Origin of the sequence: Paracoccus xiamenensis (assembly GCF_011308835.1) — a bacterium.
Lineage (GTDB): Bacteria > Pseudomonadota > Alphaproteobacteria > Rhodobacterales > Rhodobacteraceae > Paracoccus > Paracoccus xiamenensis.
This window is the reverse complement of the sequence record NZ_JAAOHY010000005.1, coordinates 169718-225143: the sequence shown is the minus strand read 5'-3', so window position 1 is coordinate 225143 and position 55426 is coordinate 169718. Positions and strand designations below refer to the sequence as shown.

Annotated in this window: 56 protein-coding genes and 2 tRNA genes (2 of these 58 cut by a window edge); 31 read left to right on the top strand and 27 right to left on the bottom strand. The window is 63.7% G+C overall.

Going from position 1 to position 55426, the window contains the following annotated elements:
- On the bottom strand, positions 1 to 1309 hold the 5' portion of the coding sequence (gene leuC / locus G7044_RS12750; protein WP_166329414.1) for a 3-isopropylmalate dehydratase large subunit. Its footprint begins 134 nt before the window's first position; 1309 of the gene's 1443 nt are visible here — the first part of the coding sequence; its start codon is at positions 1307 to 1309; the stop codon falls past the left edge of the window.
- Between the two features lie 331 nt (positions 1310 to 1640).
- Between leuC and G7044_RS12745 the strand changes: the two genes are divergently transcribed.
- The 3 genes from G7044_RS12745 to rpsO all read left to right on the top strand — a co-directional run bounded on the left by G7044_RS12745 (position 1641) and on the right by rpsO (position 3653).
- The gene (locus tag G7044_RS12745; protein ID WP_166329412.1) at positions 1641 to 2180 is read left to right on the top strand and encodes a pseudouridine synthase; all 540 of its coding nucleotides are present in this window, start codon (positions 1641 to 1643) and stop codon (positions 2178 to 2180) included.
- 80 nt (positions 2181 to 2260) lie between these two features.
- A complete protein-coding gene (locus G7044_RS12740) occupies positions 2261 to 3250 on the top strand; it encodes a calcium-binding protein (protein WP_166329410.1) in 990 nt (329 codons plus the stop codon).
- A gap of 133 nt (positions 3251 to 3383) precedes the next feature.
- The gene (gene rpsO, locus G7044_RS12735; RefSeq protein ID WP_166329408.1) at positions 3384 to 3653 is read left to right on the top strand and encodes a 30S ribosomal protein S15; all 270 of its coding nucleotides are present in this window, start codon (positions 3384 to 3386) and stop codon (positions 3651 to 3653) included.
- A 70-nt stretch (positions 3654 to 3723) separates the two neighbouring features.
- Here the strand turns inward: rpsO and G7044_RS12730 are convergent, their stop codons facing one another.
- On the bottom strand, positions 3724 to 4338 hold the full coding sequence (locus G7044_RS12730; RefSeq protein ID WP_166329406.1) for a YdeI/OmpD-associated family protein: 615 nt from the start codon (positions 4336 to 4338) through the stop codon (positions 3724 to 3726).
- A 159-nt stretch (positions 4339 to 4497) separates the two neighbouring features.
- Between G7044_RS12730 and putP the strand changes: the two genes are divergently transcribed.
- The 3 genes from putP to G7044_RS12715 all read left to right on the top strand — a co-directional run bounded on the left by putP (position 4498) and on the right by G7044_RS12715 (position 9197).
- On the top strand, positions 4498 to 5952 hold the full coding sequence (gene putP / locus G7044_RS12725; protein ID WP_166329404.1) for a sodium/proline symporter PutP: 1455 nt from the start codon (positions 4498 to 4500) through the stop codon (positions 5950 to 5952).
- A 235-nt stretch (positions 5953 to 6187) separates the two neighbouring features.
- Positions 6188 to 8329: a polyribonucleotide nucleotidyltransferase gene (gene pnp, locus G7044_RS12720; RefSeq protein WP_166329402.1), complete on the top strand. Its 2142-nt coding sequence runs from the start codon at positions 6188 to 6190 to the stop codon at positions 8327 to 8329.
- Positions 8330 to 8399: 70 nt separating this feature from the next.
- Positions 8400 to 9197 (top strand): hypothetical protein, encoded by a 798-nt coding sequence (locus G7044_RS12715; protein ID WP_166329400.1) that lies wholly within the window; start codon positions 8400 to 8402, stop codon positions 9195 to 9197.
- Between the two features lie 61 nt (positions 9198 to 9258).
- On the opposite strand, the gene G7044_RS12710 is transcribed toward G7044_RS12715, so the two are convergent.
- On the bottom strand, positions 9259 to 10191 hold the full coding sequence (locus tag G7044_RS12710) for a hypothetical protein (RefSeq protein WP_166329398.1): 933 nt from the start codon (positions 10189 to 10191) through the stop codon (positions 9259 to 9261).
- A 203-nt stretch (positions 10192 to 10394) separates the two neighbouring features.
- Entirely contained in the window at positions 10395 to 11057 is a 663-nt protein-coding gene (locus tag G7044_RS12705; RefSeq protein WP_166329396.1) for a peroxiredoxin, read from the bottom strand.
- A gap of 133 nt (positions 11058 to 11190) precedes the next feature.
- On the opposite strand from G7044_RS12705, the gene G7044_RS12700 reads away from it, so the two are divergent.
- The gene (locus G7044_RS12700; protein ID WP_166329394.1) at positions 11191 to 12642 is read left to right on the top strand and encodes an aldehyde dehydrogenase family protein; all 1452 of its coding nucleotides are present in this window, start codon (positions 11191 to 11193) and stop codon (positions 12640 to 12642) included.
- A 466-nt stretch (positions 12643 to 13108) separates the two neighbouring features.
- Here the strand turns inward: G7044_RS12700 and G7044_RS12695 are convergent, their stop codons facing one another.
- Both G7044_RS12695 and G7044_RS12690 read right to left on the bottom strand, forming a co-directional pair.
- The gene (locus tag G7044_RS12695) at positions 13109 to 13816 is read right to left on the bottom strand and encodes a response regulator transcription factor (RefSeq protein WP_166329392.1); all 708 of its coding nucleotides are present in this window, start codon (positions 13814 to 13816) and stop codon (positions 13109 to 13111) included.
- On the bottom strand, positions 13809 to 15686 hold the full coding sequence (locus G7044_RS12690) for a PAS-domain containing protein (RefSeq protein ID WP_166329390.1): 1878 nt from the start codon (positions 15684 to 15686) through the stop codon (positions 13809 to 13811). The genes G7044_RS12695 and G7044_RS12690 overlap by 8 nt, the downstream gene beginning before the upstream one ends.
- Positions 15687 to 15872: 186 nt before the next feature.
- On the opposite strand from G7044_RS12690, the gene G7044_RS12685 reads away from it, so the two are divergent.
- The 10 genes from G7044_RS12685 (at position 15873) to G7044_RS12640 (ending at position 25528) form a co-directional block, all read left to right on the top strand.
- On the top strand, positions 15873 to 17861 hold the full coding sequence (locus G7044_RS12685; RefSeq protein WP_166329388.1) for an AMP-binding protein: 1989 nt from the start codon (positions 15873 to 15875) through the stop codon (positions 17859 to 17861).
- On the top strand, positions 17858 to 18118 hold the full coding sequence (locus tag G7044_RS12680) for a hypothetical protein (RefSeq protein WP_166329386.1): 261 nt from the start codon (positions 17858 to 17860) through the stop codon (positions 18116 to 18118). Before G7044_RS12685 ends, G7044_RS12680 begins: the two co-directional genes overlap by 4 nt.
- Position 18119: 1 nt before the next feature.
- Positions 18120 to 18938 (top strand): ABC transporter ATP-binding protein, encoded by an 819-nt coding sequence (locus G7044_RS12675; protein ID WP_166329384.1) that lies wholly within the window; start codon positions 18120 to 18122, stop codon positions 18936 to 18938.
- 21 nt (positions 18939 to 18959) lie between these two features.
- On the top strand, positions 18960 to 19970 hold the full coding sequence (locus tag G7044_RS12670) for a branched-chain amino acid ABC transporter permease (RefSeq protein ID WP_407947403.1): 1011 nt from the start codon (positions 18960 to 18962) through the stop codon (positions 19968 to 19970).
- 2 nt (positions 19971 to 19972) lie between these two features.
- Positions 19973 to 20344 carry a VOC family protein gene (locus G7044_RS12665; RefSeq protein ID WP_166329382.1) on the top strand — a complete coding sequence of 124 codons (372 nt, stop codon included), beginning with the start codon at positions 19973 to 19975 and terminating at the stop codon, positions 20342 to 20344.
- A gap of 146 nt (positions 20345 to 20490) precedes the next feature.
- Positions 20491 to 21567 carry a branched-chain amino acid ABC transporter permease gene (locus tag G7044_RS12660; RefSeq protein ID WP_166329380.1) on the top strand — a complete coding sequence of 359 codons (1077 nt, stop codon included), beginning with the start codon at positions 20491 to 20493 and terminating at the stop codon, positions 21565 to 21567.
- A 50-nt stretch (positions 21568 to 21617) separates the two neighbouring features.
- Positions 21618 to 22901, top strand: coding sequence for an ABC transporter substrate-binding protein (locus G7044_RS12655; protein ID WP_166329378.1), 1284 nt, complete (start codon positions 21618 to 21620; stop codon positions 22899 to 22901).
- 125 nt (positions 22902 to 23026) lie between these two features.
- Positions 23027 to 23851: an ABC transporter ATP-binding protein gene (locus G7044_RS12650; RefSeq protein ID WP_166329376.1), complete on the top strand. Its 825-nt coding sequence runs from the start codon at positions 23027 to 23029 to the stop codon at positions 23849 to 23851.
- A 36-nt stretch (positions 23852 to 23887) separates the two neighbouring features.
- Positions 23888 to 25108 (top strand): phenylacetate--CoA ligase family protein, encoded by a 1221-nt coding sequence (locus G7044_RS12645; protein ID WP_166329374.1) that lies wholly within the window; start codon positions 23888 to 23890, stop codon positions 25106 to 25108.
- Positions 25109 to 25144: 36 nt separating this feature from the next.
- Entirely contained in the window at positions 25145 to 25528 is a 384-nt protein-coding gene (locus G7044_RS12640; protein WP_166329372.1) for a winged helix-turn-helix domain-containing protein, read from the top strand.
- Between the two features lie 222 nt (positions 25529 to 25750).
- On the opposite strand, the gene G7044_RS18170 is transcribed toward G7044_RS12640, so the two are convergent.
- The 4 genes from G7044_RS18170 to G7044_RS12625 all read right to left on the bottom strand — a co-directional run bounded on the left by G7044_RS18170 (position 25751) and on the right by G7044_RS12625 (position 28660).
- Positions 25751 to 25879 carry a hypothetical protein gene (locus G7044_RS18170; protein WP_268935409.1) on the bottom strand — a complete coding sequence of 43 codons (129 nt, stop codon included), beginning with the start codon at positions 25877 to 25879 and terminating at the stop codon, positions 25751 to 25753.
- 115 nt (positions 25880 to 25994) lie between these two features.
- Positions 25995 to 26393 carry an 8-oxo-dGTP diphosphatase MutT gene (mutT, locus tag G7044_RS12635; RefSeq protein WP_166329370.1) on the bottom strand — a complete coding sequence of 133 codons (399 nt, stop codon included), beginning with the start codon at positions 26391 to 26393 and terminating at the stop codon, positions 25995 to 25997.
- A gap of 75 nt (positions 26394 to 26468) precedes the next feature.
- The gene (gene argJ / locus G7044_RS12630) at positions 26469 to 27818 is read right to left on the bottom strand and encodes a bifunctional glutamate N-acetyltransferase/amino-acid acetyltransferase ArgJ (RefSeq protein ID WP_166329368.1); all 1350 of its coding nucleotides are present in this window, start codon (positions 27816 to 27818) and stop codon (positions 26469 to 26471) included.
- The gene (locus G7044_RS12625; RefSeq protein WP_166329366.1) at positions 27818 to 28660 is read right to left on the bottom strand and encodes a peptidylprolyl isomerase; all 843 of its coding nucleotides are present in this window, start codon (positions 28658 to 28660) and stop codon (positions 27818 to 27820) included. The genes argJ and G7044_RS12625 overlap by 1 nt, the downstream gene beginning before the upstream one ends.
- A gap of 202 nt (positions 28661 to 28862) precedes the next feature.
- Here G7044_RS12625 and secA point away from each other — a divergent pair, with 202 nt between their 5' ends.
- Positions 28863 to 31568: a preprotein translocase subunit SecA gene (gene secA / locus G7044_RS12620; RefSeq protein WP_166329464.1), complete on the top strand. Its 2706-nt coding sequence runs from the start codon at positions 28863 to 28865 to the stop codon at positions 31566 to 31568.
- Between the two features lie 120 nt (positions 31569 to 31688).
- Here secA and rimI read toward each other — a convergent pair whose 3' ends face one another.
- The 4 genes from rimI to G7044_RS12600 form a co-directional block, all read right to left on the bottom strand.
- Positions 31689 to 32096 (bottom strand): ribosomal protein S18-alanine N-acetyltransferase, encoded by a 408-nt coding sequence (gene rimI, locus G7044_RS12615; RefSeq protein WP_166329364.1) that lies wholly within the window; start codon positions 32094 to 32096, stop codon positions 31689 to 31691.
- On the bottom strand, positions 32093 to 32680 hold the full coding sequence (tsaB, locus tag G7044_RS12610; protein WP_166329362.1) for a tRNA (adenosine(37)-N6)-threonylcarbamoyltransferase complex dimerization subunit type 1 TsaB: 588 nt from the start codon (positions 32678 to 32680) through the stop codon (positions 32093 to 32095). Before tsaB ends, rimI begins: the two co-directional genes overlap by 4 nt.
- Positions 32673 to 33230 carry a NifU family protein gene (locus tag G7044_RS12605; RefSeq protein ID WP_166329360.1) on the bottom strand — a complete coding sequence of 186 codons (558 nt, stop codon included), beginning with the start codon at positions 33228 to 33230 and terminating at the stop codon, positions 32673 to 32675. Before G7044_RS12605 ends, tsaB begins: the two co-directional genes overlap by 8 nt.
- 115 nt (positions 33231 to 33345) lie before the next feature.
- On the bottom strand, positions 33346 to 33801 hold the full coding sequence (locus G7044_RS12600) for a universal stress protein (protein WP_166329358.1): 456 nt from the start codon (positions 33799 to 33801) through the stop codon (positions 33346 to 33348).
- A gap of 184 nt (positions 33802 to 33985) precedes the next feature.
- On the opposite strand from G7044_RS12600, the gene G7044_RS12595 reads away from it, so the two are divergent.
- Positions 33986 to 34777, top strand: a complete 792-nt coding sequence (locus tag G7044_RS12595; RefSeq protein WP_235931288.1) for a sugar transferase — start codon at positions 33986 to 33988, stop codon at positions 34775 to 34777.
- Here the strand turns inward: G7044_RS12595 and G7044_RS12590 are convergent.
- The 5 genes from G7044_RS12590 to G7044_RS12570 form a co-directional block, all read right to left on the bottom strand.
- On the bottom strand, positions 34728 to 35189 hold the full coding sequence (locus tag G7044_RS12590) for a CreA family protein (protein ID WP_166329356.1): 462 nt from the start codon (positions 35187 to 35189) through the stop codon (positions 34728 to 34730). The two genes, G7044_RS12595 and G7044_RS12590, sit on opposite strands and share 50 nt — an antisense overlap.
- Before the next feature lie 9 nt (positions 35190 to 35198).
- Positions 35199 to 35750 (bottom strand): DUF2585 domain-containing protein, encoded by a 552-nt coding sequence (locus G7044_RS12585; protein WP_166329354.1) that lies wholly within the window; start codon positions 35748 to 35750, stop codon positions 35199 to 35201.
- Positions 35747 to 36508 carry a metallophosphoesterase gene (locus tag G7044_RS12580; protein WP_166329352.1) on the bottom strand — a complete coding sequence of 254 codons (762 nt, stop codon included), beginning with the start codon at positions 36506 to 36508 and terminating at the stop codon, positions 35747 to 35749. The genes G7044_RS12585 and G7044_RS12580 overlap by 4 nt, the downstream gene beginning before the upstream one ends.
- A gap of 78 nt (positions 36509 to 36586) precedes the next feature.
- Entirely contained in the window at positions 36587 to 38176 is a 1590-nt protein-coding gene (gene serA, locus G7044_RS12575; protein ID WP_166329350.1) for a phosphoglycerate dehydrogenase, read from the bottom strand.
- Between the two features lie 97 nt (positions 38177 to 38273).
- Positions 38274 to 39419: a phosphoserine transaminase gene (locus tag G7044_RS12570; protein WP_166329348.1), complete on the bottom strand. Its 1146-nt coding sequence runs from the start codon at positions 39417 to 39419 to the stop codon at positions 38274 to 38276.
- A 174-nt stretch (positions 39420 to 39593) separates the two neighbouring features.
- Between G7044_RS12570 and G7044_RS12565 the strand changes: the two genes are divergently transcribed.
- Complete coding sequence (locus tag G7044_RS12565; RefSeq protein ID WP_166329346.1) at positions 39594 to 39935, top strand: hypothetical protein; 342 nt, start codon at positions 39594 to 39596, stop codon at positions 39933 to 39935.
- Between the two features lie 48 nt (positions 39936 to 39983).
- Here the strand turns inward: G7044_RS12565 and G7044_RS12560 are convergent, their stop codons facing one another.
- The 4 genes from G7044_RS12560 to G7044_RS12545 form a co-directional block, all read right to left on the bottom strand.
- Complete coding sequence (locus tag G7044_RS12560; RefSeq protein WP_166329344.1) at positions 39984 to 41588, bottom strand: PQQ-dependent sugar dehydrogenase; 1605 nt, start codon at positions 41586 to 41588, stop codon at positions 39984 to 39986.
- 129 nt (positions 41589 to 41717) lie between these two features.
- Positions 41718 to 43508: an ABC transporter transmembrane domain-containing protein gene (locus G7044_RS12555; RefSeq protein WP_166329342.1), complete on the bottom strand. Its 1791-nt coding sequence runs from the start codon at positions 43506 to 43508 to the stop codon at positions 41718 to 41720.
- A gap of 57 nt (positions 43509 to 43565) precedes the next feature.
- Positions 43566 to 44201 carry a 5'-methylthioadenosine/S-adenosylhomocysteine nucleosidase gene (locus G7044_RS12550; RefSeq protein ID WP_166329340.1) on the bottom strand — a complete coding sequence of 212 codons (636 nt, stop codon included), beginning with the start codon at positions 44199 to 44201 and terminating at the stop codon, positions 43566 to 43568.
- 28 nt (positions 44202 to 44229) lie between these two features.
- Positions 44230 to 44315, bottom strand: a tRNA-Leu gene (locus G7044_RS12545).
- A gap of 241 nt (positions 44316 to 44556) precedes the next feature.
- On the opposite strand from G7044_RS12545, the gene G7044_RS18015 reads away from it, so the two are divergent.
- The 9 genes from G7044_RS18015 (at position 44557) to G7044_RS12505 (ending at position 51945) form a co-directional block, all read left to right on the top strand.
- On the top strand, positions 44557 to 44829 hold the full coding sequence (locus G7044_RS18015; protein WP_235931287.1) for a hypothetical protein: 273 nt from the start codon (positions 44557 to 44559) through the stop codon (positions 44827 to 44829).
- Between the two features lie 14 nt (positions 44830 to 44843).
- Complete coding sequence (locus tag G7044_RS12540; RefSeq protein ID WP_235931286.1) at positions 44844 to 45830, top strand: sulfite oxidase; 987 nt, start codon at positions 44844 to 44846, stop codon at positions 45828 to 45830.
- A gap of 11 nt (positions 45831 to 45841) precedes the next feature.
- Positions 45842 to 46234, top strand: coding sequence for a cytochrome C-552 (locus G7044_RS12535; protein WP_166329338.1), 393 nt, complete (start codon positions 45842 to 45844; stop codon positions 46232 to 46234).
- 117 nt (positions 46235 to 46351) lie between these two features.
- Positions 46352 to 47836, top strand: coding sequence for an ABC transporter substrate-binding protein (locus tag G7044_RS12530; RefSeq protein WP_166329336.1), 1485 nt, complete (start codon positions 46352 to 46354; stop codon positions 47834 to 47836).
- A gap of 6 nt (positions 47837 to 47842) precedes the next feature.
- Complete coding sequence (locus G7044_RS12525) at positions 47843 to 48802, top strand: ABC transporter permease (RefSeq protein ID WP_166329334.1); 960 nt, start codon at positions 47843 to 47845, stop codon at positions 48800 to 48802.
- Positions 48799 to 49608, top strand: coding sequence for an ABC transporter permease (locus tag G7044_RS12520; protein ID WP_166329332.1), 810 nt, complete (start codon positions 48799 to 48801; stop codon positions 49606 to 49608). The genes G7044_RS12525 and G7044_RS12520 overlap by 4 nt, the downstream gene beginning before the upstream one ends.
- On the top strand, positions 49605 to 50411 hold the full coding sequence (locus G7044_RS12515; protein WP_166329330.1) for an ATP-binding cassette domain-containing protein: 807 nt from the start codon (positions 49605 to 49607) through the stop codon (positions 50409 to 50411). The genes G7044_RS12520 and G7044_RS12515 overlap by 4 nt, the downstream gene beginning before the upstream one ends.
- Entirely contained in the window at positions 50408 to 51172 is a 765-nt protein-coding gene (locus G7044_RS12510; RefSeq protein WP_166329328.1) for an ABC transporter ATP-binding protein, read from the top strand. Before G7044_RS12515 ends, G7044_RS12510 begins: the two co-directional genes overlap by 4 nt.
- Complete coding sequence (locus G7044_RS12505) at positions 51169 to 51945, top strand: DUF1684 domain-containing protein (RefSeq protein ID WP_166329326.1); 777 nt, start codon at positions 51169 to 51171, stop codon at positions 51943 to 51945. Before G7044_RS12510 ends, G7044_RS12505 begins: the two co-directional genes overlap by 4 nt.
- Before the next feature lie 38 nt (positions 51946 to 51983).
- Here G7044_RS12505 and G7044_RS12500 read toward each other — a convergent pair.
- The 4 genes from G7044_RS12500 to def (G7044_RS12485) all read right to left on the bottom strand — a co-directional run bounded on the left by G7044_RS12500 (position 51984) and on the right by def (G7044_RS12485) (position 54093).
- Positions 51984 to 52057, bottom strand: a tRNA-Gly gene (locus G7044_RS12500).
- A gap of 49 nt (positions 52058 to 52106) precedes the next feature.
- Positions 52107 to 53000 (bottom strand): methionyl-tRNA formyltransferase, encoded by an 894-nt coding sequence (gene fmt / locus G7044_RS12495; protein WP_166329324.1) that lies wholly within the window; start codon positions 52998 to 53000, stop codon positions 52107 to 52109.
- A 62-nt stretch (positions 53001 to 53062) separates the two neighbouring features.
- A complete protein-coding gene (gene def / locus G7044_RS12490) occupies positions 53063 to 53566 on the bottom strand; it encodes a peptide deformylase (RefSeq protein WP_166329322.1) in 504 nt (167 codons plus the stop codon).
- Entirely contained in the window at positions 53566 to 54093 is a 528-nt protein-coding gene (def, locus tag G7044_RS12485; protein WP_166329320.1) for a peptide deformylase, read from the bottom strand. Before def (G7044_RS12485) ends, def (G7044_RS12490) begins: the two co-directional genes overlap by 1 nt.
- 71 nt (positions 54094 to 54164) lie before the next feature.
- Between def (G7044_RS12485) and G7044_RS12480 the strand changes: the two genes are divergently transcribed.
- Positions 54165 to 55346, top strand: a complete 1182-nt coding sequence (locus tag G7044_RS12480) for a MalY/PatB family protein (protein WP_166329318.1) — start codon at positions 54165 to 54167, stop codon at positions 55344 to 55346.
- Positions 55347 to 55355: 9 nt separating this feature from the next.
- Positions 55356 to 55426, top strand: the start of a protein-coding gene (locus G7044_RS12475; protein ID WP_328803852.1) for a L,D-transpeptidase family protein. Its footprint extends 493 nt past the window's final position; 71 of the gene's 564 nt are visible here — the first part of the coding sequence; its start codon is at positions 55356 to 55358; its stop codon lies beyond the right edge, outside the window.

Below are 55426 nucleotides of genomic sequence, written 5' to 3'. Positions count from 1 at the left end.
TCGAGGTCGCGGCGCAGCGTTCGCCCGGTGCCAGTTGGTCCGGGTTCATGCCAAGGCACATGGAGCAACCGGCGAGACGCCATTCGAAGCCGGCATCGATGAAGACCTTGTCCAGACCCTCTTCCTCGGCCTGCATGCGGACCAGACCGGAACCCGGCACGACCATGCCGCGCACGCCGTCGGCCAGATGCTTGCCCTTCAGGATGCAGGCGGCGGCGCGCAGATCCTCGATCCGGCCATTAGTGCAGGAGCCGATGAACACGGCGTCGATCTTGATGTCGGTCAGCGCCATGCCCGGCGTCAGGCCCATATAGTCGAGCGAGCGCTGCGCCGCTGCAACCTTGCCGCCTTCGAAATCGTCGGCCGAGGGCACGCGGTCGGTGATGGGCAGCACGTCTTCGGGGCTGGTGCCCCATGTCACGACGGGGGCGATGTCTTCGCCCTTGATGGTGATGACCTTGTCATAATGCGCGCCTTCGTCGCTGGTCAGGGTCTTCCACCAGTTCAGTGCGGCTTCCCATGCGGCACCTTTCGGCGCATGGGGGCGGCCCTTCACATATTCAAAGGTCTTTTCATCGGGCGCGATCAGGCCGGCGCGGGCGCCGCCTTCGATGGCCATGTTGCAGACCGTCATGCGGCCTTCCATGGACAGGTCGCGGATCGCCTCGCCGCAATATTCGATGACATAGCCGGTGCCGCCGGCGGTGCCGGTCGCGCCGATCACCGAGAGGGTGATGTCCTTCGCGGTCACACCGGGGCGCAGCTTGCCGGTGATTTCGACCTTCATGTTTTTCGATTTGGTCTGGATCAGCGTCTGGGTGGCCAGAACGTGCTCCACCTCTGACGTGCCGATGCCGTGGGCGAGCGCGCCGAACGCGCCATGTGTCGCGGTGTGGCTGTCGCCGCAGACGACGGTCATGCCGGGCAGGGTCCAGCCCTGTTCGGGGCCGACGATGTGGACGATGCCTTGGCGGATATCGCTCATCGGGTAGTAGTTGAGGCCGAACTCTTTCGCGTTCTTGTCGAGTTCCGCCACCTGAATGCGGCCTTCGGGGTTTTCGATCCCGTTCACGCGGTCGGCGGTGGTGGGCACGTTATGGTCGGGGACGGCGATGGTCTGATCGGGGCGGCGGACCTTGCGGCCAGCCATGCGCAGACCTTCGAAGGCCTGCGGGCTGGTGACCTCGTGGACCAGATGGCGGTCGATATAGAGGATGCTGGTGCCGTCATCGGTGGTATCGACGATATGGGCGTCCCAGATTTTATCGTAAAGCGTACGGGGTTTTCCCGCGTTGGATGGGCCGGTCATGGCTGTTCTCTTGTTCAGGAATGGCTTGCAAATGCGAAAGGTCATGCGGGGGCTTCCCGCCGCCGATCACAGTCGGGCAGTCACGGACAGGCTTTCGCCGTAAAAGCGGCCCGGCAGGCGGGCGCGGTCGTGAATGTTGAAATAGCGCATCATGGGCCGGGAAGTTACGCCTGTGGGGGCGGCGTGGCAAGGGATTCGCGGCCGGGCGTCAAAAGCAGAGGGCAGGCCCCGACCGAGGTGGGGGCGGGCGGGGGCTGCCCGGCGGTTCCCGCCGGGCGTTGCCTTGACGTCTGGCGCTTGCGAAGGTCGGCGCATAGGGCGACAAGGGCCAATGCTGATCCTGCTGAACAAACCTTACGGCGTCTTGCCGCAATTTACCGATCAATCGGCCAATCCGCGCCCGACACTGGCCGACTATGTCGATGTGAAGGGCGTCTATCCGGCCGGCCGGCTGGACATGGACAGCGAAGGGCTGATGCTGCTGACCGATAACGGCCGCTTGCAGGCGCGCATCGCGGATCCGAAGCACAAGATGGAAAAGACCTATCTGGTGCAGGTCGAGGGCGCGCCGGATCAGGCCCAGCTTGACGCGCTGCGCAAGGGCGTCACCCTGAAGGACGGCCCGACTTTGCCCGCAAGGGCCGAGTTGATCGCGCCCCCCGATCTGTGGCCGCGCGACCCGCCGGTGCGGTTCCGCAAGACCGTGCCCGATGCCTGGATCCGGCTGACCATCCGCGAGGGCCGCAACCGGCAGGTGCGCCGCATGACCGCCGCCGTGGGCCTGCCGACGCTGCGGCTGGTGCGCTGGCAGGTCGGCGACTGGGTGCTGGACGGGATCGCGCCCGGCGACTGGCGGCGGGTTGAGCTCTGAAAATTAACCCTTTCTTAAGAATTGCCGAGAGTCCGGCGGGTGTTTGTTGTATGTTCTGACCTCAGTTGGTGAGGTGTGACATGTTGATATTGGCAGGCGTCCTGGGGGCCATTGCGGCAGGTGCCGCGTTCGAGCTGCTTGGCAATGACGAGGATGGCAGCGAGGATAAAGACGCCGACGAAGGGCTGGCCCAAGAGCGCCGCGATGATGATGTGCCGGATCTTGCCTTGCTGGATGCGGGCCGCGATCAGGTCGCGCCCGAAGTCGAACTTCCCGCCGAAGACGTGCCTCCCCCCGAAGACGTGCTTCCCGCTGATGCCGTGCCAAGCGGGCCTGGCACACCCTTGGGCGAGGTCATCACAGGCAGCGGCGCCGTGTCAGGCGGGACCGGCGATGACGTGATCACTGGCAGCGATGCAATCGACGATCTGGCCGGCGGGGCGGGCAATGACACGCTGAGCGGGCGGGGCGAGGACGACTGGATCTATGGCGACGACGCGCGCGACGCCTGGGGCGACGACCAGCTGGACGGCGGCGACGGGCAGGACACGCTGGCCGGCAATGGCGGCAACGATCTGCTGATGGGCGGCGAAGGCGACGACCGCATGTTCGGCGGCGAAGGCGATGACACGTTGCAGGGCGATGCGGGCGACGACTGGCTGGATGGGGCCTCGGGCGATGATCTGCTGGCCGGTGGCGCCGGGAATGATGACCTTGCCGGGGGCTTGGGCGCGGATACGCTGGACGGGGGCGCCGGTGCGGATTCGCTGCATGGCGGCGCGGGCGATGATCTGTTGATCGGCAGCGCGGGCGATGTGCTGGACGGGAACGAGGGTGACGATACGTTCCGCCTGTCCTATGACAATGAAGAAGGCGTGGCGCTGATCGCCGATTACGCCAAGGGCGACCAGATCGAGATTGCCGTCCACCACCCGCAGGCCGAACTGTCCATCAGCCACGATGCCGACGGCGCTGCCGTGCTGGCGATTGATGGGCAGCCGGTGGCCAAGGTTCTGGACGCACCGGGCCTGTCGCTGGCGGATATCATATTGTTGCGCCCGGCAAGCTGAGGCTTTCTTTTCCTGCGCAAATTTCGTATAGGCGCGCGTTCGCTGGTGAAAATCGGCGTGCATCCTCCATGGGCCAGTTCTGGACGACATCCCGGGCTGTGCCATAACCTGTTGATCCCGAAAGGAGACCCCGATGTCGATCACGGTTGAAGAAAAGAATCGCCTGATGACCGAATTCGCCACCAAGAAAGGCGATACCGGTTCCCCGGAAGTTCAGGTCGCGATTCTGACCTCGCGCATTACCACCCTGACCGAGCACTTCAAAACCCACAAGAAGGACAACCACAGCCGTCGTGGCCTTCTGAAGCTGGTGGCTCAGCGCCGCAAGCTGCTGGACTATCTGAAGGGCAAGGAAGAGGCCCGTTACCAGGACCTCATCAAGCGTCTGGGTATCCGCCGCTAAGATCCGGCCTTGTGGCAGGATCAGCGCCCGTGGCTTCGGCTGCGGGCGTTTTTCGTTGCTGGAAGGGGCGTCAGCGGTCGTTGAAGCCCTTGCCGGCGAGGATTTTCGGGGCTGCCTTGTCGATCCGGGTTTCGCGGGTGGCCACCTGTTTGGCTGTTCCGAAATGCAGCACCCAGGACCGGCGGCGGCCCGGTGTCAGCGCCTCGAATGCCTCGCGGAAATCGGTGTCGCCGTCCAGGCGGCGGACGAGTTCCTGAGGATATTCCAGGTCGTCCTTGGGCAGGTCGACGCTCAGGCCCTGTTCCTCGATCCGCGCGGCCTCGGCGATATAGGCGCGCAGCGTGGGTTTCGCCGCGTTGATCTGATCGAGGTCGGTGAAGTTGATGACGCGAGAGCTGCGCGAATTGTCGCCCGGCGCTTCCAGCAGGCCTTGGGGGTCGGTCATCAGCACGCCCTTGAAGAACCCGATGGCGGCGCGGTCTTTGAAACCCCAGATGATCGCGACATTGCCGCCATGGGCGGTATAGACGGGCGAGGACCACTTGAACGTCTCGGTCAGGCCGGCATCCAGCAGGATCGCGCGCAGGGCCAGCAATTCGTCGCGCCATGTCGCCAGTTGGGAAAAGAAGGCGTCCAGGCGGACGCTGTCAGGCGGCAGGGTCTTGGCAGGTTTGGTGTCGGCCATATCGGTTCCCCGGTGATGCAATCAGAAGATTGGCAAAGGCAGGGATAACTGTCCATACGGGGCAGGCTGTGGCGAAATCCGGAAGCGGGGGCAGCATTCCTCTGCGTTCCGGCGTATGCTGTGGCCATCGATAGAACGAAAAACAATAACGGAGGGACCATGCAAACTGGTGTTTGGATAAGTCTGACGGCGTATTTCGCGCTTATGCTGGCCATTGGCGTTTATGCCTGGCGCAAATCGACTTCGAATTCGGAAGAATACATGCTGGGCGGGCGCAACCTGCCGCCGTCGGTCGCGGCGCTGTCGGCGGGTGCGTCCGACATGAGCGGCTGGCTGCTGCTGGGTCTGCCCGGCGCGCTGTTCGTGTCGGGCCTGTCGCAAAGCTGGATCGGGATCGGGCTGTTCATCGGGGCCTGGGTCAACTGGGTCGTCGTCGCCCCGCGCCTGCGCCAGCAGACCGAGGAATACGACAACAGCCTGACCATCCCCGGATTTCTGGGCAATCGCTTCCCGTCGCAGGCGCGGCTGCTGCGGATCGTGTCGGCCATCGTGATCGTGGTCTTCTTTGCGGTTTACACGGCATCGGGCCTTGTCGGCGGCGGCAAGCTGTTCGTCAGCGCCTTCAACGGCGGCTATATGACCGGCGTGCTGCTGACGCTGGGGATCGTCATGGTTTACACCGTCATGGGCGGCTTTCTGGCGGTGTCGCTGACCGATTTCGTGCAGGGCATCATCATGATGCTGGCGCTGGTCATCATGCCCATCGTGATCCTGACGACCGGGCAGGGCGACGGCATTGCCACCGCCGCCGACCGCCTGCGCGAGGCGGTGGGGCCAGACTATCTGTCACTGACAGCGGGGCTGACCTTCATGGGCTGGCTGTCGGCGGTGGCCTGGGGCCTGGGCTATTTCGGTCAGCCGCATATCATCGTGCGTTTCATGGCCATCCGCAGCGTCAAGGAAGTGCCGACCGCCCGCAATATCGGGATGAGCTGGATGGCGGTGTCGCTGATCGGCGCGATCTCGCTGGGGATTTTCGGGCGCGCCTATGCCGAACGCAACGGGCTGGAGGTCGCGGACCCCGAGACCATCTTCATCATCCTGTCGAATCTGCTGTTTCATCCGTTGGTGACGGGCTTCCTGTATGCGGCGCTGCTGGCCGCGATCATGTCCACGGTGTCCAGCCAGCTGCTGGTCGCCTCGTCTTCGCTGACCGAGGACATTTACCACACCGTCTTCAAGCGTGATGCGACCGACACCGAACTGGTGACGGTCGGGCGGATTGCGGTGCTGCTGGTGGGGCTGGTCGCGGTGGTCATCGCCTCGGATCCCGATGCGCAGGTGCTGGGGCTGGTGTCCAACGCATGGGCCGGTTTCGGCGCGGCATTTGGCCCGCTGATCATTCTGGCGCTGACATGGAAGCGGATGACCGGCGCGGGCGCGGTTGCGGGGCTGATCGTCGGGGCCGTCGTGGTCGGGCTGTGGATCATGCTTGGCCTCAGCAGCGTGCTGTATGAGATCGTGCCGGGCTTTGTCGCCGCATGGATCGCGATTGTCGTGGTCAGCAACATGACGCCCGACCGGGGCGAGTACCGGGCGCCGAAAGCGGTCTGATCCGCGATCCGGAAATCGATCGAAGCTGCGCCCGTCCCGATTGGGGCGGGCGCATTGCGTTCTGCAATAGGCGCTGCCCGCTGACACTTCCCAAAGCCCTTGATTTCCTGTATTGCCCCCCAATCTGTGACGTGACGCCCGGCCCCGGGGCGCCGCAAAGGATCGGGGCGGCGGCAATGGGGCCGCCAAAAACATGGCGCGGCCGGAGGGCCGGTGCGCGCCCAGAGGAAACACGATGTTTGATGAAGTGAAAAAATCCATCCAGTGGGGGCCGGAAACCCTGACGCTGGAAACGGGCAAGGTTGCCCGTCAGGCCGACGGCAGTGTGATCGCCACTTTGGGCGAAACCAGCGTCATGGCCAACGTGACCTTCGCCAAGGAACCGAAGCCCGGTCAGGACTTCTTCCCGCTGACGGTCCACTATCAGGAAAAATACTATGCCGCCGGCAAGATTCCGGGCGGCTTCTTCAAGCGCGAGGCGCGCCCGACCGAGAAAGAGACGCTGACCGCGCGTCTGATCGACCGTCCGGTCCGCCCGCTGTTCGCGCCGGGCTTCAAGAACGAAGTTCTGGTCATGTGCACCGTGCTGTCGCACGATCTGGTCAACGATCCCGATATCGTCGCCATGATCGCCGCCTCGGCCGCGCTGACCATTTCCGGTGTGCCGTTCATGGGCCCGATCGGTGCGGCCCGCGTCGGCTTCGTCGATGGCGAATATGTGCTGAACCCCGAGGTTCAGGACATGGACCAGCTGCGCAACAACCCCGAGCAGCGTCTGGATCTGGTTGTCGCCGGCACCAAGGACGCCGTGATGATGGTCGAATCGGAAGCCTACGAGCTGACCGAGGACGAGATGCTGGGCGCGGTCAAGTTCGGCCATGACGCCATGCAGCCGGTGATCGACATGATCATCGACTTCGCCGAAACCGCCGCGAAAGAGCCGTTCGACTTTCAGTCGCCCGACTATTCCGAGCTGTATGCCCGCGTGAAATCGCTGGGCGAAGACGGCATGCGCGATGCCTATGCCATCGTTGACAAAAGCGATCGCCGCGACGCCATTCAGGTTGTCCGCGAAGGGATCGTGGCGGCCCTGAACGAAGACGAGCTGGCTGATGCCAACCTCGGTTCGGCGCTGAAAAAGCTGGAATCGGCGATTCTGCGCGGTGACGTGGTTGCCAATGGCAAGCGCATCGACGGCCGCGACACGAAGACCGTGCGCGCGATTGAAAGCGAAGTGGGCGTGCTGCCGCGCACCCATGGCTCGGCCCTGTTCACCCGCGGTGAAACGCAGGCGCTGGTCGTGACCACGCTGGGCACCGGCGATGACGAACAGATCATCGACGCGCTGCACGGCAACTTCCGTTCGAACTTCCTGCTGCATTACAACTTCCCGCCATATTCGGTCGGCGAGGTTGGCCGCGTGGGTTCGCCCGGTCGCCGCGAAATCGGCCACGGCAAGCTGGCTTGGCGCGCGCTGCAGGCTGTTCTGCCCGCCGCCACCGACTTCCCCTATACCATCCGCGTCGTGTCCGAGATCACCGAATCGAACGGCTCGTCGTCGATGGCGTCTGTCTGCGGCGGCTCGCTGTCGATGATGGATGCGGGTGTTCCGCTGAAGGCGCCGGTGGCCGGTGTCGCCATGGGCCTGATCCTGGAAGATGATGGCAAATACGCCGTTCTGACCGACATTCTGGGCGACGAGGATCACCTCGGCGATATGGACTTCAAGGTCGCCGGGACCGAGAAGGGCATCACCAGCCTGCAGATGGACATCAAGGTCGCAGGCATCACGCCTGAAATCATGAGCCAGGCGCTGTCGCAGGCGAAAGACGGCCGGATGCACATCCTGGCCGAGATGGGCAAAGCCCTGACCGAAGGCCGTCGTGAGTTCAGCGAGCACGCCCCGCGCATCGAAACGATGCAGATCCCGACCGACAAGATCCGCGAAGTGATCGGCTCGGGCGGGAAGGTCATCCGCGAGATCGTGGAAGTCTCGGGCGCGAAGGTCGACATCAACGACGACGGCACCATCAAGATCGCATCCGCCAATGGCGAGTCGATCAAGAAGGCTTACGAGATGATCCACTCGATCGTCGCGGAGCCGGAAGAAGGCCAGATCTACACCGGCAAGGTGGTGAAGCTGGTCGATTTCGGCGCTTTCGTGAACTTCTTCGGCAAGCGTGACGGTCTGGTCCACGTCTCCCAGATTGCCAACAAGCGTCTGGGTCACCCGAACGAGCTGCTGAAGGAAGGTCAGGAAGTGAAGGTCAAGCTTCTGGGCTTTGACGACCGCGGCAAGGTGCGTCTGGGCATGAAGATGGTCGATCAGGAAACCGGCGCGGAAATCACCGAGTCCAAGGAAGAAACCGCCGAATAATCGGCTTGGCTTCTTGAACATTCAGGCCGGTCCGGGGATGCTCGGGCCGGCCATTTTCTTGGGGAATTCGATGCGCAACACATTGGCGACGCTGTGGGTGGGAGACAGGCTGGGCCCGATCGAGCTGGCCTCGGCCGCCAGTTTTCTGCGCATGGGCAATCCGCTGACGGTTTACAGCTATACGCCGATTGCGAACCTGCCTGCCGGGGTGGAGGGCCGCGACGCGAACGAGGTTTATCCGGCGCGCCAGATCGCCACCTATGCCCGCGAAGGCTCGCCGTCGCTGCATTCGAATTTCTTCCGCTTTGCGCTGATGCGGAACACCGATCACACATGGGTCGATCTGGACATGATCGCGTTGCAGCCCTTCGCGTTCGAGGGCGGGCGGATTTACGGTTATGAAAAGCCCGATCAGGTCAATTGCGCCGTGCTGCGGCTGCCGAAAGATTCGCCGGTGCTGGCGGATCTGTCGAAGCTGGGGCCGGGCACGCGCGGGATCGCGCCGCATATTCAGGGCGCGCGGCGGCTGAAATACCAGATCAAGACGCTGGGGCGCGGGGTGCCGATTGAAAACTGGCCATGGGGTTCGACCGGCCCGCGCGCGTTGACGGCGTTCCTGCGCAAGCATGATGAGCTGCGCTATGCCCTGCCGTTGGAGGTGCTGTATCCGGTCCTGACCAAGGATTGCCGCCGTTTCGTGACGCCGGGCGATCTGCCGGATGATAGCTTCGGGCCGGACACGCGGGCGGTGCATCTGACGGCCAGCAATATCAACAAGATCCTTGCGAAAGAGAATGGCGGCGAGATCCCCGAGGACAGTTTTTTGGGGCATCACGTGGCGCAGGCGCGGGCTGCGGGGTTTTTGTGAGGGGAGGGTTTGAGCCCATTTTGAACGGTGCAGCAGTACGTGTGAGAGGCGGCTTTGCGACTTAAATTGCAAAAGGATGAAAAGCACTGTTCAATTTCACATCAACTCCAAACCTGCCAAGAGCATTTGAAATCGCTTCAAACTTATAGCTTTCTATCCTGCCATCGACTTGAAAATCATCCAATTCTGTGGCGGCGAACGGTACGAAAACATTCGGTGGACAATCTTCAATCTTTGGAGGTCGTGCTGGATGGTCCAAACCTGCCATTGGGTGCGCTTCGTATTCGTCTTTGGTTCGGCCGTCTCGGCGCTGTAACTGAAGAACAAAGCGAACTTCTTGCTCATGTTGATAGCGAATATCTTTCAGCAAAGGACCGCTCAACAGAGGTTCACTGAAGACACTTGCTTTAATTTGTCCATCAGCTTGCAGCCATTTTTCTCCTATATCTTCAATTTCGGGGCCGCCATTCTTGAGAAACCACTTTTCCTTTTCTTTGTTATATTCTAATAGCTGCCTTCTGATTTTCGAGTAAGCCTGTTCGAAGTCAATGTATTTGACCGGACCAACTGCCGGCGGAAGAAAAAGGTCAGTTTGATCGTTCGGCTGGAGTTTGTAGGCGTGCGCGTATGGCCACGCTTGGAAGTGCGCGAACATTGCTCTGCGAAGATTGCCATACGTAGTTCGAACTTGAATGGCGTCCCTTGTCGGTGAGTATAGTGACCAAACTGCGATATTCTGCGGAACGCGCGTCCAGCAAGTCATGTAATGATGGGATTGCGCACTTCGAAACTCGCGTTGTGACTGATCTAGATGTTCAGCGTCAAATGGCGGAGACATTGATCGAGCTATACGAAAGTAGATTCCAAAAAGTTCATTGGGATCTTCCATTCTGCAAACTTGCGACAAACGGATCGAATTGGTGCTAAGAGTGTTGATTAGATCGAAGATGTTATAGATCCGAAATATCGGCGTGTCGTCGGCGAGTTCATTCATTGGATGTCCCCTTTTGGAAAGCACTCTATCGCCCCGCATTTCATTATGGGTGTGTCCATGTGAGGCCATTCGGCATTAGGCCATTGCCACTAAGATTGTAAAAGCGGGCATCCGCCCAAATGCAGATGACGTACGCTTCGTCCCGCAACACGGTCTCCGTAAAAAGAAGAAGGCCGCGCCATTCCGCGCGGCCTTTCCGTATATCACCCGTGCTTCGGATCTTTCGCAAAGCGCAGATAGGGCAGCTTCTTGTCCAGCTTGCCGTATTTCGCCTCGGCCGCTGCGTCGTCCAGTGCAAGCGCCACGATCACGTCCTGACCGGGCACCCAGTTGGCGGGCGTGGCCAGGGGCGCGCCGTCGGTTTGCTGCACGGCGTCGAGGGCGCGGATGATCTCGGCGAAGTTGCGGCCGACGGACATGGGATAGGTCATGGTCAGGCGGACCTTCTTGTCCGGGCCGATGATGAAGACGGTGCGCACGGTCGCCGAATGGGCGGGGGTGCGGCCCTCGGTCGGCAGGTAGAACTCGGCCGGCAGCATGTCATAGGCCTTGGCCACGTTCAGCGCGGTGTCGTCGATGATCGCGAAGTTGGCGGGGACGCCGGCGACGGTTTCGATGTCGCGCTTCCATTTGCCGTGATCCTCGACCGAATCGACGGACACGCCCAGAACCTTGGTCCCGCGCTTTTCGAATTCCGGCACCAGTTGCGCCACGGCGCCGAATTCGGTGGTGCAGACCGGGGTGAAGTCGCGCGGATGCGAAAACAGGATGGCATAGCTGTCGCCGATCCAGTCGTGGAAGCTGATCGCGCCTTCGGTCGATTGGGCGGTGAAGTCGGGGGCTATGTCATTGATGCGCAGGCTCATCTCTGCTCCTCTGGGTTATTCGGCGGCGCAGCATAGCCCGCTGAGACAAAGTTCCAAGGCCAATTCCGGCGCGGCTGTGCTTGCGTGCGGCTGAGGTAAATGCGACCATTCGGTCAATGAATAGGAGGGTCCCATGACCGAGCTTCTGGACAAGCGCAAATTCTACATCGACGGCAATTGGATCGCGCCCGCTGCGGCCCATGATCTGGAGGTGATCGACCCCTCGACCGAGGAGGCGGTGGCGGTCATTTCGCTGGGCGGTCAGGCCGATACCGATGCCGCAGTTGCGGCGGCCAAGCGTGCATTCCCGACCTGGTCGGCGACGCCCCCGGCCGAGCGGCTGGCCCATGTCGAAAAGATCCTGGAGATCTATCAGCGCCGCGCGCCAGACATGGCCTGGGCCATCACCCATGAGATGGGCGCGCCCAGCGACATGTCGGCCGCCGATCAGGTGGAGGCGGGCACCTATCACACCAAGAACTTCATCCGCGCCTTCCGTGACTTCCAGTTCGTGCGCCCGCTGGGCGATCACGCCCCCGGCACCATGATCTCGTGGGAGCCGATCGGCGTTGTGGGGCTGATCACGCCCTGGAACTGGCCGATGAACCAGGTGACGCTGAAGGTGATCCCGGCGCTGCTGGCGGGCGATACGATGGTACTGAAGCCGTCGGAAATCGCGCCGCTGTCGTCGATGGTCTTCGCCGAGATCGTGGATGAGGCCGGGCTGCCGCCGGGTGTCTTCAACCTGGTGAATGGCGATGGCGAAGGCGTGGGCACACAGCTGACGGTTCACCCCGATGTCGAGATGATCAGCTTTACCGGCTCGACCCGCGCCGGCATCGCGATTTCGCGCGCGGCGGCGGACGGGCTGAAAAAGGTGGCACTGGAGCTGGGCGGCAAGGGGGCGAATCTGGTCTTTGCCGATGCAGACGAAAAGGCGGTGGTGCGCGGGGCGCGGCATGTCTTTTATAACTCGGGTCAAAGCTGCAACGCGCCGACCCGGATGCTGGTGCAGCGCGAGATTTATGATCGGGCCGTCGAAACCGCCAAGGAAGTGGCCGAAAAGACCGCCGTTGCCAGTGCGCATGAGCCCGGCCGCCATATCGGCCCGGTGGTCTCGAAGCGGCAATGGGACCAGATCCAGGGCCTGATCGAAAAGGGCATCGCCGAGGGCGCGCGCCTTGTTGCCGGCGGCCCCGGCCTGCCGGAAGGCTTCAATCGCGGCTATTTCGTGCGGCCTACGGTTTTTGCCGACGTGACAAATGACATGACCATCGCCCAGACAGAGATCTTCGGCCCGGTCCTGTCGATCATCCCCTTCGAGGATGAGGAAGACGCGATCCGCATCGCCAATGATACCGCTTACGGGCTGACCAACTATGTCCAAAGCCAGGACGGCGACCGCCGCAACCGGCTGGCGCGTAGGCTGCGGTCCGGCATGGTGGAAATGAACGGCGAAAGCCGTGGCCCCGGCGCGTTCTTTGGTGGCATCGGCCGGTCGGGCCGGGCGCGTGAAGGCGGCGTCTGGGGGATCGAGGAATTCATGGATTCCAAGGCCATCAGCGGCTGGGACAGCAAGGCCTGATCGAGGGGCCATACAGATCGGGGCCGTCCATGCGAATGGGCGGTCCTTTTTGATTGGTGCCTGCGAAGGCGGCGAATCGCAGAGCAGTATCGCCGGAGCCGGACCCGAAGAACGGGCCGGCGGCGGCCATGAAAATCCGGTCATGCTGGTCGCCCGTGACTGCTCGGTCCTGGTTCCGCATCCGGTTGTGGTCGCGAAATCAGCAGGTTGCGCGGGAGCGTCCGAATAGCCGAGGATATTAGTCAACTATTTGTTTTGATTGAATAAATTCTTGACGAGGGCGGCAGGCACAACTATATCTACGGGCAAGGCCACCGAGGACGCCACCTGAACGGCAGCGACCCACGGCAGCAGTTATCTCGCAGCAAGGCAGCCACCAGTCGGTAGCAACCCAGCACACGATTGAAAGAGGGATGGCTGGCGCCGTCCCTTTTTTGTTTTTGTCGTTCAGATGGCCAGACCGGCGTCAGCTCCAGTCGACCTCGGCCAGGAAGATATAGCCTGCGCCGTAGATGGTCTTGATAAGCTGCGGGTTCTTCGGATCCTCGCCCAGCTTGCCCCGCAGCCGAGAGATGCGCACATCCATTGCCCGGTCGAAGCTTTCGCCGCCCGCACCGCCCAGTGTTTCCAGCATCTGCCCGCGCGAGATCAGCCGGCGCGGATTGTCCAGAAACATGCGCAGCACCTCGGCCTCGGCATGGCTCAGCGGGGTTTCGCTGCCATCGGGTGCGGCCAGCAGATAGCGGTCGAAATCGGCGCGCCAGCCGGCGAAGGCGGCGCGGCTGCGCTGACCGGGGCGCGCGGTCTGGGGGCGGCGCAGGCGGGCGCGCAGGCGGGCGACCAATTCGCCGGGCTCGAAGGGTTTGATGATATAGTCGTCTGCCCCCAGCTCTAGCCCGGTGATGCGGTCCTGAACCTGCGTGCGGCCGGAAACGATGATGATGGCCGCGCCGGATTCGGTTGCCAGCCGGTGCACCAGCGCCAGCCCGTCGCGGTCGGGCAGGCCCAGATCGACCAGGCAGGCGTCGGGGGTGATCCGGCGCAGCGCTGCCTCGAATTCGGTGGCGCGGGCGAAGCCCATGGTGCGGAAGCCGGCGGCTTCCAGCGTGTCGGACATGATCCGGCGGATGTCGGGTTCGTCTTCAAGGATGGCGATCAGGGGGGCGTCAGTCATCCAGCACCTGCGATATGGCTTGGCTGAGAGTAGCGCTGTCGAATGGTTTGGTCAGCACCGGGCACGGGGCGATGTCGCGCAAGGGATCGCTTGGCGGCAAGGCGGTCATCAGCAGCAGGGGCGGGCGGCCCGCGCCCGCCAAGGCGTGGCCCAGCCCGTCCCCCAGCTGCATGTCAGACAGGATCAGCGTCAGGCCGGGCAGGTCGGTCAGGCCCTGTGCCTCGGCAAGTGAGCCCGCCTCGATCACCGAATGGCCCATGGCGGTCAGCATCCGGCGCAGCATCTCGCGCAGGCTGTCGTCGTCTTCGACCAGCAGGATCATCTGGGGGCTGACCGGACGCAGCGGCAGACGCAACCGTACCCAGGCGCCGGATGCGCCCGCGCGGTTGGCCAGATGCAGCGTCCCCCCCGCCAGTCGCGCCTGATCGAAGACCATCGACAGGCCCAGGCCAGAGCCCTGGCCGGGCTTGGTGGAAAAGAATGGCTCGGTCGCGCGGGTCAGCGCCTCGGCGGTGAAGCCGGGGCCGGTATCGGTCAGCTCGACCTCGACCCAAGGGTGATGCGCGCGGGCAGAAAGGGCGATCGTTCCGCCGGCCGGTCCCATGGCATCGCGGGCGTTCAGGATCAGGTTCAGCAGGCTGTCCTGCACATGGCCCGGATCCAGCAGCAGGGGCGCATCTGGCAGATCGGTGACCAGATCCAGCACCACCCGGTCGCCAAGGCTGGGCCGCACCATATCGCAAAGGTCGCGCAGTAATCCGTCCAGCCGCACCGGTTGGCGCGCCGTGCCCAAGGGCGCGGCGATCTGGCCGATCCGTTCCAGTAGTTGCACCCCGCGCCGGGCCGCGGCCAGCGTGGCGTGCACGTCAGCCTGCGCCGTCGCGGACAGATCGGCATGGGTAAGCCGGTCCTGAAGGCCGAGGATGATGGTCAGCAGATTGCCGAAATCATGCGCCAGACCCGAGGTGATCTTGGCCGCCAGTTCCCGGCGCGAGGCATGGGTCAGCGCCTCGCGGACCTCGACCTCGGCGGTGACATCGGTCGACAGCACGAAGACGCCATTGCCGCCCCGGTCCGGGGTCAGCGCGATGCGGATGCGGCGGCCGGATTCGGAATGTGTGATCTCGAACACCTGCTGCCGGCCGGACAGCGCCTGATCCATATGCGGGCGGATCGCCGCATAGGTGGCGGGTCCAAGCGCCTGTTCCGCCGTCAGCCCGACGATATCGGGGCGGGTGCCGGGGAAGACCTGCGGCATTTGCCGGTTGGAAAAGACATATCGCCCCTCGCGGTCGAGATGGGCGATATGGGCGGGCACCATTTCGGTGACCTGCCGGGTCCGGGCCTGGGTTTCGGTGACGACGCGCTTGGCCTCTTGCAGGGCAGAGATCATCGCCGCCAGTTCGCGGTTGGCCGCCGACAGCTGTTCGGCATGGTCCAGCACCTGCGAGGAAAGTTCCTCGGACCGGGCGCGCAGCATCGCCTCGTGCCGCTTGGTTTCGGTGATGTCGGTATAGACGGTGACCCAGCCGCCCTGCGACAGGGGCGCGCCCTCGACCGCGACCCAGCGGCCATCGGGGCGTTCGCGTTCCATGTAATGCGGCTGGAAGGCGCGGGCCTGCTGGACGCGCAGGCGCACGGCCTCGTCGGGGTCGTCCTGGGGGCCGTATTCGCCGCGCACCACCAGATAGCGGATGGTGTCTTCGAAGAAGGTGCCCGGACGGGTCAGGTTGTCGGGCAGGTCGAACATCGCCTGATATTGCCGGTTCGACACCGCCAGCCGCAGGTCGGCATCGAAGATCGACAGCGCCTGGCCGATCAGGTTCAGCCCCGACTGCATCAGCGCGGCCCGTGAATCACTGGCGATCATGCAAAACCCTTCCCTTGTCCGATGGTTAGCACCCGAAAAGGGCTTCGCATAGCGTGTAACAATTCGTTAGGTTTTCGTAAAATTGCGGAAATGATCGCCGGGAAATCTGTGCAGGCCGGGCAGTGGACAGAAGAACCGCGCCCGGTGGACCGGCCCGCCGCCATTCGGACCGGAGAGGGAGGAAACATGGCCCAACTACGCGCCCCTGACGGGGCCGATCCGCAATCCATTCCGGCGCTGCTGGCGCGTAACGTGGACCGTCTGGGTCCGCGCCCCGCCTACCGCGAGAAGGAATTCGGGATCTGGCAAAGCTGGACCTGGGCGCAGGCCGCTGACGAGATCCGGGCGCTGGCGCTGGGGATGCTGAACCTTGGGCTGCGGCCCGGCGATCATGTCGCGGTGATCGGGCGCAACCGTCCGGCCCATTACTGGGCGATGATCGCCACGCAGATGTGCGGCGCGGTGCCGGTGCCCCTGTATCAGGACGCCGTCGCCGAAGAGATGGCCTATGTTCTGGGCCATTGCGGCGCCCGTTTCGTCGTCTGCGGCGATCAGGAACAGGTCGACAAGGTGCTGGAGGTGCAGGCCATGTCCGACGCGCCGCGCAACGTCGAACAGATCATCTATACCGACAAGCGCGGGATGCGGAAATACGACCATGCCCGCATGAATGCGCTGGCCGATGTGCAGGCCGAGGGCCGGGCATCGGGGCAGCGTCTGGGCCCGGAACTGGATGCGCGGATCGCCGCGCTGGATTACGACAGCACCTGTGTGATGCTGTATACTTCTGGCACCACGGGCAAGCCCAAGGGCGTGGTTCTGTCGAACCGCAACATCATCGAGACGGCAAAGAACACCAGCGATTTCGACAAGCTGACTTACCGCGACGAGGTGCTGGCCTATCTGCCGATGGCCTGGGTGGGCGATTTCATCTTTTCGATGGGGCAGGCGACCTGGACCGGCTTTACCGTGAACTGCCCCGAAAGCGCGGCCACCATGATGACCGACCTGCGCGAGATCGGGCCGACCTATTTCTTCGCCCCGCCGCGCGTGTTTGAAGGTCAGCTGACCAATGTGATGATCCGCATGGAGGATGCCGGCCGCTTCAAGCGCTGGTTGTTCAAGCATTACATGGCCGTCGCCAACCGGGTCGGGCCGTCCTTGCTGGATGGCAAGCCCGTCGGCTTCGGCGACCGCATCGCCTATGGCCTTGGCAACCTGCTGATCTATGGCCCGCTGAAGGACGCGCTGGGTTACGGGCGCATCCGCGTCGGCTATACCGCGGGCGAGGCGATCGGGCCGGAAATCTTCGATTTCTACCGCAGTCTGGGCATCAACCTGAAACAGCTTTACGGCCAGACCGAGGCATCCGTCTTCATCACCCAGCAGCCCGATGGCGGCGTGCGGTCCGACACGGTGGGCGTGCCCTCGCCCGGCGTTGAACTGAAGATCGCCGATACCGGCGAGGTCTTCTATCGCGGGCCCGGCACTTTCGTCGAATATTACAACAATCCGGAAAGCACGGCCTCGACCAAGGACGCCGAGGGCTGGGTAGCCACGGGCGATGCGGGCTTTATCGAGGAAGAAACCGGCCAGCTGCGCATCATCGACCGCGCCAAGGATGTGGGCAAGATGGCCGATGGCACCATGTTCGCGCCCAAATATGTCGAGAACAAGCTGAAGTTCTATCCCAACATTCTTGAGGCCGTGGTGCTGGGCAATGGCCGCGATTTCTGCACCGCGATGATCAATATCGACCTGAACGCGGTCGGAAACTGGGCCGAGCGCAACAACATCGCCTATGCCAGCTATCAGGAACTGGCGGGCCATCCGCAGGTCTATGCGACCATCAAGGAACATGTGGAAACGGTGAACCGATCCGTCGCGCAGGATCCGATGCTGTCGGGCTGCCAGATCCACCGCTTCCTTGTCCTGCACAAGGAACTGGACCCCGACGACGGCGAAATGACCCGCACCCGCAAGGTCCGCCGCGCCGTCATCAGCGAGAAATTCGCCGATCTGGTCGCCGCACTCTATGACGGGTCGGACAGCGTCTATACCGAAACCGAGGTCACCTATGAAGACGGCCGCAAGGGTGTCATCAAGGCCACGTTGAAGATCGAGGACGTGCCGGTCTTTGGCGAGGCACCCATGGAGAAGGTGGCAGCGGAATGAACAGACCCGTCATCACCTACAAGCCCAGCTATGTCACCGGCGCGCTGATCGCGCTGGCGGGGCTGCTGCTGGCCTGGCTGGTGCCCGACTTCGTGCCGCCGACCGTCGCGCATCTGCTGGCTGGCGCGATTACAGGCGGTTTCGGCGTGGCAGCCGCCAGCCGCCTTTGGCCCGGCCTGCCGCTTGGCCAGATGATCCAATATGGCCCCGCCGTCGCCGTCTATGGCGCATTGGTCGGCTGGCTCGCGGGGAATTAGGATGCTTGACGAAACCGAAGGCTACACCACCGCAGACGGCCGCCAGATCGGCCCCGTGGTCATGGACCTGCGCAACATCACCCTGCGCTTCGGCGGGGTCGAGGCGATCAAGAATATCAGCTTTGACATTCGCCAGGGCGAGATCCGCGCGATCATCGGGCCGAACGGGGCTGGCAAATCGTCAATGCTGAACGTGATTTCGGGCTTTTACGTCCCGCAGGAAGGCGAGGTCTGGTTCAAGGGCTATCGTCGCGGGCCGATGAAACCCTATGAGGTCGCCCGTCTGGGCATCGCCCGCACCTTCCAGAACATCGCACTGTTCGACGGCATGTCGGTGCTGGACAACATCATGACCGGGCGGTTGAACAAGGTGAAATCCGGCTTCTTCTCGCAAGCGCTGTGGTGGGGCCGGGCCGAGGCCGAAGAGATCGCCAACCGCGAACAGGTCGAAAAGATCATCGACTTTCTGGAAATCCAGAACATCCGCAAGACGCCGGTGGGCCGTCTGCCCTATGGGCTGAAAAAGCGGGTGGAACTGGCCCGCGCACTGGCGGCGGAACCCCAGCTTCTGCTGCTGGACGAGCCCATGGCCGGCATGAACGTCGAGGAGAAAGAGGACATGAGCCGCTTCATCCTCGACGTGAATGACGAATTCGGCACCACAATCGCGCTGATCGAACATGACATGGGCGTGGTCATGGACCTGTCGGACCGTGTGGTGGTGATGGATTACGGCCGCAAGATCGGCGACGGCACCCCTTCCGAGGTGCGCAGCAATCAGGAAGTCATCGACGCCTATCTGGGGGTGTCCCATGACTGACCGGGCGAAAGGAAAACGCTGATGGACCAGCTTCTTTACGGCAGCGAAGTTCTGATCAACGGGCTGATGACGGGCGTGATGTATTCGCTTGTCGCGCTTGGTTTCGTGCTGATCTACAAGGCCTCGGGCGTGTTCAACTATGCGCAGGGCGTGATGGCGCTGTTCGCGGCGCTGACGCTGGTGGGCATCATGGAAGGGCAGGTGCCCTTCGCCCACCTGATCAACGCCATGTTCGGCACCCATGTCGAAAGCTTCGGCTGGAACGTGCCCGCGCTGCTGGCGATCCTGCTGACCGCTGGGGTGATGGTCCTGCTGGCCATCCTGATCGAAAAGCTGGTCCTGCAACACCTCGTCGGGCAGGAACCGATCATCCTGTTCATGGCCACCATCGGGCTTGCCTATTTCCTGGAAGGGCTGGGCGATGTGATGTGGGGCGCCGATGTGAAAACGCTCGACGTGGGGCTGCCGCAGGGCATCAGCGAAAGCATCGAACAGGCGACCAATGACTGGTTCGGCTATGGCTTCTTCATCGACCGGCTGGACATCTGGGCCACGATCATCGCGGCCATCCTTGTCGCGGCGCTGGTGGCGTTTTCGCAATATACCAAGCAGGGCCGGGCCATGCGCGCGGTTGCTGACGACCATCAGGCGGCGTTGTCGGTAGGTATCTCGCTGCAGTTCATCTGGATCATGGTCTGGTCCATCGCGGGCTTTGTGGCGCTGGTTGCGGGCATCATGTGGGGCACCAAATCGGGCGTGCAGTTCAGCCTGTCGCTGATCGCGCTGAAGGCGCTGCCGGTGCTGATGCTGGGCGGCTTCACCTCGATCCCCGGCGCGATTGTCGGCGGGCTGATCATCGGCGTGGGCGAAAAGCTGTTCGAATTCATCATGTCCAGCCCGGATCTGGCTGGCAGCTGGTTCGGCTTCACCATCAGCGCGACGGAAAACTGGTTCGCCTATGTGCTGGCGCTGATGTTCCTGGTCTTCCGCCCGCAAGGCCTGTTCGGCGAACGCATCATCGAGAGGGTATAGGCATGACCCATCGCGCAAGACTGGGATGCATCGTAATTGACTGCAAGGCCGAACATGTGGCCGAGGCCGCCCGCTTCTGGGGTGTCGCCCTTGGTGGTGAGGTCAGGATCGACGAGGATGGAAAATACGCCGAAATCCTGGATCAAGGTGATCTGAAGGTGCTGGTGCAGGCGGTAGACCACGATGCGCGCGTGCATATCGACCTCGAAGCCGACGACAAGGACGCCGAGGTCGCCCGGCTGAAGTCCCTTGGCGGCAAGGTTGTCAACCGCGTCAAACGCTGGATCGTGATGGAGGCCCCGACCGGCCACCGCTTCTGCGTGGTCGACCCGCAGGGACCCGCCTTCGAGGCGAACGCGAGAGAGGTCGAGTGATGGCTAATCGGCGAGTCAGCCTGCCTCCGGCGGGGATATTTGGGCCAGAGCGAAAGCCGGAACGCGCGTTCATTCTGGCAGAAATATCCTCCGGGGGCGCGGGGGTGGAAAACCCCCGCCGCGGCAGCAGATAAGAGAGGGACAGCATGTTTTACCGTGAGGCCGGCGATTTCAAGACCAGCTACCGCGACGACGGGCAGACCTTCCCGATCAAGCTGGACCGGATTGGTTATTACGCCATTCTGGCGATTGCGGTTCTGGTTATACCCTTCGTCATCAATGACTATTGGGCAAGCGCGGTGCTGCTGCCTTTCCTGATCTATGCGATTGCGTCCATCGGGTTGAATATCCTTGTCGGCTATGCCGGGCAGGTCAGTCTGGGGACGGGCGGTTTCATGGCGGTGGGGGCCTTTGCGGTCTATAAGCTGATGACCGCCTTCCCTGAAATCAGCGTTGTCATCCATATCCTGCTGGCGGGTGGGATCACCGCGCTGGTGGGGATCGCCTTTGGCCTGCCCAGCCTGCGGATCAAGGGGTTCTATCTGGCGGTCGCCACGCTGGCGGCGCAGTTCTTCCTTGTCTGGCTGTTCAACAAGGTGCCGTGGTTTTACAACTATTCCGCCTCGGGCCAGATCAACTCGCCGGAACGCACAGTGCTGGGCTGGGCCGTGACCGGGCCCGCCGCCTCGCCTTCCGCAAAATACCTGATCTGTCTGGCTTTCGTCTTCATGGCCGCCTGGGTCGCGCGGAACCTGACGCGGGGCATGGTCGGGCGCAAATGGATGGCGATCCGCGACATGGACATCGCGGCCGAAATCATCGGCGTGAACCCCCTGACCGCCAAGCTGACCGCATTCGGGGTCAGTTCCTTCTTCATCGGCATCGCCGGCGCGCTTCTGTTCGCTGTCTATCTGGGCGCGGCCGAAGTGACCGAGGCTTTCGGGATCAACAAGTCCTTCCTGGTGCTGTTCATGGTCATCATCGGGGGCCTCGGGTCCATCTTCGGCAGCTTTGCCGGCGCGGCCTTTCTGGTGCTTTTGCCTGTGTTCCTGAAGAACCTGCTGGTCGGCACGCTTGGCTGGCCCACAGACCTTGCCGCCCATATCGAGTTGATGATCGTGGGCGCGCTGATCATCTTCTTCCTGATCGTCGAACCGCACGGGCTGGCCCGACTGTGGCGGCTGGTGAAGGAAAAATTGCGGCTGTGGCCGTTCCCGCATTAACAAACAGAACCGGGCAAACCGGCGCGTCAAACCTTGGGAGGAGACCAAGAATGAAACTGAAACTTGCCGCACTGGCCGCCGCCGCCGTCATGGCCGCAGCCCCCGCCATGGCCGATCTGGTGGTGCCGAACCTCAGCTATCGGACCGGGCCTTATGGCGCGAATGGCACCCAATATGCCGATGGCTTCAACGACTATTTCACGCTGCTGAACGAACGCGATGGCGGGATCGGTGGTGAGAAGATCCAGGTCCCGGAATGCGAGACGGCCTATAACACCGAAAAGGGCGTCGAATGCTATGAATCGACCAAGGCCGATGCGCTTGTCTTCAACCCGCTGTCGACCGGCATCACCTATCAGCTGATCCCGAAGGTCGCCGTTGACAAGAAGGTGCTGTACACGCCGGGTTACGGGCGTACCTCGGCCAAGGATGGCACGGTGTTCGAATGGGTGTTCAACGCGCCCGCGAACTATTGGGACGGGGCCTCGGTCGCCATCAAGTATCTGCTGGACGAAAACGGCGGCAGCCTTGAGGGCAAGAAGATCGCGCTTGTCTATCACAACTCTGCCTATGGAAAGGAACCGATCCGCACCCTGCAGGAACTGGGCAAGAAGCACGGTTTCACCCTGACCGAGATCCCGGTCGAGGCACCGGGTCAGGAACAGAAATCGCAATGGCTGCAGATCCGCCGCGACAAGCCGGATTATGTGCTGATGTGGGGCTGGGGCGTGATGAACCAGGTCGCCATTCAGGAAGCCGCCAACATCCGTTTCCCGATGGAGAATTTCATCGGCATCTGGTGGGCCGGGTCCGAGCTGGACGTGATGCCTGCGGGCGACGGCGCCAATGGCTATAAATCCATGACCTTCAACGGCGTCGGCATGGATTATCCGCTGTATGATGACCTGAAGACGCATGTCATCGACACCGGCAAGGCGTCGCAGGGCGGCGAGCATGTCGGCTCGGCCGTGTATTCGCGCGGCATGTATGCCGCCGTCGTGATTGCCGAGGCGATCAAGAAGGCGCAGGAACTGGCGGGCACCTCGGCGATCACGCCCGAACAGCTGCGCGACGGGTTTGAACAGCTGGACATCACCCCCGAACGTCTGGCGGAAATCGGCCTGCCCGATTTCGGGCCAGAGGTCAAAATGTCCTGCGCCAACCATGGCGGCAGCGGCATGTCGCGTGTCCAGCAATGGGACGCGGCGGCGAAGAAGTGGAACCTGATCACCGAATTCACCGCCCCCGATGCCGAGGTGCTGGATCCGCTGATCGCCGCAGACTCGGCCGCCTATGCGCAGGAAAGTGGCATCACGCCGCGCACCTGCGAGTGAACTTGTTGGCCGGCGCCCTGACGGGCGCCGGTTCATCGATCCCCGCAATGCTCACACCAACTGCGGGGTGAACGACCCGGCGACGCAGCCCCGTGTCGCCGGGAACCCGATCCGAGGAAGGCGCCATGCTCGATACCCAACCTACCGGCGAGACGCTGCTGGACGTCAACAATATCGAGGTGATCTATAACCACGTCATTCTGGTGCTGAAGGGCGTCAGCCTGTCGGTGCCGAAGGGCAGCATCACCGCTATTCTGGGCGGCAACGGTGCGGGCAAGACCACCACGCTGAAGGCGATTTCAAACCTGCTTGCATCCGAACGGGGCGAGGTGACAAAGGGCAGCATCACCTATCGCGGCGACCGCGTGGCCGACCTGAACCCGGCCGCACTGGTCAAGCGCGGCGTCATTCAGGTGATGGAGGGACGCCACTGTTTCGAACACCTGACGGTCGAGGAAAACCTGCTGACCGGCGCCTATACCCGCAAGGACGGGGCGGCGGCGATCCGCGACGATCTGGAGATGGTCTATAACTATTTCCCGCGGCTACGCGAGCGGCGCAAGTCGCAGGCGGGCTATACCTCGGGCGGGGAACAGCAGATGGTGGCCATGGGCCGCGCGTTGATGTCGCGCCCGGAAATGATCCTGCTGGACGAGCCTTCAATGGGTCTGGCCCCGCAGCTGGTCGAGCAGATCTTTGAAATCGTCAAGGCGGTGAACGAAGGCGAAGGCGTGACCTTCCTGCTGGCCGAACAGAACACCAATGTGGCGCTGCGCTATGCCCATTACGGCTATATCCTGGAAAATGGCCGCGTGGTCATGGATGGTGCGGCCGATGCCCTGCGCGAAAACCCCGATGTGAAGGAATTCTATCTGGGCATGTCCGACGAGGGCCGCAAAAGCTTCCGCGACGTGCGGTCCTATCGCCGCCGCAAGCGCTGGCTGGCCTAAGGCGGACAGGCGGAATTTCAAGTTAAGGAACAGTTCATGGGCGGTTATTTCGACGATCTGGAAACACGCAGCGATGACGAGCGCGCCGAGTGGCTGGCCGAGGCGCTGCCGGCGGCGCTTGGCCGCGCGAAGACCGCCCCCACGCTGGCGCGGCTGCTGCGCGATGTGGACCCGGCTGACGTCCGCGACCGTGCGGCGCTGGCTGCTCTGCCGGTGATCCGCAAATCCGAGATGATCGAGGCGCAGAAGAAGAACCCGCCCTTCGGCGGCTATGCCACCCGGCTGGCGGCAGAGTTTGACCATATCTTTCAGTCGCCCGGCCCAATCTATGAACCCGGCCGGCGCGAGGGCGATTGGTGGCGGCTTGGCCGGTTCCTGTTCGCCTGCGGGGTACGGCGCGGCGACATCGTGCAGAACTGCTTTGCCTATCACATGACGCCTGCGGGGATGATGTTCGACAGTGCCGCCCGCGCCGTCGACGCCGCCGTGCTGCCTGCGGGCACCGGCCAGACCGACCTGCAGGTGCGGGCCGCGGCCGATATTGGATCGACGGTCTACGCTGGCACGCCGGATTTTCTGAAAGTGATCCTCGACCGCGCGGATGAGTTGGGTGAAAAGCTGTCCTTCACCCGCGCCGCGGTGGCGGGGGGCGCGCTGTTTCCGTCGCTGCGGCAGCACTATGCGGATCGCGGCATTACGACGCTGCAATGCTATGCCACGGCCGATCTGGGCAATATCGCCTACGAATCCGAGGCGGCGGAAGGCATGATCGTCGACGAAGGCGTGATCGTCGAAATCGTCCGCCCCGGCACCGGCGACCCGGTCCCCGAAGGCGAGGTGGGCGAGGTGATCGTGACCACGCTGAACCCCGACTATCCGCTGGTCCGCTTTGCCACCGGGGATCTTTCGGCGGTGCTGCCGGGCGCCTCGCCATGCGGGCGCACGAATATGCGCATCAAGGGCTGGATGGGGCGCGCGGATCAGACCACCAAGATCAAGGGCATGTTCGTCCGCCCCGAACAGGTCGCGGCCTTTGTTGCCCGCCATCCCGAAATCACCCGCGCCCGCGTGATCGCGGATCGCGAGGGCGAGATGGACGCCATGACCGTCCAGGTCGAAAGCCCCCGCGCCGCCGATGCGGAATATGCCGCCTCGGTCGCCGAGGCGCTGAAACTGCGCGGCCGGATTGAAATCCTCAGCCCCGGCAGCCTGCCGAATGACGGGCTGGTGATCGAGGATCGGCGCAAATACGACTGACTTGCCGAGGGGCGGGGCGCGCTGCATGATCCCATCATGTCACACCCGCCCTTGCACGACCCTGACCGCTATCCGCGCCTGCAGCTGCGTCTGTATCTTGGCCCAGATGTCTGGATCGGGCCGGGCAAGGCGGACCTGCTGGAACTGATCGGCCAGACCGGATCCATATCCGAGGCGGGGCGGCGCATGGGGATGAGCTATAAGCGTGCCTGGTCGCTGGTCGATGGATTGAACCGCAGCTTCGCGGCGCCGCTGGTCAGCAGCGAACGCGGCGGAGCGGGCGGCGGCGGCGCGGCATTGACGCCGCAGGGGCACGAGGTTCTGACCCGCTTTCGCCGAATCGAGGCAGCGGCCCATGATGCTGCCAGCGCGGATATGACCGCAATTCAGGCGCTGCATGCGGCGAAGCGCGGCCGGTAATCGGTGCTCCGCCCGCGGCGGACCTGGAATTTCGCACAACTCAAAGAGGTGTGGCCCAGTTGCACGGCTTTCCGGTGAAAAAAAGTTACAACCAGGAATTGCTTTTTGTTAACCCGTGAATTACACGGTGCAGGACTGCTGACCCGGCCTTGAAAAAAGGCACCGTCCCGGCAGGACGGTACCTTTCAATGCAGTTCGTCGGTCGTCGACCAATGAAAAAAACTACTTGCTAACAGGCTTTCCCTGATAGGTTTTCTCGCCGACGCGGATCACAATGTCCCCGCATTCGGTCTGCCTTTCAAAGACGCCCTGGACCGAGATATAGCTGCCAATGGTGATTGTGCGAATCATATCTGTCCCCTTCTTCTGAACCTTCTTTATCCCCCGGAAACTCAGCTAAGTGGTTAACAAAGCAGAGCGGACATGACTGTTCAGAACAGTTTCCCCGACGCCTGTGCCTAATTTGTCACAGCCACGACTGAATTATCGGGGTCAAGGGAACATCCGCTGGCGGCATCTCGTAACTGCGCAGGTCCTTGGCGCGCACCCAGGCCAGTTTCTGGCCTTCGCGCGGCTGCACGATGCCCTTCCAGCGCCGGCAAACGAACAGCGGCATCAGCAGGTGAAAGTCGTCATAGCTGTGGCTGGCAAAGGTCAGCGGCGCCAGGCAAGAGGTATGTGTGTCGATCCCCAGCTCCTCGTGCAGCTCGCGGACCAATGCCGTCTCGGGCGTCTCTCCCGGCTCGACCTTGCCACCGGGAAACTCCCACAGGCCGGCCATCGACTTGCCCTCGGGACGCTGCGCCAGCAGCACCCGGCCATCGGCATCGACAAGCGCGACCGCCGTCACCAGAACCATCTTCATCCCGGCATCCTTCTTCATTCTGGTAAAAATATCCCGCGGGGGTTTTCGGGGGGCGCGCAGCCCCCCGGCCCGGCATCACGACCGGTAATCGGCGTTGATGTCGATATAGCGATGGGTCAGGTCGCAGGTCCAGACCGTGCAGTCCGCGCGGCCCAATCCCAGATCGACACCCAGAACCAGATGATCGCCCTTCATATAGGCGCTGGCGGCGGCCTCGTCATAGCCCGGCGCGCGCCAGCCGTTTTCGGCCACGACCAGATCACCGAAGCGGATGGTCAGCCGGTCCCGATCGGCCTTTGCACCGGATTTGCCGACCGCCATGACGACGCGCCCCCAATTCGCGTCCTCGCCGGCGATGGCGGTCTTGACCAGCGGCGAATTGGCGATGGCCATGGCGACCTTGCGGGCGTCGGCCGGGCTTTCGCTGCCCGTCACCCGCACCTCGACGAACTTGGTCGCGCCTTCACCGTCCTTGACCACCTGCTGGGCCAGATCCAGCATCACGCCACGCAGCGCGGTCGCGAATGCTCTTGCGGATTTCGACCGCATGTCCTCCAGCGGCGCGGCGCGCGATTTGCCTGTCGCCGCCAGTATCAACGCGTCAGAGGTCGAGGTGTCGCTGTCGACGGTAATGGCGTTAAAGGTGTCGTCCACATGCTTTGACAGCAGCTGTTGCAGGTTCGGGGCCGAGATCTTCGCATCGGTGAAGATATAGACCAGCATCGTCGCCATATCCGGCGCGATCATGCCCGAACCCTTGGCGATCCCGGCAATGTGGATCGCGCCGCCATCGCCCTGAATGGTCGCGGCGGCGCCCTTGGCGAAGGTGTCGGTGGTCATGATGGCGCGGGCGGCCGCGCCCGCACCGCCGGGATCCAGACGGCCGGCCATGTCGCCGATCACCGCGGTGATGCGCGCCGCCGGCAGCGGCTCTCCGATGACCCCGGTCGAGGATGAAAACACCCGGCTCGCCGGCATTCCCAACGCCTCGGCCACGGCGCCGGTCACCCGGTCCACGGCTTCCTGCCCGTTCTTGCCGGTAAAGGCGTTGGCATTGCCCGAATTCACGATGATCGCCGCGCCCTGTGTCACGTCCTGCGTGCCCGCAAGTTTGGCCTGACAATCCAGAATGCTTGCCGCGCGGGTGGATGACCGCGTGAACACGCCCGCCACCGTGGTTCCCGGCGCCATCCGCGCCAGCATCACATCGGTCCGGCCCTGATATTTCACCCCTGCCGCAGCCGAGGCGAATTCGACGCCTTCGATCACCGGCAATTCGGGGAAAGACGCGGGCGCCAGCGGCGAAACCGGCGCCGCCGCCTTGGCCGTGGGGGCGGGCGCGGCGGCCTTCAGCGCCTTTTTCGCGGCCTTTTCAGCCTTTTCGGCCTTGGATTTCTTCGACTTTTTCTTGTCGTCCTTGGCCATCACTCGGTTCCTACACCCAGAACGTCCTGCTCCAACACGGCCGGATCCAGCCCCTCGGTCTTTTCGACCTTGGCCTCAGCGGTGACCTTTTCGATCTCTGCCTCGACCTTTTCGCGGCGGATCTGCTGGATCAGCGCGTCGCGGATATCGGCAAGCGCCGGCGGTTCCTGAACGCGGCTGTCGTTCATCTTGATGACGTGAAAGCCGAATTGCGACTTGACCGGTTCGGCAGAGGTCGCGCCTTTTTCCATGCTGGCCACCGCATCGCCGAACTCTTTGACCATGCGGTCGGTGGTGAACCAGCCCAGATCGCCGCCGTTCAGCCCAGAGCCCGTATCGACCGAGCGTTCCTCGGCCAGCTTGGCGAAATCGCCACCTTTGCCGAGTTCCTCGATCACCGCCTTGGCGGCTTCCTCGGTCTCCAGCAGGATGTGGTCGGCGTCATATTCGGTGACCGGCTTGTCAGCCGGGAAGGCCTTTTCATAGGCGGCCTGAATCTCGTCATCCGTGGGCTCGAACTCGGCCAGCCGTTCCAGCGCCGCACCGGCCAGATAGGCGCGGCGGTCGATTGCCAGCGCCGCCGTGTCGCGCGCCGTGATCGAGGCCTCGCCGACTTCGGCCATCGCCGCCTGGCGGATCATCTGGTCCAGCATCAGGTCCCACAGCTCGGGCGCGGGCATGCCGGCCATCTCGGGCGGCAGCCCGATCTTCATCGCGGCCATCTGGCCCAGGGTGATTTCGGTGTCGTTTACCTTGGCGACGACGGTATCGGCATCCTGCGCCAGGGCGGGCAGGGTAAGCGCGGAAAGCATCAGGGCGGTCAGGATCGGGCGTGCGAACATGGTTTTTCCTTGAAGAAACGCCCCGCCGCAGCCAGCGGAATTAGGGGCAAGCGTTGACACTTGAGGGACGCGGGCCTACATCCGGCGCAACCGAAAAGGCGCGCCCGCGTCGTTTTTTCACCTGCACTGATACGGCAGGACGGACGGTCCGGGCAAGGGGCCGTGCCCCAGCCTTTCCCGCAACACGATGGCCGGAGTGATAATGCTGGGTCTTGGCAGTTTGGCGAAGAAGGTCTTTGGGACGCCCAATGACCGCAAGGTAAAATCGGTCCGCTCTCTGGTGGCCAAGGTCAATGCGCTGGAAGCAGAGGCGCAGGCCCGTTCTGACGAAGAATTGATCGCGAAAACCCACGATCTGCAGGCCCGCGCGCAAGCGGGCGAGGATCTGGACGGCCTGCTGCCCGAAGCCTTCGCCAACTGCCGCGAGGGTGCGCGCCGCGCCCTTGGCCTGCGCGCATTTGACACGCAGCTGATGGGCGGGATCTTCCTGCATCAGGGCAATATCGCCGAGATGAAGACGGGCGAGGGCAAGACCCTTGTGGCCACCTTCCCAGCCTATCTGAATGCGCTGGCGGGCAAGGGTGTCCATGTCGTCACCGTCAACGACTATCTGGCGAAACGCGACGCCGAATGGATGGGCAAGGTTTTCGCCCAGCTGGGCATGACCACTGGCGTCGTCTACCCCTATCAGCCCGATGCCGAAAAGCGCGCCGCCTATCAGGCCGACGTGACCTATGCGACGAATAACGAACTGGGCTTCGACTATCTGCGCGACAACATGAAGGGCAGCGTCGAGGAAATGGTTCAGCGTGAACATTTCTTTGCCATCGTGGACGAGGTCGACAGTATCCTTGTCGACGAGGCGCGCACGCCGCTGATCATCTCGGGCCCCTCGCAGGACCGGTCCGAGCTGTATGTGACGCTGAACCAGTTCATCCCGCAGTTGACGGACGAAGATTTCAAGCTGGACGAAAAGAGCCGCAACGCCACCTTCACCGAGGAAGGCAACGAGAAGATGGAGCAGCTGCTTTCTCAGGCAGGCATCCTGCCCGGGGGGCAGACGCTCTATGACCCGGAATCGACGACCATCGTTCACCACGCCAACCAGGCATTGCGCGCCCATAAGCTGTTCATGCGGGACCAGAATTACATGGTTCAGAACGGCGAGGTCGTGCTGATCGACGAATTCACCGGCCGCGCGATGAAGGGCCGCCGTCTTTCGGACGGGCTGCATCAGGCGATCGAGGCCAAGGAGGGCGTGGCGATCCAGCCGGAAAACGTGACGCTGGCCAGCGTGACCTTCCAGAACTATTTCCGCCTCTATGACAAGCTGGGCGGCATGACCGGCACCGCCGCCACCGAGGCCGAAGAATTCGCCGATATCTACAAGCTCGGCGTGGTCGAGGTTCCGACCAACAAGCCCATCGCGCGCGTCGATGAACATGACCGCGTCTATCGCACGGGGGCAGAGAAATACGCAGCGGTCATCGAGGCCATTCAGGAAGCCCATGCCAAGGGCCAGCCGACGCTTGTGGGCACCACCAGCGTCGAGAAATCCGAAATGCTGTCGCAGTTGCTGGACAAGGCCGGGATCAAGCACAACGTCCTGAACGCGCGCCAGCATGAGCAGGAGGCCTATATCGTCGCCGAAGCAGGTAAGCCGGGCGCAGTGACGATTGCGACGAATATGGCCGGTCGCGGCACGGATATTCAGCTTGGCGGCAATGTCGAGATGAAGGTGATGCAGGCCCTCGCCGCCGATCCCGAGGCACATCCCGATGAGCTTCGCGCCAAGATCGAGGCGGAACACGCCGCCGACAAGGAAAAGGTCCTTGCTGCAGGCGGGCTGTTCGTTCTGGCCACCGAGCGCCATGAATCGCGCCGTATCGACAACCAGCTGCGCGGCCGCTCGGGCCGGCAGGGCGATCCGGGGCGGTCCTTGTTCTTCCTGTCGCTGGAAGACGACCTGATGCGGATCTTCGGGTCCGAGCGTCTGGACGCGGTGCTGTCGCGGCTGGGGATGAAGGAAGGCGAGGCCATCGTTCACCCCTGGGTCAACAAATCGCTGGAACGCGCCCAGGCCAAGGTCGAAGGCCGCAACTTCGACATCCGCAAGCAATTGCTGAAATTCGACGACGTGATGAACGATCAGCGCAAGGCGATCTTCAGCCAGCGCCGCGAGATCATGGACAGCGCCGAGGTCGACGAGGTCGCCCGCGACATGCGCCATCAGGTCATCGACGATCTGGTCGACGAATACATGCCGCCCCGCGCCTATGCCGAACAATGGGATGGCGAGGGCCTTGCCAAGGCCGCAGTCGAGCGGCTGAACATGAACCTGCCGATCACCGAGTGGGCGGCAGAGGAAGGCGTCGACCAGGAGGTGATCCGCGAACGCATCACCGAGGCGACCGATACCTATATGGCCGAGAAGGAAGCGGGCTTCGGTCCCGACACCATGCGCCAGATCGAAAAGCAGGTGCTGCTGCAGGCCATCGACCAGAAATGGCGCGATCACCTGCTGACGCTGGAACATCTGCGCTCGGTCGTGGGCTTCCGTGGCTATGCGCAGCGCGACCCGCTGTCGGAATACAAGACCGAAGGCTTCCAGCTGTTTGAAAACATGCTGGACGGCCTGCGCAGCGACGTGACCCAGCAGCTGGCGCGGATCCGGCCGCTGACCGACGCCGAACGCGAGCAGATGATGCGCCAGTATCAGGATCAGCAGGCGCAGCAACAGCAGCAGATGGTGCCTGAGCACGAGGAAGCCGAAGGCGGTGATGTCTCTGCTCGCGCGCCGGGCTTTGACGAGACCGACCCCGCGACCTGGGGCAACCCTTCGCGCAACGACCCCTGCCCATGCGGCTCGGGCGACAAGTTCAAGCATTGCCACGGCCGCTTGGCCTGACTTGCCGGCCATACGGGGGGCTTTGCGCCCCCCGAACCCCCCGCAGGATATTTATCCCAGAATGAAGGCGGATCCTTTCATTCTGGGATAAATATCCCGGGGTCCGGGGCAGCGCCCCGGTCAGCCCATCGGCAAATCCTTTCGCATCACCACCGCGTCGATACCGGCCGCGTAATAATTGCGGCGACGTCCCGCATTTTGCCAATTCGCACTGGCATACAAGGCCCGCGCGGCGGAGTTGTCGCTGGCGACCTCAAGAAATGCGGTTGAGGCCATCCGCGCCACCGCCGCGTCTTCGAAGGCCTGCAACAGGCGGGAGCCAAGACCACGCCGGCGCGAGTGGGGTGACACGGCAAGGGTCAGCAGTTCTGCCTCGTCCAGCACCGTGCGGCCGAGGATGAAGCCCGCCCCTTGGGTCAACAGGAAATTCGCGGGATCGCGCAGCAGGCTGGCGAACTCGGCGGCGCTCCATGGGCGGGGAAGGGTGAAGCTGGCGGCGTGGATACGGGCGAGCGTTTCGGGCGTCATGGCAGGATGGTCGGGCCGCGGTCGCGGGCGGGGGCGGCATCGGCCGGGCGCAGATAGATCGGGGCCGGGCGCGGTTGCGTGGTGCCAGCGCGGGCGCGGGCCAGCCGTGCGATGCCCTCGGCGATTGCGACGCCCGGCGTGGCTACGGGTGGGCCGGGGGGCAGGTTGTCCAGCGGGTCCTGCCGGGGCTGGCTGGGCGTGTCGGTGAAATCCTGCCAGATGGCCGTGTCACGCTTGCCGGGGATGACGATCCGGCAGGGGCGGGGCAGGCCGAAGGCGAGCGCCTCGGCCGCGCCGATGCCGATGGCGGGGATATTCAGCGCCAGCGACAGCCCGCGGGCGGCGGCGACGGCGATGCGGATGCCGGTGAAATTGCCGGGGCCGGTGCCGACACCGATCAGCGACAGGTCGGGCCAATTTGTGCTGGTCTCGGCCAATATTTCCTCGATCAGGGGCATCAGGCGCTCGGCCTGGCCCTTGGCCATGTCTTCGTGCCGGGCCGCGATCAGCACATCGCCCGACAGCAAAGCGGCCGCGCAATGCGCGGCCGATGTGTCGAAGCCGAGCGTCAGGGCCTCAGGCAATGGGGCGGACCTCGGTCACTTCGGGGATGTAATGGCGCAGCAGGTTCTCGATCCCCATTTTAAGGGTCATGGTCGAGGACGGGCACCCGGCGCAGGCGCCCTGCATGTGCAGATAGACCACACCACGGTCGAAGCCGTGGAAAGTGATGTCGCCGCCGTCCTGCGCCACAGCGGGGCGGACGCGGGTATCCAGCAATTCCTTGATCTGGGTAACGATGGCCTCATCTTCACCGGAATGTTCGGCATGTCCGGCAACGTCGACCGAACCCTGCATGACCGGCGCGCCCGATTGGTAATGTTCCATGATCGCGCCGAGGACGGCAGGCTTGATATGGTCCCATTGCGTCGTGTCGGCCTTGGTCACCGTCACGAAATCGGATCCCAGGAATACGCCGGTCACCCCATTCACCGCGAAGATGCGCGCGGCCAGCGGGGATGCGGCTGCGGCCTCGGCCTCGGTGAAATCGGCGGTGCCCCGGTCCAGAACGGTCTGGCCGGGCAGGAATTTCAAGGTGGCGGGGTTCGGCGTGGTTTCGGTCTGGATGAACATGGGGGCGCTCCTTTGCCTGTTCATATGGGCTGCACCCGTCTTTCGGTCAAGCCGCGAAGGGCGTCAGGCTGCGGGTTTTGCCAAGGCTGCGCGGCTGTGACGCGGTTGTTTCTGGTCAGGAAATCGCCTCCAGCCGTTCGCGCGACAGGTCGCCCGGGATCAGCGTGATCGCACAGGACAGCGTCGAGAGGTCGCGCAGGATGCGGCTGACGATCGGCCCGGGCCCGCTTTTTCCGGCGGCGGCACCCAGGACGAGAATGCCGATTTCGCTGTCGCTTTCCAGCTGGGCCAGCAGCTGGGTGGTCGGGTCGCCTTCGCGGATGACCAGTTCAGGGTCAATGCCCTGAGAGTCGCGCATCCAGCGGGCGAACAGCTGGAACTGGGTGGTGATTCGGTCCTCGGCCTCCTGACGCATCAGTTCGGCCACGCCGATTCCGTGTTGAATCGCCTCTGGCGGGATAATTGCCAGCACCACCACAACCCCTGATGTACGTGCCGCCCGCATCGCCGCGAAGCGCATTGCGTTCTGGCATTCGGGAGATTCGTCCAAAATAACCAGAAACTTACGCATGAATTGGTCCTTTCGGCAGAAAATCGCGTATGAGTGACGGTTTTGAGCCTATCCGGCAACAGGTGGGAACTGAAGTATCTCCTGCATGTTACAAGACTTAGTCCGATATGCTAACGAAGCGTTAATACGACGAACGATATGCGTATTCGGTGTACGAGACGTTTGAATTCTGCGGGAGCTGGCTTTGACGCTTTACCACGACTGGGAAAATGTCGAACGTCGGCCTGCCGTTGCGGATGCTGAACCTTGGAGCATTCACGGCAAGCGCAATGATAGCAGCCTGTATTGTCGCTATGTGAAGCGCTGGGTCGATGTGGTGCTGGCGGTTGCGATGCTGGTTGTGCTGATCCTGCCCATGGTTGTCGTCGCGGCGCTGCTGCTGATCTCGCAAGGGCGGCCGCTGATCTATCGCGGTCGACGGATGAAGGCGCCGGGACAGCCTTTCTGGCAATATAAATTCCGCACCATGACCTTGCATGACGAAGACGGCGGCGCGACCGGTGCGCACAAGCATTGGCGTATCACCCCGCTGGGCCGCTTTCTGCGCCGCACCCGTCTGGACGAATTGCCGCAGCTGTTCAACATTCTGGCCGGTAACATGAGCTTCGTGGGCCCGCGCCCGCCGCTGCCGGAGTATGTAGACCGCTTTCCGGCGCTGTATTCTACCGTTCTTCAGACCAAGCCCGGCGTCACCGGACTGGCCACGCTGATCTATCACCGGCACGAGGACCGCATCCTTGCCGGTTGCAAGACCGCCGAGCAAACCGACCGCGCCTATTATGCGCGCTGCCTGCCGACCAAATTGCGGATCGAGCTGGTCTATCGCAAAACTGCCTCGCCCTGGCTGGATTTCTGGATCATGTGGAAGACCTTCCTGGCGGTGATCCCCGGCTATGACCGCCCGCGCAAGAAGCGCGGGGGCGAGGTTACTCAGCCGCGGCGGGCGCGGCCTGCCGAACCGGCACCGTCGAAATAGACATCTTCGCGGAACCTTCGCTCAGCTCATTGGCATGGGCGAGATAGATCAGAACCTGGTTCTGTTCGTCATAGATCCGCTTGACCCGCAGCGACTTGAAGATCAGCGACCGGCCTTCGCTGAACACGTCCTCGCCATCGGCACTTTTGGAAATCTCGCCCAAGGTGATCGGCCCGGTCTGGCTGCATTCGATGGCGCTGTTCGAAGGATCCTCGAACCAGTTGCCCTGGCTTAGCCGGTCGATGACCGAACGCGAGAAATAGGCCAGATGGCAGGTCACGCCCTGAACCTTGGGGTCATGGATCGCCTCGATCACGATGTCATTGCCGACCCAGTCGACGCCGACCTCTGCCACCTGTTCGGCGGCGGCGGGGCTGGCGAACAGGGCCAGCAGCGCGAGCATTTTCTTCATTCTTCTCTCCTATCCTGCGGCCTGCCAAGTACGCACGATTTCCAGCGGCCAGACCAGCATCAGAACATTCAGGATCAACCCGTCACGGATAATATAGGCCGTCGCCGCCTCTGCCAGCACGAACAGCAGCACGGACACCCAGACCGGCAGCACCCGCGCCAGCCAGAACCCGACCATCATCGCCAGCATGTCCGCGACAGAATTGACCACGCTGTCGCCGTAATAGTCCAGCGAGATGGTGACGGCGCGATAGCGTTCGATGATCGCGGGCGAGTTTTCGACGATCTCCCATGCGGCCTCAACCAGGGTGGCGATGACCAGCCGGGTGCCAAGCGGCAGGCGGCGCGCCACCAGCCAAAGAAGGAAGTAGAACAGCAGGCCATGCAACAGGTGCGAGGGCGTATACCAGTCCATCAGGTGCTGAGAGTTCTCGGCGCTCATCGTCTGGCCGTGCCACAGCTTGACATAGCCGCATTCGCAGATGGGCACCCGGCCCATCGCCAGCAGCAGTGCTGCGGCAGCGGCGACGATCAGCAGGCTGGCGATGATCGCGCGGCTCATGCGGCGGGCTCGGGGCGCAGTGGCACGGGGCCGTTGTCGGTCAGCAGCCAGACTCCGCCCGGGTCCAGCCGCACAGCCGAGACTGGGCCGCCATAGCCCGCGCCGCTGTCAAGGTTCAGCCGGTTTCCGTAATGGGTCGCCTTCTTGATTGCGGTGTGGCCGTGGATGACCAAAGCGCCGTGATCGGCAGCGGATTCCAGAAAAGGCTTGCGGATCCACATCATGTCGACCCGTGACTGGGCCGACAGATCCACGCCCGGCCGGATGCCGGCATGGACGAACAGAAAGCCGCCCGGATGCAGGATGTTCGGCGGCAGTGCGTCCAGCCATTCGACATGATGACGCGGAATTTTGCGCAAGGCCTCGGCATGGATGTCCTGCAACGGGCGGTCATATGCGTCCCGGATGCCATATGCTGCCAGTGTTTCGGCCGCGCCATTGCGCTGATCGCTGGTCCAGGTGTTCTCGGACGAGGGGCCGGGGTCGATCCAGCCCGGATCCTCCATGAAGCGCGGCAGCTTGTTGTCGTGATTGCCCTTCACAACCTGCCAGTCGCGCCCCAGCGCCTGACCCTCCATCAGGTAATCGATGACGCCGGGCGAATCGGGCCCGCGGTCGATCAGGTCGCCCAGATGGATGATGCGCGCGTCCTGTCCGCCATCGGCCGCGATCAGGCGGTGTGCCTCGCGCAGCCCGTCCAGTCGCCCGTGAACATCCCCGAGCGCATAGATCGGCGTGAAATCTGCTGTCTGTGCCATGGTTGAAACAAACCGTCCTGAAAATGCAAAAGGCCCGGCGCTACAGTCGCCGGGCCTTGGATGGGTTGCAAGCCGCGATCAGATCTCGAATTGCAAGGCGCGGGCCTGCAGGAACTTGCCGGTCTTCTGCAGCGCTGCCAGCACGCTTTCCGGCAGCGCCTCGTCCAGGTACAGGATCGCGATGGCGTCCTCGCCCGAATTGGTGCGGCCCAGCTGGAAGTTGGCGATGTTCACGCCCATGTCGCCCAGCGTGGTCCCAAGCGCACCGATCACGCCCGGCACGTCCTTGTTGCGGGTGTACAGCATATGCTCGCCGATCTCGGCATCGACATTGATACCGCGGATCTGGATGAAGCGCGGCTTGCCGTCGCTGAACACAGTGCCCGCGATCGAGCGTTCGTTCTCATCCGTGACCACGGTGACTTTGATGTAGCCGTCATAGACGCCGCCGGCTTCCTGCCGGGTGGTTGCAACCTGAATGCCGCGATCCTTGGCAATGACCGGGGCCGACACCATGTTCACATCCGGGTTCGTCGCCTTCATCACGCCGGAAATCACCGCCGCGTTCAGCGCGTTCAGGTTCATGTCGGCGACCACGCCGTCATAAAGCACGTTGATCGACTTGATCGGAACATCGGTCATCTGGCCGATGAAGCTGCCCAGATGGCCGGCCAGCTTGATCCACGGCCCCATGACCTTGGCTTCCTCGGCGGTGACCGAAGGCATGTTCAGCGCGTTCGACACCGCACCCGTCAGCAGATAGTCCGCCATCTGTTCGGCGACCTGCAAGGCCACGTTTTCCTGCGCCTCATTGGTCGAGGCGCCCAGATGCGGCGTCACCACCACATTGGGCAGGTTGAACAGCGGGCTTTCGGTCGCGGGCTCGGTCGCGAAGACGTCAAGTGCTGCACCCGCCACCTGACCCGATTGCAGCGCCTCTGCCAGTGCTTCCTCGTCGATCAGCCCACCACGCGCGGCGTTCACGATACGCACGCCCTTTTTGGTCTTGGCGAGGTTCTCGCGTGACAGGATATTGCGGGTCTTGTCGGTCAGCGGCACGTGCATGGTGATGAAATCTGCCTTGCCCAGCAGCTCGTCCAGCTCGACCTTCTTCACGCCCAGCTGGTCGGCACGCTCTTCCGACAGGAAGGGGTCATAGGCCAGCACCTTCATCTTCAGACCCAGCGCGCGGTCGGCGACGATGGAGCCGATATTGCCTGCCCCGATCAGGCCAAGCGTCTTGTTGAAGACCTCGACCCCCATGAAGCGGTTCTTTTCCCATTTGCCTGCATGGGTCGAAACGCTGGCCTCGGGCAGCTGGCGTGCCACGGCGAACATCAGCGCGATGGCGTGTTCGGCGGTGGTGACGCTGTTGCCGAAAGGCGTGTTCATCACGATCACGCCCTTCTTGGAAGCCGAGGGGATATCGACATTGTCGACACCAATCCCGGCCCGACCGATCACCTTCAGATTGGCCGCATTTTCCAGCAGCTTTTCCGTGACCTTGGTGGCCGAGCGGATCGCCAGACCGTCATATTGACCGATGATCTCGGCCAGCTTTTCCTTGTCCTTGCCGACATCGGGCAGGTAATCCACCTCGACCCCGCGGTCGCGGAAGATCTGGACGGCGGTTTCCGAAAGCTTGTCGGATACGAGAACCTTGGGCATGTGATGCTCCTGTCGAATGCGCCGGCGTCAGCCTCTGCGCGTTTCATTCTGGTGAAAATATCCTGGGGGTCCGGGGGGCAACGCCCCCGGCCGTTCGTCACGCTTGTGCGGCGATTTCTTCGTTGAACGCCCATTCGATCCAGGGCAGCAGCGCCTGAACGTCTGCGGTTTCAACGGTCGATCCGCACCAGATCCGCAGCCCGGCGGGCGCGTCGCGATACGCGCCGATATCCAGCGCCACGCCTTCCTTTTCCAGCCGCTTGGCAACGGCTTTTGCGAAGGCGGCACCATCCTTGATGCGGTCGTCGGTGAATTTCAGGCAGACGCTGGTGGTGGAAGCCGTCGCCGGATCCTCGGCCAGATTGGCGATCCAGTCGCGGGCATCGCAGAAATCCCAGACCGCCTGCGCATTGGCATTGGCGCGGTCCTGAAGACCCTTCTGTCCGCCGACCGACTTCGCCCATTCCAGCGAGACAAGGTAATCCTCGACACACAGCATCGAAGGCGTGTTGATCGTTTCGCCCTTGAAAATGCCCTCGATCAGCTTGCCGCCCTTGGTCATGCGGAAGATTTTCGGCAGCGGCCATGCGGGAGTATGGCTTTCCAGACGCTCGACGGCGCGGGGGCTCAGGATCAGGACGCCATGCCCGCCTTCGCCGCCCAGAACTTTCTGCCAGCTGAAGGTGACGACATCCAGCTTGTCCCAGGGCAGGTCCATCGCGAAAGCAGCGCTGGTGGCGTCGCAGATGGTCAGCCCGCCGCGATCCGCCGGGATCTGATCGCCATTCGGCAACCGCACGCCCGATGTCGTGCCGTTCCAGGTGAAAACCACATCGCGGTCGAAATCTACACTGCCGAAATCCACGATCTTGCCGTAATCGGCGGTCTGGACCTTGGCATCCAGCTTCAACTGCTTGACCACATCGGTGACCCAGCCAGAACCGAAGCTTTCCCAAGCCAGCATCTCGACCGGGCGGGGGCCAAGCAGCGACCACAGGGCCATCTCGACCGCGCCGGTGTCGGACGCGGGAACGATGCCGATGCGGTAATCCGCAGGCACGTTCAGAATTTCACGGGTGGTGTCGATCGCCTTGGCAAGCTTTTCCTTACCGACAGCAGCACGGTGCGAACGGCCCAAGGGCGCGTCTGCGAGCATGTTCAGATCGAAACCGGGGATTTTGGCGCAGGGGCCAGAAGAAAAGCGCGGATTAGCCGGACGCGCAGCCGGAAGCGTATTCGCCATATGTTACCCTTTCAGGCAAAAGCCCCTCGTTGGGGAGGGGTGTCCCGCCGCGAGCCATACGCCCGACATGGGGATTCGCGCAAGGGCCTTTTTTCGACCCGTTCTGCAGGGTGGCGTCGACAAGGCGTCTGTGCCAGCATCGGCCCAGACCCAAATGACGCGGCTGGGGGACCCATGCGCAAACTGTTCGCCCTTACCTTAATCCTGCTTGCCGGCTGCGTGCCCGAGAAGTCAGCGCCCGTCGACGACCCGCGAACCGCAGGCATGATGAGCGCGGCCGAACGCGCCGAATGCCGGGCCGCAGGTGGCAACGTCGTTCAGGGCCTCGGCCCCCAGGTCTGCGCCACGCCAACACCCGACGCTGGAAAAACCTGTCGCAGCGGCAGCGAGTGCAGCGGCGGCACCTGTCTGGCCGACGATACGCGGGCCAATGGCCAATGCGCGCCCAGCTCGGTCACGTTCGGCTGCATCAGCGTGTTGGAAGACGGGCAGAAGGTAATGATCTGCATCGACTGACGGGCGCCATGCGACTGGCTTGCGGGGCAATGTCGGGCGCGCGGAAAATCAGCGCAGCAGCGGCAGTTGTGCCATCAACTCGGTGATTTCTGCATCCGTCAGGCTCAGGTCAGGCATGGCAGTTCCCGGCGCGAATTCCTGCGGCGCGCGTAAGAAGCGCTCCAAAGAGGCTGCATCCCAGGGCTTTCCAGACATTGCCAGCAGGGCGGGGCTGTAACGTTCGTAATCGGGCGCGGACGCGATCTGCCGGCCAAGGATATTGCGCAAATGCGGCGCGTCGGCGGTCGAGGTGGGATAGTTCAGATTGTGACACGACCCGCAATTCGCCAGTGCATTCAGGTTGGTGTTCAGGCCGGTATCGGTCCGGGCCAGCTGGACGTTTTCGACCGGGGTCAGCAAGATGATCTTGCCGCTGTCGGTGGCGAGAACCATGTCCTTGCCGACGATGTTCACGTCGCGGATGCGGTCCCCGATATAGATCTGTTCGGAGTAGTTGCCGGTTTCCCACCGCCGCACCCGCATCAATGAGCGTGCCTTCAGCGTCGCAACCATCAGATCGCCGTCCCAGCTTGGGTGGAAGTGTTCGATATGCGTGACAGCGCTGATGCCGGGACTGGGCAGATAGGCGACGATAGGCGGCGTATAGCCGCCATGGATCGCGCCGGGCATCAAGGGCTTTTCTGGAAAGCTGTAGGTGCCATAGACCGCACCCATCGAGGTATAGGGCCAACCGTAGTTCTGGCCCTCTTCGATCAGGTTGATCTCGTCCCCGCCCTTCACGGAATGCTCTGTGGAAATCAGCTCTCCGTCAGAGGACAGCGACAGGCCCTGCTGGTTGCGATGCCCCATGGAAACGATGTGTGACTGGCCGGTCTGCCTGTCGATCCGCAGGATCTTGCCCAGATCGCTGTCCTCGGATTGCGGCGGCGGTACCGTTCCGGAATAGACGTTGCCGATGCCGTTCAGGCTGTAATCGCCGACCGTCACAACCAACTCGTCGCTGCGAGGGTCATAGGCCATCGCTCCACCGCCCGAGCGCGGCGAATGACCATTTTTCAGCGAGAAACTGCGGCTTACGAACAGCGGGGGTGCGATAGGCTGCAAGGTGGCAGTATCTTCGGGCAAGTCGAACTGGCTGATCGCAAACGACTTGTTGAAGCCGGCCTGGTCTTCCTGCCCGTAGGACACATACCACGCGCGTTCCGTCCCCGTTTCGACCGAGATCAGGTCATAGATATCATCCAGCGCCGTCCCATCGGGCCGAACCAGACGCCCGATCTGGTGCACACATTCCGCGCCGGGGCAGGCCGTGGCATGAAGCAGGAACAATGTGCCTTCGGCGCCAAGAACGACGGCCGCGCCCGTTTCTGCTGCCGAGAGTGCCAGAAGCGGCAGCGGCTTGCCTGAGGTGTCAGTGACCTGAATGTCGTGCCGGTGCAGCGGCAGAAGCGTTGAATCAAGCAGCGCTCGGTCGGAAAGGTCCAGCCGCATCTCTGGCGCCTGATCCTCGATCGGCGCGGGTCGCAGCTGGCGGACGGTCTTGACGATGGTCTCGAAGACGATGTTCTTGCGAACGCCGGATACCAGGCCAAAGCCGAAGCCGACCGACAACGCCAGTACAAGCACAAGAACGGGCACCAAATAACGACGCATGACACCGAAACCGATCGGAACTACGGGCAAATTGGAACAACGGGCAGATCGTCCCATAATTCAGGCTTTTCCCAAGCCTGACAATCGGATTTCGCGAAACTGACCCCAAAAGACAAGTCCCGCGCTGGATCAGCTGCCCGTGTTGGCGCCATCGGTGAATTGCAGCCGCGCCAGCCCCGCATAAAGGCCGCCCTTCGCCACCAGTTCTTCATGCGTGCCCTGCGCCACGACGTGCCCATCATCGAAGACAACGATTCTGTCGGCTTTTTTCACCGTCGCCAGCCGGTGGGCGACGATGATGGTGGTGCGACCTTCGGCCAGCCGGTCGACAGCCTGCTGCACGGCATGTTCCGATGCGGCATCCAGCGCGCTCGTCGCTTCGTCCAGCAGCAGCACCGGGGCGTCGCGCAGGATGGCGCGGGCGATGGCGATGCGCTGCTTCTGGCCGCCTGACAGCATCACCCCGCGCTCGCCGACCTGCGCGTCATAGCCGTCGGGCAGGGCCATCAGGAAATCATGGGCATGGGCGGCCCGGGCGGCGGCCTCGACCTCGGCATCCGTCGCGCCGGGGCGGCCGAAGCGGATGTTTTCGCGGGCGGTGGTGGCGAAGATCACCGGGTCTTGCGGCACCAGCGCCATGCTGTCGCGGAAATCGCTGCGGGCCATGTCGCGCAGGTCGATGCCGTCCAGCGTGATCTGCCCCTGCGCCGGGTCCCAGAAACGCTGCAGAAGCTGGATCACCGTGGTTTTGCCCGCGCCCGAGGGGCCGACAAGGGCCACCGTCTCGCCCGGGCGGATGGTCAGGTCGACATCGCGCAGCGCCGACTGATCGGGGCGCGAGGGATAGCTGAAACTGACATTATCCAGCGCGATCTGGCCCTTGACCGGACGGGGCAGGGCGGTGGGCGTGGCCGGGTCGGCGATGGCGTCACCAGCAGCCAGCAGGTCGGCCAGCCGTTCGGTGGCGCCGGCCGCGCGTTGCAGCTCTCCCCAGATTTCCGACAGGGCGCCGACGGCTCCGGCGACCAGCACGGCATAGATGACGAACTGCACCAGTTCGCCCACCGACATCAGCCCGGCCTGCACGTCGCGCGCGCCAATCCACAACACCCCCAGCACGCCCGAGAAGATCAGGAAGATCACGATGATCGTCAGCACCGCACGGGTGCCGATGCGCTTGCGGGCCGAGACGAAGCTTTCTTCAGTCACGCGGGCGAAATCGGCGCGGGTGGCGGATTCGTGGGTGAAGGCCTGCACCGTCTGCGCCGATTGCAGCGCCTCGGCCGCAAGGCCAGACGATGCGGCGATCCAGTCCTGGTTCTCGCGCGCCAGCACCCGCAACCGCCGGCCCAGCCCGATGATCGGGATCAGGATCACCGGCACCAGCAGCAACACCAGCCCGGTCAACTTGGCCGAGGTCAGAAACAGCATGATCAGCCCGCCGATCATCAGCAGCACATTGCGCAGCGCGACAGATACCGATGACCCGATCACCGACAGGATCACCGTGGTGTCAGTGGTGATGCGGCTGACAATCTCGCCAGTGATGACGCGCTCGAAGAAGGCGGGCGACAACCCGATCACCCGGTCAAAGACGGCCTTGCGGATGTCGGCGACGACCCGTTCGCCCAGCCGGGTCACAAGATAGTAACGCGCGCCCGTCCCAAGCGCGAGTGCTGCGACGATCAACAGCGCGGCCGCGAAATATTTGTCAAGCAGGGCAGAGCCGACATCGAAGCCATCGACCACGCGGCGCACCGCCAGCGGCAGGATCAGGCTGATGCCAGCGGTCAGGATCAGCGCGCCAAGCGCTGCCAGCGCCGTTGCGCGATAGGGGCGGACGAAGGGCCACAGTGCCGACAGCGCGCCCACACGGCGGCTTGAGGGGCGGTCGTGGTCGGTTTTCGGTGCGCGTGCCATTCGTGCCTATCCTTGCATTTACACCGCTTTAGGGGGCGGCGACGGATGCGGCAACCGTCAAAGCCGCATGGCACCCGATGACAAAGCGTCGCGCAGCTGGTCAACGGCCGCGGCAAGCTTCTGGTCGATGATATGCAGATAGCGGGTCCAGTCGCCGACATGGGCCAGTTCCTCGGCCCCGTCGGAAATCCCGCGCAGCGCGATCAATGGCAGGCCGAATCTCTGGCAGGCGCGCTGAATCGCGAAGGTCTCCATATCGACCATATCCTCTGGGATGGCGGCATATGCGGGACCCGAGACGATATTGGCCCCGGTCGATAATGTGGCCAGCGGAATGCCGGGGATATGCAGATCCAGCGGCAATGTTGCCGGCAGGTCCAGAAAGGGCGTTATCCCACGCGGAAACCCAAGTGCCGAGGCGTCCATATCGCGCCAGCTGACCGCGGAGGCCTGATACAGCCCCGCCTGTTCCAGCCGCGCCGAGCCAGCCGAGCCCAGCGAGACGACCAGTTTCGGCAGTCGCCCCTGCGCCTCTAACCGGGCCAACGTGACGCCCATCGCCAGCGCGGCCTCAACCGGCCCCACGCCGGTCATCAGCGGGGCAAAGCGCGCCTGCAGGGCAGGGCCATATTCGGCATCGGCGGCCATCACGAACAGTGTCGGCACGCCTGCAAGATCGGTCACAGCGGTCATCGGCGGCCCTTTTTCTGGCTGGGTTAGGTGGTGCGGGCCGCGGGACTCGAACCCGCACGGCCTTGCGGCCCAAAGATTTTAAGTCTCATGCGTCTACCATTCCGCCACGCCCGCAACGGGTTGGAAAGGCTGAACTTCCTTTCGTCAACGCGGGGAAATTTAGCAGCTTGGGCGGCAGGGGCAAGCCAAAGCCGCGGAAAGGCCGCAAGCGCAAACCCGGCAGAGTGCCGCGCAATTGTGCAAAAGCTTGATTGCGAACATGGCCCCGTGCATCATGCCGAAAGGAAAGGGTCGTCCGTCGAGCCGCCGTATCCGGGCCACCCATGCCGTTAGCCGTTATCAGCGAGGGTGTCCCATGTCCGATTCCGCGAATCCCGCCACAACCGTCACCGACACGCCGCAGTCAGGCGACCGTCGCGCCTTCCTGCGCAAAACCGGCTTCTCTGCCTTCGGCGCCATGCTGGGCATGTCGATCCCGTTCGAGCGGAACCTGCCTTACGGCCTCGTCCCAGTGGCACTGGCGCAGGATACCGGGCAGGAACTGATGTCGGGCAAGGACGGGCTGATCGTGCTGAGTGACCGGCCCCTAACGCGGAAACCCCTGCGCATCTGCTGGATGATGACGTAACCCCCAATGAGCGCATGTTCATCCGCCTGAACGGGCTGGTGCCGCAGACGGCGTTGGATGGCGACGCCGAAGGCTGGGTGCTGACCGTCGATGGCGAGGTCGATACGCCGCTGTCGTTGTCGCTGGACGACCTGAAATCGCAGTTCGAGAATGTTACCCTGCAGCTGGTCGTCGAATGCGGCGGCAATGGGCGGGCGTTTTTCCAGCCCGGCAGTTCTGGCAATCAATGGACCACGGGCGCGGTCGGCTGCCCGGAATGGACCGGGGTGCGGCTGGCCGATGTGCTGAAGGCTGCGGGCGTCAAGTCGAGCGCCGTCTATACCGGCCATTACGGCAATGACGTGCATCTGTCGGGCGAGGAAAAGGACACCATCTCGCGCGGGGTGCCCATCGCCAAGGCGCAAGAACCCGAGGGCCTGATCGCTTGGGCGATGAATGGCGAGGATGTGCCAGCCCTGCACGGCTTTCCGCTGCGGCTGGTGATTCCGGGGTATCCTGGCTCGGTCTCGCAGAAATACCTGACCCGGATCTGGGTCCGCGATCAGGTGCATGATGGCGAGAAGATGGGCGGCTATTCCTATCGCCTGCCGGCCTATCCGGTCGCGCCGGGAACCGAGGTGCCGGAAGAGGACATGGTGATCCTGGAAGAAATGCCGGTCAAATCGCTGATCACCTTTCCGCAGACCGGGACCGAGGTTCCCGCCGGGCAGGCCGCAGAGGTGCGCGGCCACGCATGGGCCGGCAATGGCGATGTGGCGGCGGTTCATGTCTCGGTCGATTTCGGGCGGACATGGCAGCAGGCCACGCTGGACCCGGCACCCAACCGCTTCGCCTGGCAGCGCTGGCGGGCGCAGGTGACGCCGCCGATTGCCGGATATTACGAGGTGTGGGCGCGGGCCACCGACGCGAACGGTGTCAGCCAGCCGCCGGTCTCTCCCGGTTGGAACCCGCGCGGCTATGGCAACAATCTTCAGCACCGCATCGCGCTGATCGCGGTCTAGGGGGGGACGCCATGCGCTATCTTCCCATTCTGCTGATCTGTCTTGGCACCGGCCTTGCGGCTGCGCCCATTGATCCGATGCAGGCGCTGACCCAGCCGCGTGCGCTGACTGCCAGCGCCGATCCCATGACCGCCTTGCGCGCCCCGGCCGAGGCCGAAGGCGACGGCCCGGCGCCCAATCCCGAATTCGGCGGCCTGCCCGACGCACCCGGCGCCGAGGATACATTCTATCAATGCACCGCCTGCCACTCGACCGAGATCATCAAGCAACAGCGCGTCACAGATGCGCGTTGGGATGATCTGTGGATCTGGATGGTGGAACAACAGGGCATGATCGAACCCGAACCCGAAACACGGGTAGTGATCCTCGACTATCTCAAGACGCATTTCTCGTCCGAGCGTTAGGCACTGGAATGGCAGGCTTTTTTGCCCTCGGGGCGGGCGGGCCGACCGGATGGGCTGGCGAGGCCCCCTGTCTTTGGCTAGGTTGGGCGCGAACAGAATTTCATTGAGGTCACGCAGATGCACTTCGTCCCCAAGCTTGCTTTTGCCATCGGTGCGGCGCTTGCGCCCTTTGCCAGCCCCGCCCTTGCCGAAGCCGACCCGAGCGCGATCATCCGCATCGGCTCGCTTTACGAACCGCAGAACCTCGACAACACCGCCGGCGCGGGGCAGGGCATCAACGAGGCCTTCAATGACAATGTCTATGAGGCCCTGTTCCGCCTGAACGACGACGGCAGCGTGGTGCCGGTGCTGGCAGCGGATCATACCGTGTCAGAGGACGGGCTGACCCATACCTTCACCCTGCGCGACGGGGTGACATTCCATTCCGGCGACCCGCTGACGGCGGCGGATGTGAAGTATTCGATCGAACGGGTCACTGCCGAGACGTCGAAATCCTCTCGCAAGAACAGCCTTTCGACCATTACCGGGGTCGAAACGCCAGATGACAAGACGGTGGTGGTCACGCTGTCGGCGCGGTCGATCTCACTGCCCTATAATCTCAGCTATGTCTGGGTGGTGAACGACGCCGCCACCGACATCACCGCGAGCGAGGACGGCACCGGCCCTTACGTGCTGGACGATTGGAAGCGCGGCTCGGCCATCTCGCTGAAGGCGTTTGAGGGCTATTGGGGCGAGAAGCCCAAGAACGCCGGCGCCGTCATCAGCTATTTCACCGAAGCGGCGGCGCTGGATAACGCGCTGCTGACCGATGCGCTGGATCTGGTGACCACCATCCAAAGCCCCGATGCGCTGGCGCAGTTCGAAGACCCGGCGCGCTATACCATCTCCGAAGGCAATTCGACGGTGAAGGAGATCATGGCCTATAACGACCGCGTGGCCCCCTTCGACAACGTCAAGGTCCGCAAGGCACTGGCGCGCGGCATCGACAAGCAGAAGCTGCTAGAGGCGATATGGGGCGACCGGGGCATGGTGCTGGGCAGCTTCGTGCCGCCGACCGATCCGTGGTATGAAGACCTGACCGGCGTCGACGCCTATGATCCCGAAAGCGCCAAGGCCCTGCTGGCCGAGGCGGGGCACCCGGACGGCTTTACCTTCACGCTGGAGACGCCGAATTACGACCCCCACCCGATCACCGCCGAATTCATCAAGGCGGAACTGGCCAAGATCGGGGTGACGGTGAACATCAACATCATCACCGCGAATGAATGGTATACCAAGGTCTATCAGGCCAAGGATTTCCAGGCGACGCTGCAGGAACATGTCAATCACCGCGACGTGGTCTTTTATGGCAACCCGGATTTCTACTGGGGCTATGACAATGCCGATGTCACCCGCCTGATCGCCGAGGCAGAGCAGGCCGAGACCGAGGCAGGCCATACCGAAAAACTGCGCGAGGCGAATGCCATCATCACCGAGGAAGCTGCCTCGAACTGGTTCTTCCTTTATCCGCAGATCGTGGTGTCGGCGGCGAATGTCACCGGCTATCCGGTCAACGGGCTGAATTCGCAGTTCTTCCTGCGCGGGATCGAGAAGTCGAACTAAGCGCCGATGGGCCGCTATCTTCTGCGCCGAACCTTCGTGCTGGCCCTGTCGCTGATCGCGGCGGGGCTGGTCCTGTTTGTGCTGCTGCGCCTGCTGCCGGGCGATCCGGCGGCGGCGCTGCTGGGCGTCGGCGCGGATGATGCGCAGATCGCCGCCGCCCGCGAACAGGTCGGATCCGATCAGCCGATCTGGGTGCAGCTGGGACGTTTCCTGTCGGATCTGGCGCGCTTCGATCTGGGCAAATCCTTCGTCTCGAACCAGCCGGTCCTGCCCGAGATCTTGGCGCGGCTGACCATCACCCTGCCGCTGACGCTGGCGGCCTTTACGCTGGCGCTGTGTCTGGCGGTGCCCTTGGGGATCATCGCCGCCGCGCGCGCGGATCGCTGGTATGGCGCGCTAATCTCGACCATCTCGCAATTCGGGCTGGCGGTGCCGGTCTTCTGGATCGGTATCCTGCTGGTCTGGCTGGTGGCGATCGAATGGCGGCTGCTGCCCGCATCGGGCTTTCCCATCGACGGCTGGGGCGATCCTTGGGCGGCGATCAAAGCGCTGATCCTGCCCGTCGTGACCATCGCGCTGGTGATGAGCGCGTCGCTGCTGCGCTATGTCCGCTCCGCCACGCTGGACGTGCTGGGCGCGGATTACCTGCGCAAGGCGCGTGCTTTGGGAGAGACGCAGGCGCAGGCGCTGATCCGCCACGGCATCCGCAATGGTGCGGTGCCGGTGATCTCCATCCTCGGGATCGAACTCGCCTCGACCCTGCTGGGCGCGGTGGTGGTTGAACGGGTGTTCACGCTGCCGGGCCTTGGTTCCATGCTGCTTCTGGGGATCCAGCAGCGCGATTACCCCAGCGTGCAGGGGGTGCTGCTGATCTCGACCCTGCTGGTGCTGCTGATCGGTTTTGCGGCGGATGTGATCCAGCGGCTGATCGACCCGCGCCTGCGTGATCCGGGGGCCGGGAGATGAGGCGCAACCTGTGGATCGGCGCGGTGCTGGTCGGGCTGAACGCGGCGGTTGCGGCGCTGACGCTGGTCTGGCTGCCCTACGGCCCGACCGAGATGTCGGGCGGCCGCCTGTCGCCGCCAAGCTGGGCGCATCCGGCGGGGACCGACCGGCTGGGGCGCGATTACCTGACGCAGGTGATGATCGGCGCGCGGATCGCGATGACCGTGGGCATCGGGGCGGCGCTGCTTGGCGGGCTGATCGGCACCACGCTTGGCGTGTTGGCGGCCTTCGCGCGGCGCGGCTTGGACGATGCGCTGGCGGCGACGCTGGACATCCTGATCGCCTTCCCAACGCTGCTGCTGGCCATGCTGGTCGTCGCCGCCAGCGACGGGGCCAGCCTGTGGACCGCCATCCTTGCCATCGGCCTTGCCATGTCGGCGATCATCGCGCGGCTTGTCCGCATCCTGACCAAACGCGTGCTGGCGCAGGATTATATCACCGCCGCGCGCTGTTCGGGGCTTGGCTGGGGCAAGATCACAATCGCCCATATCCTGCCCAATATCTTGCCGACCGTCATGGTCGCGGTGGCGCTGCAATTCGGCCTTGCGGTGATTGCCGAGGCCTCGCTGTCCTATCTGGGCCTTGGCACGCCGCCGCCCAATGCAAGCTGGGGGCAGCTGCTGCAACAGGCGCAATCGACGGTGTTTCGCGCGCCGATGGGGGTGATCGCGCCCGGTCTGGCGCTGATCTCGCTGGTGCTGGGCATCAACTTTCTGGCCGATGGTCTGCGTGACCTGATGGACGCGGATGAGGAGATCCAGCCATGAGCCTGTTGCAGGTGCAGGACCTGACCGTTTCCGCTGGCGCGCGCGAATTGGTGCATGGCGTCAGCTTCGATCTCAGGCCCGGCGAAAGGCTGGGGTTGGTCGGTGAAAGCGGCTCGGGCAAGTCGCTGACGGCGATGGCGATTGTCGGGCTGCTGGCGCCGGGCCTGACCGCTGGCGGCTCGGTCCTGCTGGACGGGCAGCAGATGATTGGCCGCCCTGACCGCGATCTGGTGCGCCTGCGCGGCGCAGTGGCGTCGGTGGTGTTTCAGGATCCGCGATCGGCGCTGGATCCGCTGATGCGTCTGGGCGACCAGCTGGCCGCCCCCATCCGCCGCCGCGCCGTCCGCGAGGGCCGGGCGCTGTCGTCGGCACAACTGCGCGCCGAACAGATCCGCTGGCTGGACCGCGTGGCCATCCCCGAACCCGACCGCATCCTGCGCGCATGGCCGCACGAGGTCTCCGGCGGGCAGCGCCAGCGCATCGCCATCGCCATGGCGCTTGCCTGCGGCCCGCGCCTGCTGATCGCCGACGAACCCACGACCGCGCTGGATGTATCAAGCCAGGCCGAGGTGCTGGACCTGCTGGGCGGTCTTGTCAGGGATGAGGGCCTGTCGCTGCTGTTCATCAGCCACGACCTGCCGGTCGTCGCCCGCATCTGCGACCGGGTGGTGGTCATGCGTCAGGGCCGCGCGGTCGAGGAAGGCCCGACCGCCCGCGTCTTTACCGACCCGCAAGACCCCTATAGCCAGGGCCTCGTCGCCGCCGCCCGCCGGCTGCAATCCGCATTGGAGAACCCGGCATGAGCCTGTTTTCCCTGCAAGATGTCAGCTATGCCTATCCGCGCGGCGATACCGTCCTGCACGACGTCTCGCTGTCGCTGGAGACGGGGCAGAACCTTGGCATCCTTGGCGAAAGCGGGTCGGGCAAGTCGACGCTGCTCAGGCTGATGCTGGGGCTGGCCGCGCCCAGTGACGGCACGCTCAGCGCTGATGGCACGCCGCTGGACATCCATTCCCGCGCCCGGATGCAGGCGCATCGGCGCTTTGCGCAGCCGGTGTTTCAGGACCCCTATACCTCGCTGGATCCGCGCATGCGGATCGGGCGTGCGCTTGCCGAACCCCATGCGGCGCTAGGCCTGCCCGGTGATGCACAGGCGGAAATCGCCCGCGTGCTGGCCGCCGTGAACCTGCCGCAGGACAGCACCCTGCGCCGGCCCCGCGCCTTTTCCGGCGGCCAACGTCAGCGCATCGCCATCGCGCGTGCCCTGATCGCGCGGCCGCGGGTGCTGCTGGCGGATGAACCGGTCAGCGCGCTCGATCTGTCCACCCGCGTCCGGGTGATCGACTTGCTGGCCGAGCTGTCGCGCGACCTGACACTGGTGCTTGTCTCGCATGACATTGCCATTGTCGCGGCGCTTTGCCCGCGCCTGATCGTGCTGCAACATGGCCGCGTGGTCGAGGCGGGCGAGACCCGCCAGATCCTGCGCGATCCGCAGCACGACTATACGCGGATGCTGCTGTCCAGCCTGCCGCGACTGCCCGACTCGAAGGAGACCGCCCGATGACCTATCAGACCCAGATCGAAGACTGGCGCTCGGATCGCCTTGCCGCGCTGACGGCCGAGGATGGCTGGCTGAACCTGACCGACCGGATCGAGATCGCGCCGGGCCGCATGACCGTGGGCCGGGCGGCAGATAATGACGTGGTGATCTCTGCCGGGCCGGATTATCTCGGCGTGCTGGATCTTGGCGCGGATGGGGCGGCGACCTTTGACGCGGGGCAGGGTGCGCAGCCGTTCCAGCCCGTACCCGACAATCCGCCACGCCTGAAGGTCGGCGATCTGCTGCTGGAACGCAGCCAGGTCGAAGGCATCTTCGCCCTGCGCGTCCGCGATGCCAAGGCACCCACGCGTCAGGATTTCCCCGGCATCGACTATTACCCCCTCGACTCGGCATGGCGGATCGAGGCCGACTGGCACCCGCTGCCCGAAGCGCTGGATCTGGACATTGATCTGGTGACCGGCGCGCAGGACCGTGTGCGCATCACCCACGAGGCCCGTTTCACCCATGACGGCCAGACCGTCACCCTGCTGCCAACGCATGAAAAATCCGGCAAGCCGATGTTCGTGATCCGCGACCGGACGGCAGGTGCCGAAACCTACGGCGCGGCCCGCTTCCTGATCGGCGAGGTTCAGGGCGACAAGGTGGTGCTGGATTTCAACAAGGCGTTCAACCCGCCCTGCGCCTATACCGAATTCGCTGTCTGCCCACTGCCGCCGCGCCAGAACATCATGCACTTCGCCATCCGCGCGGGCGAGTTGAAGCCCGCGGACCACTGACGCCGGAAGCCTAGCGGCCTGATTCCATTTCGGGAAGTTGGAGCGGGTGATGGGAATCGAACCCACGTATTCAGCTTGGAAGGCTGCTGCTCTACCATTGAGCTACACCCGCAACGCGACCCTTTTAGGCGCAGCCGTCGGCCCGCGCAAGGGCAAGCGGCTTACGTCAGCCGGTCGGGCAGGGTGATCCCGCGTAGGATCTCGGCGGCCTCCATTGGGCGCTTGCCGGCACGCTGCGCCTGCAACACTTCGATGGCGCCATCGCCGCACGCCACCCGGAACCCGCCCAGTACCTGACCCGGCGCACCCGCGCCCGCCACAAGGCGCGAGCGCAGAAGCTTCACCCGCTCGCCGGCAATCTCGCACCAGGCGCCGGGAAAAGGCGACAAACCGCGAATCAGCCGGTCCACCTCGGCGGCCGGACGGGTCCAGTCGATCCGCGCCTCGGCCTTGTCGATCTTGCTGGCATAGGTGACGCCCTCGGCGGGCTGCGGCACGGCTGGCATCGGCAGCTGCCCCAGCACATCGACAATCAGCCCCGCCCCCATCGCCGCCAACCGGTCATGCAGATCGGCGGTGGTGTCTTCAGCGCCAATCTGCATGCGCGCCTCGGCCAGAACGGGGCCGGTATCCAGCCCGGCCTCCATCTGCATGATCGCCACGCCGGTTTCGGTATCGCCCGCCATGATCGCCCGGTGGATCGGCGCCGCCCCCCGCCATCGCGGCAGGATCGAGGCGTGGATGTTCAGACATCCCAACCGGGGCGCGTCCAGAATCGGCTGCGGCAGGATCAGCCCGTAAGCCACCACCACCGCCACATCCGCGCCGAGTGCTGCGAACTCCGCCTGTTCTTCGGCCCCCTTCAGCGACCGGGGATGGCGGACCTCGATTCCCAGTGCCTCGGCCGCAACCTGCACTGCTGAGGGGCGCGGCTTCTGCCCGCGCCCGGCCTCGCGCGGGGGCTGGGTGTAGACGCAGACGACCTCATGCGCGGCCGCCACCGCTTTCAGCGCAAAGACCGAAAACTCCGGCGTTCCCATGAACACAACCCGCATCGCAGCCTCTTTCAGTCTGGTTCAAATATCCTGGGGGTGCGGGGGCAAGGCCCCCGCGCGGCCTATCCGCGTTTCGAAAGCTTCGCCGATTTGGCCACCAGCATCTTGCGGCGCAAGGGTGTCAGGTGATCGACATAGACCTTGCCGTTCAGATGGTCGATCTGGTGCTGCACCGAAGTCGCCCACAGACCGACGAAATCGCGTTCCTCAATCTCGCCAGCCTCGTTCAGAAACCGCACCGTCACCGCGCGGGGGCGGGTGATATGGGCCGATACGCCGGGCAGGTTCGGGCTGGCTTCTTCATGGCTGCGGAACTGGACCGAGGAATGCAGGATCTCTGGATTGGCCATCCGCACGGCCTGTCCGCGCTTGTCAGACGCATCGACCACGGCCAGCCGCAGCATGATCCCGATCTGCGGCGCGGCCAGACCAACGCCCGGCATCGCCTCCATCGTGTCGACCATGTCGTCCCAGATCATCTGCACCGATTCTGTCACCGCCTCGACCGGCTGGGCGGCGGTGTGCAGGCGGCGGTCCGCATAGGGCAGGAAGGGGCGCGCGGTCATCAGGCCAGATCGCGCGCGCGTTCGCGCTTCAGCTTGACCATCTTGCGGGTGATTATCTGCCGGCGCATGGCGCTGATATGGTCGATGAACAGCACGCCATCGAGGTGGTCGATCTCGTGCTGGGCGCAGGTCGCCCACAACCCGTCAAATTCCTGTTCGTGGCTTTTGCCATCCAGACCCAGCCAGTTGACCTTGACCTCAGCGGGGCGCGTCACCTCGGCATAGTGGTCGGGGATCGATAGGCAGCCTTCTTCGTAAACGTTCTGCGTCTCTGATTCCCAGGTGATTTCCGGGTTGATCAGCACCATGGGCTGCGGCTCGGCCTCGGGGTCGCGCTGTGCGTCCATGACGAAAATCCGGCTCAGCACGCCGACCTGCGGGGCGGCGAGGCCGATGCCGGGGGCGTCATACATCGTGGCCAGCATGTCGGCCGCAAGCGCCTCGATTTCCGGCGTGATGCGGGCGACGGGCTCGGTCACCTTCTTCAGGCGCGGATCGGGATGCAGAAGGATGGGGCGTATTGTCATGTCCGTGATCTAGGACAAGGCTTGGCGCGGCGCAATAAGCTGCCTATCCATGTCCCCGACAGGAGGACCATATGACCAAACCCGATTTCGACCAGATCATCGAACGCCGCGGCACAAATTGCAACAAATGGGACGACATGCAGGCCATTTATGGCGTTCCGGCCAAGGACGGGCTGGCAATGTGGGTGGCGGATATGGATTTCCGCCCGCCTGCCGGCGTTCAGCGGGCGGTCGAGAAGCTGGCGGCGCATGGGGTCTATGGCTATCCCTCGGCCCATCCCGACTATCTTCCGGCGATTCAGTGGTGGATGGAAAACCGCCACGACTGGCAGGTCGACCCCGATTGGATCCTGACCGCCGCCGGGCTGGTCAACGGGACCGCGCTTGCGATCAACGCCTTCACCAATCCGGGCGACAGGGTGATCCTGATGACGCCGGTCTATCACGCCTTTGCCCGTGTGACCCGCGCCCTTGGGCGCGAGGTGGCCGAATTCCCGCTGGCCACGGAAAACGACCGCTATGTCATGGATTGGGACAATTGGGCGCAACTGCTGACCGGCCAGGAAAAGATGCTGATCCTGTGCAGCCCGCACAATCCCGGCGGCCGTGTCTGGACGCCCGAGGAACTGCGTCAGGTCGCCGATTTCTGCGCGGCCCATGATCTGATCCTGATCAGCGACGAAATTCACCACGATCTGGTGATGCCCGGCCATACCCATACGGTGATGGCCAAGGCCGCGCCCGATATCGCCAACCGGCTGATCACCCTGACCGCCGCGACGAAGACATTTAACATCGCCGGCGCACATGTCGGCAATGCGATCATCGCCGATCCGGTGCTGCGCGCGGCTTATAAGGCGCAGCTGCTGGGGCTGGGCCTGTCGCAGGGCATGTTCGGCATCGACATGGTCGCCGCCGCCTATTCGCCCGAGGGCGCGGCATGGGTCGATGCGCTGATCCCCTATCTGGACAACAACCGGCAGATCTTCGATGCGGGGGTGAACGCGATACCGGGGCTGCGCTCGATGCCGCTTGAGGCGACCTATCTGTCCTGGGTCGATCTGTCCGGCACAGGCATGACCCCGGACGAGGTGAAGCAGCGCCTTGCAAAGGATGCAAAGATCGCTGCGAATGCAGGCGAGACCTTTGGTCTGGGCGGCGAGGGGTTCATCCGCTTCAACCTCGCCACGCCCCGCGCCAATGTCGAGACCGCCGTGGCCCGCCTGCAATCTGCCTTCGCCGATCTGCAATAGGGGGCGGGCGTGCTGCGTCTGCTGTTCCTGCTGCTGATCGGCTGGCTGCTGTGGTCAATGCTCGGCCCCGAAACGATCCG

Excerpts from the sequence above, each read along its gene's own strand:
- mutT (WP_166329370.1), bottom strand. The coding sequence starts at position 26,393 with ATGAAGATGGTTCTGGTGACGGCGGTCGCGCTTGTCGATGCCGATGGC.
- G7044_RS12535 (WP_166329338.1), top strand. The coding sequence starts at position 45,842 with ATGCGCTATCTTCCCATTCTGCTGATCTGTCTTGGCACCGGCCTTGCG.
- G7044_RS12510 (WP_166329328.1), top strand. The coding sequence starts at position 50,408 with ATGAGCCTGTTTTCCCTGCAAGATGTCAGCTATGCCTATCCGCGCGGC.
- G7044_RS12705 (WP_166329396.1), bottom strand. The coding sequence starts at position 11,057 with ATGAGCCTGCGCATCAATGACATAGCCCCCGACTTCACCGCCCAATCG.
- G7044_RS12740 (WP_166329410.1), top strand. The coding sequence starts at position 2,261 with ATGTTGATATTGGCAGGCGTCCTGGGGGCCATTGCGGCAGGTGCCGCG.
- G7044_RS12525 (WP_166329334.1), top strand. The coding sequence starts at position 47,843 with ATGGGCCGCTATCTTCTGCGCCGAACCTTCGTGCTGGCCCTGTCGCTG.
- pnp (WP_166329402.1), top strand. The coding sequence starts at position 6,188 with ATGTTTGATGAAGTGAAAAAATCCATCCAGTGGGGGCCGGAAACCCTG.
- secA (WP_166329464.1), top strand. The coding sequence starts at position 28,863 with ATGCTGGGTCTTGGCAGTTTGGCGAAGAAGGTCTTTGGGACGCCCAAT.
- G7044_RS18170 (WP_268935409.1), bottom strand. The coding sequence starts at position 25,879 with ATGATTCGCACAATCACCATTGGCAGCTATATCTCGGTCCAGGGCGTC.
- rpsO (WP_166329408.1), top strand. The coding sequence starts at position 3,384 with ATGTCGATCACGGTTGAAGAAAAGAATCGCCTGATGACCGAATTCGCC.
- def (WP_166329320.1), bottom strand. The coding sequence starts at position 54,093 with ATGACAATACGCCCCATCCTTCTGCATCCCGATCCGCGCCTGAAGAAG.
- argJ (WP_166329368.1), bottom strand. The coding sequence starts at position 27,818 with ATGGCCAAGGACGACAAGAAAAAGTCGAAGAAATCCAAGGCCGAAAAG.
- G7044_RS12675 (WP_166329384.1), top strand. The coding sequence starts at position 18,120 with ATGCTTGACGAAACCGAAGGCTACACCACCGCAGACGGCCGCCAGATC.
- G7044_RS12650 (WP_166329376.1), top strand. The coding sequence starts at position 23,027 with ATGCTCGATACCCAACCTACCGGCGAGACGCTGCTGGACGTCAACAAT.
- serA (WP_166329350.1), bottom strand. The coding sequence starts at position 38,176 with ATGCCCAAGGTTCTCGTATCCGACAAGCTTTCGGAAACCGCCGTCCAG.
- G7044_RS12625 (WP_166329366.1), bottom strand. The coding sequence starts at position 28,660 with ATGTTCGCACGCCCGATCCTGACCGCCCTGATGCTTTCCGCGCTTACC.
- G7044_RS12695 (WP_166329392.1), bottom strand. The coding sequence starts at position 13,816 with ATGACTGACGCCCCCCTGATCGCCATCCTTGAAGACGAACCCGACATC.
- G7044_RS12550 (WP_166329340.1), bottom strand. The coding sequence starts at position 44,201 with ATGACCGCTGTGACCGATCTTGCAGGCGTGCCGACACTGTTCGTGATG.
- G7044_RS12665 (WP_166329382.1), top strand. The coding sequence starts at position 19,973 with ATGACCCATCGCGCAAGACTGGGATGCATCGTAATTGACTGCAAGGCC.
- G7044_RS12640 (WP_166329372.1), top strand. The coding sequence starts at position 25,145 with ATGTCACACCCGCCCTTGCACGACCCTGACCGCTATCCGCGCCTGCAG.
- G7044_RS12515 (WP_166329330.1), top strand. The coding sequence starts at position 49,605 with ATGAGCCTGTTGCAGGTGCAGGACCTGACCGTTTCCGCTGGCGCGCGC.
- fmt (WP_166329324.1), bottom strand. The coding sequence starts at position 53,000 with ATGCGGGTTGTGTTCATGGGAACGCCGGAGTTTTCGGTCTTTGCGCTG.
- G7044_RS12560 (WP_166329344.1), bottom strand. The coding sequence starts at position 41,588 with ATGCGTCGTTATTTGGTGCCCGTTCTTGTGCTTGTACTGGCGTTGTCG.
- G7044_RS12505 (WP_166329326.1), top strand. The coding sequence starts at position 51,169 with ATGACCTATCAGACCCAGATCGAAGACTGGCGCTCGGATCGCCTTGCC.
- G7044_RS12480 (WP_166329318.1), top strand. The coding sequence starts at position 54,165 with ATGACCAAACCCGATTTCGACCAGATCATCGAACGCCGCGGCACAAAT.
- G7044_RS12660 (WP_166329380.1), top strand. The coding sequence starts at position 20,491 with ATGTTTTACCGTGAGGCCGGCGATTTCAAGACCAGCTACCGCGACGAC.
- G7044_RS12645 (WP_166329374.1), top strand. The coding sequence starts at position 23,888 with ATGGGCGGTTATTTCGACGATCTGGAAACACGCAGCGATGACGAGCGC.
- G7044_RS12670 (WP_407947403.1), top strand. The coding sequence starts at position 18,960 with ATGGACCAGCTTCTTTACGGCAGCGAAGTTCTGATCAACGGGCTGATG.
- putP (WP_166329404.1), top strand. The coding sequence starts at position 4,498 with ATGCAAACTGGTGTTTGGATAAGTCTGACGGCGTATTTCGCGCTTATG.
- G7044_RS12700 (WP_166329394.1), top strand. The coding sequence starts at position 11,191 with ATGACCGAGCTTCTGGACAAGCGCAAATTCTACATCGACGGCAATTGG.
- G7044_RS18015 (WP_235931287.1), top strand. The coding sequence starts at position 44,557 with ATGTCCGATTCCGCGAATCCCGCCACAACCGTCACCGACACGCCGCAG.
- G7044_RS12730 (WP_166329406.1), bottom strand. The coding sequence starts at position 4,338 with ATGGCCGACACCAAACCTGCCAAGACCCTGCCGCCTGACAGCGTCCGC.
- G7044_RS12605 (WP_166329360.1), bottom strand. The coding sequence starts at position 33,230 with ATGTTCATCCAGACCGAAACCACGCCGAACCCCGCCACCTTGAAATTC.
- rimI (WP_166329364.1), bottom strand. The coding sequence starts at position 32,096 with ATGACGCCCGAAACGCTCGCCCGTATCCACGCCGCCAGCTTCACCCTT.
- G7044_RS12600 (WP_166329358.1), bottom strand. The coding sequence starts at position 33,801 with ATGCGTAAGTTTCTGGTTATTTTGGACGAATCTCCCGAATGCCAGAAC.
- G7044_RS12690 (WP_166329390.1), bottom strand. The coding sequence starts at position 15,686 with ATGATCGCCAGTGATTCACGGGCCGCGCTGATGCAGTCGGGGCTGAAC.
- G7044_RS12580 (WP_166329352.1), bottom strand. The coding sequence starts at position 36,508 with ATGGCACAGACAGCAGATTTCACGCCGATCTATGCGCTCGGGGATGTT.
- G7044_RS12745 (WP_166329412.1), top strand. The coding sequence starts at position 1,641 with ATGCTGATCCTGCTGAACAAACCTTACGGCGTCTTGCCGCAATTTACC.
- G7044_RS12655 (WP_166329378.1), top strand. The coding sequence starts at position 21,618 with ATGAAACTGAAACTTGCCGCACTGGCCGCCGCCGCCGTCATGGCCGCA.
- G7044_RS12710 (WP_166329398.1), bottom strand. The coding sequence starts at position 10,191 with ATGAATGAACTCGCCGACGACACGCCGATATTTCGGATCTATAACATC.
- G7044_RS12565 (WP_166329346.1), top strand. The coding sequence starts at position 39,594 with ATGCGCAAACTGTTCGCCCTTACCTTAATCCTGCTTGCCGGCTGCGTG.
- def (WP_166329322.1), bottom strand. The coding sequence starts at position 53,566 with ATGACCGCGCGCCCCTTCCTGCCCTATGCGGACCGCCGCCTGCACACC.
- G7044_RS12585 (WP_166329354.1), bottom strand. The coding sequence starts at position 35,750 with ATGAGCCGCGCGATCATCGCCAGCCTGCTGATCGTCGCCGCTGCCGCA.
- G7044_RS12680 (WP_166329386.1), top strand. The coding sequence starts at position 17,858 with ATGAACAGACCCGTCATCACCTACAAGCCCAGCTATGTCACCGGCGCG.
- G7044_RS12540 (WP_235931286.1), top strand. The coding sequence starts at position 44,844 with ATGTTCATCCGCCTGAACGGGCTGGTGCCGCAGACGGCGTTGGATGGC.
- G7044_RS12570 (WP_166329348.1), bottom strand. The coding sequence starts at position 39,419 with ATGGCGAATACGCTTCCGGCTGCGCGTCCGGCTAATCCGCGCTTTTCT.
- G7044_RS12685 (WP_166329388.1), top strand. The coding sequence starts at position 15,873 with ATGGCCCAACTACGCGCCCCTGACGGGGCCGATCCGCAATCCATTCCG.
- G7044_RS12530 (WP_166329336.1), top strand. The coding sequence starts at position 46,352 with ATGCACTTCGTCCCCAAGCTTGCTTTTGCCATCGGTGCGGCGCTTGCG.
- G7044_RS12555 (WP_166329342.1), bottom strand. The coding sequence starts at position 43,508 with ATGGCACGCGCACCGAAAACCGACCACGACCGCCCCTCAAGCCGCCGT.
- G7044_RS12715 (WP_166329400.1), top strand. The coding sequence starts at position 8,400 with ATGCGCAACACATTGGCGACGCTGTGGGTGGGAGACAGGCTGGGCCCG.
- G7044_RS12590 (WP_166329356.1), bottom strand. The coding sequence starts at position 35,189 with ATGAAGAAAATGCTCGCGCTGCTGGCCCTGTTCGCCAGCCCCGCCGCC.
- G7044_RS12520 (WP_166329332.1), top strand. The coding sequence starts at position 48,799 with ATGAGGCGCAACCTGTGGATCGGCGCGGTGCTGGTCGGGCTGAACGCG.